This window comes from Legionella nigrisilvae (assembly GCF_977063395.2).
Genome location: NZ_CDRUGZ020000024.1, coordinates 57,672 through 115,342 on the forward strand (window position 1 = coordinate 57,672; position 57,671 = coordinate 115,342).

Genomic DNA, 57,671 nt, shown 5'->3' on the forward strand with positions numbered 1-57,671 from the left:
GGGAAATTTCTGTGATTCCGGAAAATAAGCCAGCGCTTAACTTTTGGCGCAAAACTATTGCAAAAATTACAATGGGTAATTTCCAGGAAGAAATTAAAACAGTCAATTATGATCCACATCAGCCTCAGCGAGTTATTTTTCGTTTTGATAGTAATGTACAGAATGTAGGGGAACCTTTAGAAAGCAAGAAAGAATATCAAATCCAATTTGTTGATGAGCTTGATGAGACAACAGAAAACCGAATGACAAAGGGATTTGTTGCCTATGAGGCTCAGCATGGTATCGACGTCAATTATCGATGTTTTTCAGTGACTATTTCTTCTGCCCAAGGAGAAGTTTTTGGGGTGATTAATGCCTATACAGCATTTTCTGAAATTTATGTGGATGATATTTGGGTAGATAGCGCTTATCGTGGTAAAGGGTATGGTAAGCAGTTATTGCTTGCTCTAGAACATCATTTCAAAGGTCAGGGCTTTAATAATATCAATTTAGTGACTAGTGCATTTCAAGCGCCAGAATTTTATAAGAAATGCGGTTTTACAGCAGAATTTACGAGAATCAATAAAAAAAATCCCAAGTTAAGCAAAACATTTTTTGTTAAATTTTTTAATGAAGAGTTAGAAACACAAGGCATTCTTAAGGCGGTTCATAGTGAATAGAAGTCAGCTAGAAACAATCTGTAAAAAATTAAAGATAAACCAACCTTGTGACTTGCCTCAAAGAGTCTATGGCGGTCTTTTACATAAAATGTGGTATCTGGAGTGCAATGGCTCGCAGTTTGCTGTAAAACAACTCAATAGCAGGATCCAATTGACTGAAGAAGTTAAATCCCAATATGAATTGACAGAAGAGATAGCCTTCCTATTTTCCAAGCATACGATACCTGCAATCCATGCTCTAAAAATAGAAAATAATTATTTAATCCTTTCGGAAGATGAAGCTTTTCTTGTTTATCCTTGGATAGCAGCAAAAGCATTAAATAAAGACGCTATATCTGAGGTGCATGCACTTAAAATAGCTGCCTTTTTGGCAAAAATTCATTGTATTAATCTTAATGTCCCTGAACTAAGCACTCAAGAATTTGATATTCATACCAATGAAAAAATTAGTGTGTTAATAGACCAGTCAGCAAGCCAAAATTTGGTGTTTAAAGAGCAATTAAAAAGTAATCAACGAATTATAATTGAGCTTAATGAGCTCTATCAAAAAGTAATACCTATTTTACAAAGTAGTAGTGTAGTAACCCATGGCGATCTGGATCAAAAAAATGTTTTATGGGATAAAAATGATACTCCATTTCTCATCGATTGGGAGTCTGCGCGAAAACTTAATCCTACCTATGAAATAGTCAATTGTGCTCTTGATTGGAGTGGAATTACTACCCCATTTTTTCATAAATCTTTATTTATAAAAATGCTAAAAATATATGCATCATCTGGATTAACTATAAATCAGGATCATTTAGAGGCCGCCTTTTATGGTGTTCTTGGTAATTGGATCAATTGGCTGGTGTATAATATAGAGCGTTCTTTTAGCTCTGATAGCGAGCAGCAGAATATTGGTGTTGAACAGGTTCTTCAGGTTTTGCCTACTATTATTCAAGTCAAGGCGAGTATTACAGAATTAACTCAATTAGTAACACGTGAATTAAGAATAAACTGTTAACTTTATTCAACTTTGATTACCATATCGCACGAAATTAACTTAAGTTTCAAGGAATGCTTCATGATGAATACTAAAGCGCTATTTCCTCGTTTTGTTCCCATTCAATCGGATTTTACCCGCAATAGTGATATTGAACAGGTTGCAAAAATTATTAATGAATCTGATATACCGCTTCATCTTTTAGTTCATAATGCAGGAATGAAAAGCCCTCCACGTCCGTTAACTGAATATGATTGTGACAGTATTGACGCAGTGTTCCAGGTTAATTTATTAGCTCCCATGAAACTAACAGCACTTCTCGCGGTAGGGATGCCTGAGAAGTCTCGGATTTTATTTGTTACATCAAGGGCAGCCACTTTGAAACTTAAAGAAAGTTCAACATACTGTGCCAGTAAAGCAGGTTTGGATGAAGTAACGGCTATTGTGAGAAAAGAGTTAGCCGAGAAAAATATCGGTGTGTTTTGTGTTATTCCAGGGGAAGTGGATACAAGAATTCAAAAAATTTTAAGAGAAACAACTTCATTTCATTTGCATAAAATGTTTGATGAGGCTTATCAGTCCGGTCACTTAATAAGTCCAGAAACTTGCGGGGAATTCCTTAAATGGATTCTTTGCGGCTTATCTTTTGATGAATTTAAGCAAAGCAATATGCCAGTTTCTATCTATGAAGAATGGCATCATCCATTCTGGCTTAGAGATAAGAGTCAGCTACCTCCCTTTCCTTTCTAATTCATTTATGAATTTTTACGATCAGTTCCAATAAAAGATCAACTTCGGAAAATAGATGCTTCGTTTGTTCTGTTCTTTTTCAAGGTATATTTCTTTTATGGGGGATATGCCTTTACTCTTTCTTCAATTGTTTTCTCAAATAGATCCGATCATGTCCTTCTAGGTATTTGTTAATTGTTCCTAAATGCTGATAGCCTTGTTTTAAATAAAACCCTTCTGCCTGAAAAGAAAAAGTATCTAATGTTGATGCTGGAATCCCTCGTTTAATTGCTTCGACTTCAACGTTGCGTAATATCTCAGCACCAATACCAAGACCACGGTATTCTTCATTAACCCAGAGGACATCAACGTATATTGAGCTTTTATGAGCATATACAATAGCACCGCCAATAATAGTACCTTCGTTATCTTTCACATAGATTGAGTAACGCTCTGGTTTGGTTCCCGTAAAAGGAGCATTAAAATTTACTATCCCATCACGAATAATTTTATCTTGCTGTTCTAGTAGCTTGGGGTCTATAACAAGCTCTAGTTGGTAATTTGCGGCTTGATTCATGAGTTATATCTTCTAAAATTAGTTTGAATACAATAAATCATCGATAACTTCCATAGTAATTTCGGGTAGTTTTTGCGTTTGATCAATACTCTCTTGAATGGTTATAAGCGCTTTTTTAATGTCATCAGGTAACATCTCAGATGGTGCATTGTCGCCTGGCCAAGAAGCATCTCGAGTCGCTTTATCTGGCCAACGAGAATAGGCAAGCCACATACCATCGTTAGTTTTATGCAGGCAAGAACCTAACGCTCCGCGATATTGCACAAAATAGGAAGCGACCTGATGCCAGGCCTTTTGATACTCCATCTCAAGCCCAGGCTTAATAAAGGCTCGGTAAATAACAGCAAAACATTTTTTTGAAAGTCGTTTAAATTGTTCTAGTGCTTCTTCAGGTGTTAAATCTTGGTTCCCTAAAACCTCTTCTGCTTTGAATATGTTTATCCTTTTGGGAATTGAAAACTGGGAAGTAAAGTACATCTGATCAAGGCCTATTCCAAAAGCACAATGCTTATAACCGAGAACACGAAAGTAATTAATTGGTTGCTGGTTCTTATTAGCTAAGACGTAGTTTCTGAATTTGGGATTATAAAACCCATAAGTCATGTAATAATGAATACCTTGGCTTTCAAGATAGTGAACGATGTGAACCAAATTTTGGTGCAGTTTTTCAGGTGAATAAAGTTCAGTATACATCCCAGCTTTTTCAAACGTTGAGTGCTCATTCTCTGGATAAGGAGGATTCAGCGCCACAAAATCACCAGGTGTCGCGATCGAAATCACGTCCATAAAATCACCACTTCTGAATGAAACTTGATTTACATTAAGAAGGTTAGATACTCGGTCAATCTCACACAAGAACATTTCCAACGACAAATTTGCATGTTCAAGAAATCGATTGGCGTTTTTTCCTTCAAATAATTCACCTTCGCGATAGATAATATTCAGTTCTTTATCATAAAAAAGAATTCCTCCCCATGAATGATTGATGATAAAGGGGAGCAATAATGGTTTTTCCTCATCAGTTGTCTGGTTGTAATTCTCAATCACTTTAAGGAAAAAATCTTTCTTCGATAGGGAAACATCATATTTTTCTATTAACGCAGCATAAGAGGTTTTAACAAGCGTAGGATTGTCTCTAATTAATTGAAGTATATTAATCAGAACTTTATTGCTGTCATTGACAATATATTCTTCTGCAAGGCCAACCTCCATTGCAGCCAAGCTCCAAGAAGCAGAACCTGAAAAAGGCTCAATAGCTTTCTTGTATTTTTGGCCTTTATTATTCGCCAATAATACAGAGAAATGTTCATTCAACCAGCTGGTATCAGGGGACATATGTCCTGTTAAATCTGGAAGAGTGAGGTACCTATTTCCGAGGTAGTGGAGTGGTCCCCCATGATTTTGATTTAATTGAATAGTATTTGGGCTCATAATAACCACTATGCAGTAAATATAACTATGAAGCGGCACATCTTAACATGAAACAAACAATTTTTTTATTCTCTTGAATAAAATGACTATTGACCCTCACGTTGCGTGATAGCTTAGAATCATCAATTAAGGAGATGATGCTTATGAAATATTATCAAATTAAAGAAATCAGCCAAATGACCTCTCTTTCAATTCGGTCATTGCAATACTATGATGAAGTAGGTTTGTTAAAACCAACAAAGCGCTCTGATTCTGGCTATCGTTTGTATTCTGAAACTGATTTACTTATTTTACAACAAATTATCACCTTAAAATTCCTTGGATTCTCTTTATCTACTATTAAAGAAATCCTTGCGAATCCAAACTTTAATCTGGCCGCATCAATGAGCCTTCAAGCCCGCGAATTGAGTGAAAAGGCTAATAAAATAAATGAAGCAGCCTCTTTGTTAACGTATATTGCCAGTCAACTGGAAATAAACCAGCCAATCAATTGGCAAAGTAGTGCAAAAATTATTGAAATATTGGAGTTAAATACTATGAGCGATGCTGTATTAAAAAAATATCAATCCGTTAATGAATCAGAGTTAGGTAAAAAATCAGACTATGATTCCACCTATAATCCCAATCGACTCTATCCTATTCCCAGAGCAGGTAAGCGACAAGAAATTGGCATTGATCCTGCCCCCATCCTCCTTTTGTGGGTTTTGACTGCTGGAATCATTATGAAGTCTCTTGGCTCAACGAAAAAGGTAAACCGATGGTTGGGATTGGTGAAATTTTTTATGATTGTAACTCGCCCAAACTCATCGAATCCAAGTCATTAAAACTTTATTTTAATTCATTCAATAATACCAAAATAAAAAGTATTAGTGAGTTAGAAAATACAATAAAAAATGATTTAGAAGCACGTATAGAAGCTCCAGTTTCAGTTAAAATTTATCTTTTGGAACAAGCAAAACACTACGCTGTATCACAAATACCGAAAGGTGAGTGCATTGACCATCTCGATGTTGAATGCTCTGTCTATTTGGTTGAGCCATCATTTCTTAGTGTTCAAAACGAGTTAGTGGAAGAAAGATTGTATTCTAACCTATTAAAATCAAATTGCTTGGTGACTAATCAACCCGATTGGGGAAGCATACAAATTGCGTATAAAGGAAAAAAGATTAATCAAGAAGGCTTATTAAAATACCTTGTTTCCTTTAGAAATCATAACGAGTTTCATGAACAATGTATTGAACGGATTTTTGTGGATATTATGAACTGTTGCAAACCGGAAATATTATCAATCTATGGACGTTATACTCGGCGAGGAGGATTGGATATTAACCCCTATCGCTCCACAGAAAATAGTCCTTTTGGTAGAGAAAATATCCGGTTGGTCCGTCAATAATAGCGCTTTATTGTTCTATCCAAGCTCTTAATTTTCCAGCAAATCGGCCTTGTCGACACAGTGTTATTGATGCGATGGGGTCGATGCTTTTAATTAGGCGATACTCGCCCAACACCGCATGTATAGCCCAACATTGTTCAATAATTGCAATGATCTCAAGCAAATGCGCAGAGGACTCTATCGAGAGCCAGTTTTTAAAACAATCCTCCTGTAATTTCTTATATTGACTGCTTGGTAGTTTTAAATGTTCTGTTGCACGATACAAACAATTAACGAATGAGAAAAAAGGATGAGTAATAACAACTTCCCCTAAATCAATCAGCGTGGTTTGATGAGTATTGAGATTCACTAAGATATTTTTATCATGAAAATCGGCATGGCCAAAAGTATCAGGCACTTTGAAACTGGCTAATTGGTCACAAAGAATTTGTAATTTACTCTCTAAATTTTTTAATTGTTTTAATTCTTTTTGAGTTAATCCATCGCCAATTAATAACTCTTCTTCATTCATTAATTGGTTATAAAGTCTTGGCAATTGTTGCAGGCGCCAATCAGGGACGCCTAAATCAAGAAGGAGGTTTATTTTATCTGCTGAGTCTATCTGCAGCTTTGTGTAATGATGAATGGCATCAATTAAAAGGTTAGGTCTAAATTCCTGTTTAAAGACATCATGTAAAGGAATGCCAGCATCTTGCATTAAAAAACAGTTTAGTTCCTGATTATGAGCCAAGATTTGCGGAACAGGAGCATTGAATTGTTGCTGCAATAGCTGAATGACGTTGGTTTCTAATGACAATGCAGAAGGAACCTTCTTCAAATAAACCAATCCAAAGTTCGTTTGAAAGCGACACACTTCTGACCAAGCTGTATCGAGAATTATTTCGGGCTTGGTGGGTTCAATTTGAAATCCTAAATTGTTTAAGGCACTAAGTGCCCATTCTATGTGAGGATTCTTCATGATAGTTTCCTATGATCCTCGATCACTTCATGAATTGTGCGCAATGCTCTTTTTGCTTCAAAATTCATCTCTGTTTGTTGATTCACAAGGTACATCATTGATTTCCATAAAGCCCAGGCACGTCCTCGTTCCCAAGTCTTTGAGTCAAGTTCTAGTGTTTCTAAAAAAATGCTCCGACTTTTTCCTTCAAATAGTGTCCAGGCAATAGCAAGATCGCAAGCAGGATCGCCGATTGCGAGTTGGCCAAAATCGATAACCGCACTTAATTTTCCTTGAGAAAGCAATAAATTGCCAACACTCACATCACCATGGACCCATACTGGTGGATTTTGCCATGAGGTGGAGAGTGCTTTTTCCCAAACTTGTGTTGCAGAATGAAAATCTATATTGTCCTTCAAATTTTCGATGGCTTTGTGTGTCTCTGAATCATAAACTGCTAAATCACCACCACGATAAAAACTCTGGGGCCCAGCAAGAGGACCGCCTATTGAATTGATGCTCTGGAGCGCTTTAAGAAATAGAGCTAAATCATGTGCAAATTCAGGTAAATCATTAATGGGAGTAACCGCTGCTGTTTCTCCAGGAAGCCAATGATTAATGGACCACTTCCAAGGATACAGGGTACTGGGTTTTCCCATCGCAAGCGGTGCGGGTATCGGAAGAGGAAGATGTGGGGCCAATTGGGGTAACCATGCTTGCTCTTTTTCCACTTGTCCTGCGTATTCGGCGCTGCTTGGCATACGAATGAGCATTTCTGTACCTAGGTGAAAGGTTCTATTGTCCCAACCGCTATTGTTTACAGCTTGAATAGGCAGATGACTCCACTGTGGAAATTGCTGAGCAATGAGCTCGCGCACTAAGCTTTCAGTAATATTCATGGGTTGTGTATTTGTCATTGGTACACCATAAAATCGATATTCTACTTCATCAAGCAACTTGCCTGATTCACTTGTTTTGATGTATTCATCTTGAATGATGCCACCCATTTTTTCGGCAAGTTTGCGACTTGGGATATTATGTCTTACAACTGGATATTTTAGATAATCATAAACAAGATTAGTTTCAGCCCATGTTTTTAATAAATTAATTGTTTCAAAACCATAGTGAAATCCATGAGCACTTTTCTTTAACCAAATACCTAATTCGGGTGTTTTCGTATTCGCTTGGTGCAGGCAGGCATATCCTAAAAAAGCTTGGTTTTCTTCGTTTAAAATGACTAATGCGATTTCAGTGCCTTCCTGCATTTTGATTTGTTGTTCAGAAATATGCTGGTTAATTTCTTCTTGAGTTTTCGGAGCACTTGGCCACATATGTTCTGTAATTTCAGCGGTAAATTCTTTGCACAACTCTTCGGCATAGTTTAGTGAAATAGGGATTAACTGAAGTCGTTCGGATTTCAGGGCGAGATGCAGATAGTTGGGCATAGAATATTTACTCATAGAAATTGTTAGCAATGTTTTGCTTGTTATCTTATCAATCAGTGTACTCTCAAGTGAATGCTTGGAAGAAAAAAATACTGCTATTTTTCCCAAAATTAATTTTTCTGTTAGATTAGAATAATAATCCTATACTCAATACTCACGTAGTTCTACGTATTGATGCATCTTATGGTCTATTTGTATAATTATTACATCATTTAGTTTTAGGAGATAGTAAGAATGAATCAACCTCAACGAATTTTTATTGTTGGTCATCATGGTGCGGGTAAAGGATTATTAGCAAAGTCTGTGTCTCAATCATTAGGGTGGCGATTTGTCGATGCGGATTTGGGGTTAGAGTTCCATGTTGGACGACATGTGTGGGAAATACTTGGAGGCCCTGGGAGTGATGCTTTTTATGAATGTCAGTTTGATATATTAACTTCCCTTTGCACCCAAGAGCATATCATTGTGACAACGGATTCCAGCGTTGTTTTGTCATTAAAAAATCGTCAGTTATTGCACGATGAAATGACTGTATTTTTGGATGTGAGTACTCCGGTCCAAATCGATCGTACTGCACGCAATACTACAAGTTTATTGCCTATACCAAGTTTGAGCGATTTTTTTGAGCAACTACATGATGAGCGAGATAATTTATATAAAGAGGTTGCTACACTCACTATGCATGGTGATGATGGGAAATTAGAGGAGCATACACGTTGTATTGTGACGGCTGTGGTGGGGAATGAAGAAATGTTACCCCAAAAAAACCTAACATCAATTTTGGAGAAAAAAGATTTTACTTTATACCATAAGGAATTTCACACGAAAGTTGAGCTAACTGAACAACAAGCCATATACCTGAAGTTGTTGGCACAAGGAAAAACAGCTAAAGAAATTGCGCGTGAAACTCATGTTTCTTACAGAACAGTTGAAGGAATGATTGCTAAATTGATGGAGTCCTTAGGATGTTCTTCCAGTAAAGAACTAATTGCTTTATTTCATGAACAACCATGATTCTAAATGCATTCGATTGGCTTAGCTAATAAATAACTTTTTCGCGTTATTGGCATCAATCGTTCAATGGCGTAGCGCAGCATGGTTCTTGGCATTCGATAAGCATGGCTATCTAAAAATTCGATGAGGATAGCTTGGTTACGTTTTCCTACTTCTCGTAACATCCAGCCTACGGCCTTATGAATTAAATCATGATCGTCGCATAGCAGTTTTTCTGCAAGTTTAAGAGTGCAATCAAAATGATTATTTCGAATAAAATACCAAGTGGCGACAATGGCGATACGTTTTTCCCAAAGGTTAGTGCTTTCTGCAAGGGTGAAGAGGAGTGTTTTGTCCTTATCTAATAAATGCGCCCCAACAATCCAATGGGCTGAAGCGTCAACCAAATTCCAGTTATTAATCTGATTGATATGAGTTAAATAAAATTGAAAAATCGTTTGCTTGAGGTCTATATCTCCTTTTTGATAATGAGTTACTAACATTAATAGCGCTAATAAGCGTTCTTCATTAATAGATGAATACAACAACTCTTGTAACAAAGAAAAGGGTAATACGGTTTGATAACGTTTGGCGACTTTTCTTAATTCAGGGACGCTTACACCTATAAATTGGTCATGCTCTGCATAATCTCCCGGCCCCGTTTTATAATAGATTGTTTTTGGCTGCGAATAAGGCTTTTTAAGTAACTCGAGCTCGCTTCTAAGTGTTTTGAGTGACTCCATCATTTCGGTTTTATTTAGAGTTGTTGTCATAGTTAATATCTTATGTTAGTTATTTTATGCCTATGTATACTGCACTTTCATGAGGCGTTTTATAGAGCTCAAAATCAGTGAGGTAGATTCTTTCGTATTTTGGCTTTTCATTAAAATAGCTCCAAATAGTTTGCCAGGCATTAATGATTGCTGAGGGATTAGGCCCAATTGCTTTAAAAACCAGATAGTTGCCCGCGTTTATAGTGACTCTATCCAAGTGCGTAGCTTTGGATTCATTCACAATTCCTATCCCAGCAGTAACTGTATAGTACCCTGATGAGTCGGACTCATAATGGTGATACACGCCATAAACGGGGCTATCTTGTTGTGTTTTGATTTTTGAATCAAGAAATTGCTCCCAAAGATGAGGTATTCGTGCAGTTTTGGGATTAAAATCCTCTTCATTTTTTGTTCTTACACTCATTCCAGTTACTTTAAATTCTTGAATCTGGGTCAATTGGGGTATAATAACAGTCATATAAGGCTCCAAAGTAGAAGTTTTTAATTAATATAAGCCTGCATGGCATTGGCAATGATGCGTTTATCCGCTTCACTGATTTTTAATAGGCCAAAACGAAATGGGTATCCCCAATTCTTGGTATTTTTTGTCAATTCGAGCGATTCAATAAGCGTGTGTATCGAAACATCAATCTTTTTATTGGCCCAAAGTACATTTCGTCGAAATGGATGAAAACCATTACCCATATCCACTTGATAGGGCTCACCTGGTAGAACGATTCTAATTGCCGTAAATGCTTGCAGTTTTTCAATGCCTTTAAAGTGCAGCGTCGGCGAGTAATAAATGATGCAATCGTCCGCTTTTATTCTCTTTAGAGGTGCAAGTTTACCGTAGCAAACTTGCATAAACCCTCCTTCCACTCCAATTTGCACGTGGGACGCGCAGGCGACAGCCAGCCAGTTTTGGTTCATGATCCGTTCTTTGAAAAAAAGCGAATTCGATGACCATCTGGGTCGCAGGTTACAAACGTATAACCAAAATCCATCGGTGTTGGTTCTTGTATCATTTTAAAATTCTTAGTTTGATAATTTCTAAAAAGTTCATCAACGGCTTGCTCATCGGGAACCAAAATAGCGAGTTCGCTACCGCCACCTAATGCAGTTGGTGCAGGTAACGCAGAATTTTGAGACCATAATCCCAATCGCAAACCGGATTTTAATAAAAACATGGCGTAATCAGGCTCAGTGTGGATAGGCTGAGCATTGAGCAATTCTGAGTAAAAATGAGTACTGTTTTCTATATTGCTCACATAAAATAGAACTAAATTGGGGTCGAATGTCATGATTTTTCCTGTTTTTTATTTCGCTAAATTCATTGGAGAATATAAAACATACGGATGACAGTTTTTGTCAGCATCATTCAATAGGATTGGGGAATGTTATGTAGGGTGCGCCACTTCTTTAAAAGGGATTGTCGGCGTTCGGAATATTTTTGTTCTTTAATGGATAATTGAATAATTCTATCGGTTCTGAAGTGACGGAAGTCCTGCCTTAGTTCACACCAACCCACCATGAGATGCACTTCATCAAAAAAGCCGAGCGCGATAGGCCAGAGTATTCGTGTCGAATGATTGTTTTGGAGATCTTGATATTCTAATTCGATTTTTCGTTCTAAACGTATCGCTTTGCGAATGAGAATAAGATCACTATCTTTACTTTCGGCACATTTTCCTGGGGGAACTAAGAGTCCTGAAGTTTCTAGTTGGTGTTTTAATTCAGTAGGAAGGACTGCTGAAATTTTTGCAAGCACATTTTGAGCTGCGATTTTAAGTTGAGTATCCGCTCGTTGTGCAACCCAACTTGACCCTAGCACCATTGCCTCAATTTCATCATCTGAAAACATCAAAGGAGGCAACATAAAACCAGATTTAAGCACATAACCAACACCGGGCTCACCTTCAATGGGCGCGCCTAAGGATTGTAAGGTTATTATATCTCGGTACAGAGTGCGTAGGCTTACGCCTAATTCTTCTGAAAGTTTTTTGCCACTCACGGGTAATCGGTGACGTCGTAATAATTGAATTAAATCAAACAAACGTTCAGTTCGGGACAAGATACTGCTGCCAAATTATGCCAGTAGTATATCATGAATACTTATAGAACTAATAAGCTGCTTATTATGATTATTTCTAATAGTAACTTAATTTTTGGGACTAATGGATGCCTTCAAGAAGTGCTTTAAAACCACCTGCTATCGGACTAGGTTGATTGGGATAATAGGCCTTGTAGGCCTGGCGATCCACACTGAGCATAAACTGGTTAGATGCGAGTATATTCCAAAATAGCCGGATCTGTTTGGCAACAATGAATGCATTTAACAGTTGTTTTTCTGTCGCTAATCCTAGCCAATTTTCGAAGCAAGCATCTTGAAATTTCAGGTAGGTTGAATCACCTTCTGTTACTCCATGGTGAGTAATCGATTGTTCTAAACAGGTCTGTAACGAAAAAAATGGATGAAGGATAGCGGTCTCGCCCCAATCAACAAAAGTCATTCTTTTAGTAATTGGATCAAGAAGAACATTTTTATCATGAAAATCGTGATAACCAATGGTTTCAGGAATCTTAAAGCTTGCTAATAATTTGCACTGTGCTGAAAATTTCGGGCTTAGGGCGTGTAGTGTTTGTAATTCTTTATCGGTGAGTCCCTCTGCTTTTAAAAAAGTAGTTTGCTTTAAGATGTGATCATAAAGAAAGGGTAATTGATTTAATCGCCAATCGGGTACACCAAGTTTGAGAAACGTAGCGATACACTCTTCAGATCTGCGTTGAATTGTGGCATATTGTTTTATTGCTTGGCATAATAGCTCTGGCTTGAAGTTGGTTTTAAGCGTTTGACGCAAAGAAATACCCGCATCCCTCATTAGAAAACAATGTAAATCCTCATTAATTTCAATTATATCGGGCACATTGGCATGGAATTGGGATGACAATACTCGAATGATTTTGGGCTCATTAGATAGAAAAAAAGATGGTGGTGTTTGTTTTAAATAAAAATTCTCTGTTGATGTTGCAAATCGGATCACATGAGACCACGGTGTTGACAATACAATTTCTGGCGAGCGCTCTATTGAGTAGCCATTAGAAACCAGGTAATCGGTTCCCCATTTGAAAAGTGGTAGTAGATTATTCATTTTTGGAAGTTAAAATGCATAAAAAATGACGAGAAAAATATAAGTCTTACTTAACATAAAAAACTTCCCTTTAAATAGTTACCCAGAGAATATTATACATAAAAAAGCGAGTCTCAATAGAATAGTAAAAGCAGGATAAAATAATGGAACAGCAAGATGATTTACCTATATCCGGGGTATAAACAAAAGGATAATGGATTAATTCTTAGTTTGCTTATTCAACCCGGCGCCAAATGCAATCAAGTAGTAGGTGCTGTTGGAGGGGAACTCAAGATAAAAATCGCGGCACCTTCTATTGAAGATAAAGCCAACATGGAATTAGTGCGATACCTGTCTGTCTTATTCAAAGTCCCTAAAAGTCAAATTTAAATAAAGAGAGGCCTTCAGTCTCGACACAAGATCATTGAAGTCATTGGTTGTGGTGTTGATGCTCTCCAGTGGTGTAAAATTTAAAGAATGATTTTAAATAATGAGCCTAAATGCTGGATACAACAATAATTGAGAGCAATTGGCGCTCTCGTGGCTTTAGTTTTGAGCTTTGGGAAGATCCCCCAGGTCAAATTTGGAAGGATTTTAACCATGGGCAATAAAACGTTAAAACCTGCTATTGGAGAAGAAGTATTGATTCCAGCAGGAGTAGATCATACGGTTCAAACCAGTTCCACCACAGGGAGCCGTTGGTATTATGGTTACAAAGTAAGAAGGTAAGGAAATGACACAAAAGAAAATATCATTAGAAAATGATGCTGTTCTGCAATTCATTGTTGATGAATTAATATCTTTACATCATTGCCATACAATTATTTTATATGGCTCGCGCGCACGAGGAGACTTCACAGTAACCAGTGATTATGATGTTGCAGGGATTAGGGAAAAAGGAGATAAGCAACGAATTGCACGCTTTGATGAAGCACATCAAGTTTATCATGATATTTTTGTTTATCCAGAGAATGCTTTTGATTCAATTTCTGATGAACATTTATGTATGTCAGATGGCATCGTTGTTGTTGAAAAAGCTTATTTTGGCACAGAGTTATTAAAAAAACTCTCTGCTTTTTTAATATTGCCTGAGTCCCTCCCTCCTGATGAAATTACAGCACGTAGAGTGTGGTATCAAAAAATGCTGGCAAGGGCGTATACTAGAGATTTAGAAGGGAAATATCGCCATATTTGGTCAATCTTCACAATTCTAGAGGATTATTTTGTATTCAAAGAATTGCGTTATCAAGGTCCAAAAAAAGCATTCAAGTATTTAGAAACACACGATCCAGAGACTTTATCATTATTTGATGAGGCCATAACGAATATCGATAATTTGAATGCCTTAAATAGGCTAATTACAAGAGTTATAAAGAGTGACAAAACGTAGGATAATTATGCCAGAATTAGATATTGAAATTATCAAAGATAATCCAGAGTATTTCTTGTGAAAAGGCATCTATTATTCTTATTTAGAGTGCATAGTAATGAAATTTAATATTTATATTAAAATTTTGACTGCGTTCTTCGTGATTTTTTTAATTCTTGTTTTGGCATTTTTTAAATATTTAAAGTCAGTTGAGACAAAGATAATTGTTAATGCAGGACAAACGATGTCACAAGGACTTTTAATTAGTTTAGAAAAAGAGTTAATTAATAATCCGAAATCAAACTGGGATGCAATAATAAAGAAAAAAACAGATAATCTTATTCATCTTATAGTAATCGACAGTCTAAAACTCACCCTGAAGCAGAATAATCAATTAAATAATGGTGAAATCATTTTTTTATCAGGTACAACCTATCAATTTCTAAACGAGGTAATTGTAGAACATACTGCGTATAAAAAAATTGGTAATACCCCGTATGCATTAGCTTACAATTTTTCAGATCCTGGCGAAATTATTTTTAATTATATGAATCCTGTTTTAATACAAATCGTTCAACATTTATTATCAAAATCAAAAAATACATGGAGTAATGAACTATTACAGTTAGAAAAAATATATGGTTTTCCTCTTCATGTTTATAAAACTAAAAGTAAACACTTACCAGGTAATATAATTAATTCTTTATCAACAAAGCGTTTAGTATTTGAAACCAATAAAAACTCGTCACAAATTGTTATTCTCTATTATAGTTTTAGTGGTGGAATACTCAAAATTGGCCCACTAAGCTATCTGCCCGTTATGGCAAGAATCAGTGATGTTATGTATTATTTTATAGGGACTTTCTTTTTTTTATCCCTTTGTCTTATTGCCTTTTTTTCATTGCTTTTTGTTAGAAATATGAAAAAGGTGTATCAGATAACTAAAAATTTCAGTCAAGGGAACTTTGATTTTCATCGGAAAATAGGTACCACCTCTATTTTGTATGGGCTGTATGTAAATATCATCCACATGGGTGAGCAATTAAAAGAACTGATTGAATCACATAAACAATTGTGCCGGTTTGTCGCGCATGAAATTAGGACCCCTTTGTCAACCATACAAATGGCGACGGATAGTATCAAAAGGAAAAATGCTGAAGATGTATTACTCAATAAACAGCTAAACAGCATACAAGAAGATATTGCAGATATGAATCGCCTCGTCAGCACTTTTTTGATTTACTCAAAAATGCATTCAAACGAATTGAAATTAAAACAGTCTGAGACCGATATAATAGTATGGTTAAGAAAGCTATTAGAGTCTTATTCTTCATCGACATTTGAAATTACATTTCATACTAATGAGTTAAATTCTTTGAAAGCATACATAGATGAAAATAATTTAAAACATGCTGTTACCAATTTGATTACAAATGCTATGAAATTTGCAGAGCACACTATTTCTTTAACCATTTCGCTGGATAATAGTCATATTTTAATTCACGTAGACGATGATGGCTCAGGCTTGCCGGATGATGGTGCGGATGACATTTTTTCTGAATATACAATTGCCGAAAACTCCGGAATTGGAGATAAACATATTGGGTTAGGATTAGCTATTGTTAAAAAAGTTGTTAATCTCCACGGAGGAAAGGTCATGGCTACACAATCACCGATATTAAAAGGTGCTCGATTCACCATAGTACTTCCAAGATATTCTTAGCGATTAAGATTTTAGTTTTGGAAGTTGGCCCCAACTTTAGCATCTTTTGAAGTATCGATCTCTTGTTTCATCTCAACCAGTGCGTCCATAACCGCTGTTAACTGGAGTTTTGCATTTTCAAAACGTTTAGGGATGAATTCATCTTCCTCGCCATCAACCACTTCTCCAGTTCCAATACCTTTTTCAAGAGCACTGATAACCATACTAAGCTCTGATTCAAACGCCGATAATAGTTCATTATTCCCCTTTGCAGATTGCAAGATTCCATGCAATTTTTCCACTACATCTCCAGGAATATAAAGAGTGCCTTCACTACATTTGCTATATTCACGTTTCGCAATAGGTAATGAAAGTAGTTCATCAGCCTTGTGTTGACTCATCTGAAATATTTGTCTAACAGATTGTTTTAGTTCTAAGGGAGTTGGTGGCGAATTGCTAGATTTCAAAGATGCGAGAAGCTTATCACTAGCAGTCACTCGTCCATCTTTGCTATGTTCTTGCGCTGTCTCGATAGGAGTCTGTCCTTTTTCATTTCGCACTTCAAGACTAGCACCACACTCTATTAACTTTTTAATGAGATGTAAGGGCTCTTTTCTATAATTATAAAAATTCTGTACCGCATAGTGCAAAGCCGTCATGCTTTTTTTATCAGTACTATTAATATCAGCGCCATGTTTTAATAATAAAGCAATGACGCCATCATTACTTGGGCCACCAATAAGGACTTTTCCACAACTTACCATTGCCAGGTTTAACAAAGCTTTATTAGCTAGAATTGACTCGAGCAAGTCTTCATGACCTTTAAATACAGAAGGTTCTTTTAAACCTAAGAGAAGTTCTAGTACATCTCTATGTGTCAGTTGTTCTATAGGATCCGCCCGACCTAAGATATCACGGACACGGTTTAAATAATTTTCTTGTTCTTTACCTAATATTTGGTTTTCCTGTTCAACAAACTTTGCAACATCTTCTCCTTCAAATCGCAATTCTGGAAAACTATCAATTTTCTTTAAATCTTGAATGCTTAGAATATCTCGATTTAAAGCGATTTTTGCTATCAGTTCATCGGCTTCGTCTTTACCTAGAATTGCACGGGCATATTCTAGGGTGTTAACTTTTAATTCTTTAGCTGTTTGTGTTGAGGCAAATAAAGATTTTCGAACGGCAACTTGATATTCACCATGATGAAAAATAACACTGTTTCCAGCCTTCCAAATATTTCCTGCCATCGATGTGATAGGGGATGCCGGCGAAAGGGATCGGAAGCCGGTCTGTACATCTTGCGCATCCCATGGTCCAGTTCCACCAAACGTGATTTCTGGATGTTTCACTGACACTCTTTCTAAAAATGTTTTTTCCTGTGAGTTTGCTGCAGCATTAAGTTGATTGTCTGTATTACAACCTTCTAAAGTCACAAAAACTTCACCATGATGTGCGGGCAATGCTCGTTTAAAACCATGTAATAAATTATCAAAATTATCATCATATAACTGCTCACTTGGGCCATGGCAATTACCCATACCATATTCGCCACCACCAGCATGGCCCATAATAAATAATTTTGGGTTTTTCTCAAATATATTGTCTAGTTCTTCCGGTAAGTCTCGTTTGAGTTCATCCAAACTACTATAGATTTTTGGGGATTTATCACACTGATCGAAAAAATAATACTTCAAATCAGGGCCTTCTAAATAGACGCCAATTGGAACAAATTGCTTGAACCGTTGTTTTAAGTGAGGATTTATCACCACACCCCTCTGATTTTCAGGCAGTGGATGATCTGGATCTGGTTTATATATTAAGATTTCTATTGCAGCGTCTTTCATGGCTCATCTCGACTATTACTTAAAATAATAGGTTGATTTTATCAAAAACACTCGGCTCATATGTATATATATTGTACAAGCGTTCTAAAATGATACTTTTGTCGAGGGTAAATGATTATAGATTTGCGATATATTGGGTGAAGCTTTCATAACTGGACGAAAAATCCCAAGGTCGAGGCAAAAGAATTTTTCACTATTTTTGATAAGTCTTACATAAGATTGGTGGCTGAGATCTATATTTATTCCCAAGCCGCTGATACAAATATATATCCTTTTTTATGAATTGTTTTTATACGATAGGGCTTTTTATTATTATCATTCAATGCCTTTCTTAAACGTGATATTTTTAAATCGATACCTCTATCAACCCCATCATATTCATGCCCAGAAAGAGCATACATAATGCTATCTCGACTCAGCAACCTATCATGGTTCTTAACCAACAAAGCAAGCATTTCAAAATCACTGGTACTTATTGAAATTTCTTCATCAAAGAGCTGAACACTCTTAGTACTAAAATTGATAGAAAAATTGCCAAAGTGAAATTGATTTTGATTATTAACTAAATTGGGTCGACGTAACAATGCCTCTATTCTTGCTTTCAAAACCTCGTCTGCAACAGGTTTAGTTAAGTAGTCATCTGCTCCTAAATTTAAAGAGGATACTTCACTTTCAATATCATTAATTGCTGTTAGCATGAGTATTTTCCCCAAATACTCATCTCTAATGGTATGGCATATTTGATCTCCATTCATGCCAGGAAGCATTATATCTAATATTACTAGGCAAGGTTGCTCACGAATGATGCGATAGACCGATCTATCACCACGTTTTTCAATAGAAACATCATAACCTGCTTCTTGTAAGCTTTCTTTGAGGTAATTTGCTAACTTAACGTTATCTTCTACAAGCAATATTGATTTATCTTTCATTCGTTCTGTCTAAGCCTCTTTAAATAAGAAAACTCTCTAAACAAATTTAGTCTGAATTGATTTTTAAGTTCAGTGTTACATAGATATCAGTAGGTAAGCAAACACACGGCGCATCCGTACATTTTATATACAATTGATCTGTTTTAACTCGATATAATGATAGCTAATGGGCGAATCTGTGGAGATAAATTATGAGCGCTTATGTTAAAAATTTTGATGAACATAAAGAAATCAAATCTTCACGTGACATTTGCAAATCATTAAAACCTGTTCCCACAGCGTATATGGACAATAAACATTGTGAGCATTGCTATCCCGAAAAACGTTCTCATTTTCGAAGAAAATTTTTTAATTTATTCCATTATTTTATATTCAATCCATTTATCTATCTTTTATCTAAACTCTTTCTCCTATCAGAGCAGGATTTTTTACGATTCAATAACCTATTAAATCAGTTGGTCATTAATATTTTCCAAAAAATAAAACTATATACCAAGACTCAGACCATTGATAGGAAACAATTCAATAACAGTGTCCTTGCATTTTGGGATGAAGCACAAAAAAGAGGGCTAGAGCTGTATAATTTTAAGGAATCTAACTTGCATACTCTGTATTTTAAGTTGGTCTACAATAGGAAAAAATATTATTTCATACAGACTCCAATCTCTCTTATTTCTCAAAAAAATACACGCTTTGATGAGGATACTAAATATGATAATAAATGGAGCCTCAAGAAAAAATTATTAGATAGCCAAATTCCCTGCCCCTTAGGGAGGGTTTTTATTTCCAGCAAAAACGCCTACAACTATGGTATCTCATTGGGATTTCCTCTTGTGGTTAAGCCACTATCTGAATCTCTAAGTATTCATACTTCATGTACTATTCAAACTCCAAATGAATTAAAAGAAGCGATAAAAATAGTAAAGCAGGTTGATTTTCGCGTGCTGGTTGAAAAACACATTCCTGGTGATGTTTATCGGTCATTAATTATTAATGATTCATTAATCGCTTGTGTGAGACGACAACCTGAGAGCATTGTTGGCGATGGTGTAACTACACTTCAAGAGTTAATTGATAAAAAAAATAAAGTTACGTGGAAAGAAGGACATGGTGAATATCCCTACAAAATTACTCGAAATAGCAACTTAATGAAAATTTTGGCAGCCCAAGGAGTTGCTCTTAATACGGTAATAAACAAAGGACAACAAATCTTTATTGCCAAAAAAGTTACTATGAGTAGTGGTGCAAAAATCAGTACTGTTATCGACCTGATACATCCTGAGAATAAACTGTTATTGGAAAAAGTACATAAAATACTCAATATACCGCTTACAGGTCTTGATTTTATTTGTCAGGACATTTCTCTTCCATGGCATAAGCAACAATTTGGAATTATTGAAAATAATAGCTTCCCTTACATTGAATTACATCTCAATCCATCTGATGGGAAAGGAATTAATGTAGCAGGTAAAATTTGGGATTATGTACTCGATGTTTTAAGTCGAAGAAACGAGCAACCCAATTAATGTACATTATATATACAATTGGGTTTTTTTAACTCGGTATAATAACAGATAAGTAAATCTTTATTCGGATGAAACCATTATGAACTTGCACTGGAGTATTCTCATGAAAAAAGACAAAGAACAACATCAGCCTGTCCTTGAATCCATAACGGCAGATGAACCCAAAACCTCCTCTATAGCATTAGCTTTACAACAATTTAGAAAGGAAGCAGAAAAAAAAGAGGCTGCTGAGGAAGGTGCAAAAGTACGCTGCGGGACTTGTTTTAAAGAAATCGCACCTAAGCGCCTTTGTTCCGGACATGGCGCAGGTGGTAGCGGAGGTGATAGTGCCACCTCTGATAAGAAGACATCTGAGGAAAAAGCGAGTCCTGGTGAAGTTAAATTCCTAACTAAACCTGGCAAAGCAGTTGGGTCTGAAGATGAATTGGTAGGCGTGTTTGGTTCAGAAGAACTTGATTTAGAGTCTGGTTTTGACCCAGAAATAATTGCGGAATTGATCGCCAAAGGATTATTGCTGGTTGATAGTGATCGCGTATCAATGACTCTTTCAATTAAATTACAATGTGAACCTAGTAAATTAACTGAAGAACAAAGAGAAGAATTAAAAAAATTCATGGAAGCGATTATAAAAGAATTCAATGAATTTAAAGAAGAAAATCATCTTTCTGATGATTGCATACAAATCCTTCAAGATGAGGAGGGAAGCATATGTTCTCTTCGCATTACCATGCCCACATTAGCTTTATACGATGCATTTATTCAACAGCTAGCAAATAATTTAGTGCCCGTACCCAGTCCGAAAGCACAAGAAAGAGATGAGGTAACGAAAGAGCAAGGCCTTACTGCAAGTCCACTTTCAAGAGAACCAAGACCGTCTAATAAAAATCAACTCTCCAAACAAGAAGCTAATGAGGAGATACATAATACATCTGAGGATGGGGAACAAGAAATTTTTAACCCATCTCCTTTTAATATGAAGCCATGGTAATAGAAGTAGGTGTTTATTGATTTTTGAAAAGAACTTTAATTTCAAGGCCCCATTTTATTTCCAATAAGACAATTACGTAATTGGGAAATACCATTTCATGCTTTCTCAAGACTGAGCCCTTAAGTTTCGATATCTACAAGATCATTGAGGTCATTGGTTGCGTGTTAAACTGATACAGTGGATAGTTGATTTATAACGGATATTTCTTTTTATGGTTTTCTTATTTATCTGATTGAATGGTGTAGCTTTTTAGGCTATGATTGAAGCTTAGTTGGCTTCAACATAAAAATCATGTTTGATACTTCAATATTGTTTTCTGAATATCGGCGGCGTGTGCTGGCACTTTTATTGCTGCATCCTGATGAGCGTTATCATGTCCGAGAGATTGCGCGGTTAACGAATACCACAGCGGGTACACTTCATCGAGAACTATCCAAACTTGCTAAATCCAAAGTACTTCTGCGCGAGCAGAGCGGTAATCAAGTTTATTACCAAGCAAATCGAAATTTTCCTATTTATACGGAGCTTTCAAGCATTTTAAAGAAAACGTCTGGTTTGGTGGATGTGTTGTTTGATTTTTTAACTCCATTAGCTGAAAAAATTGAAGTAGCTTTTGTTTTTGGCTCGGTGGCCAAAGGAACCGAAAACCTTGGAAGTGATATTGATGTGCTTATTATTGGTGAGGTTGATTTTACAGAAGCAGTTGCAGCTCTTTATGCTGCCCAAGCGAGTTTAGGGAGAGAAATTAACCCCAAAATATATTCCAGGGAACAATGGAAGTCATCTTTACAAAAACAAGATCTTTTCATTCAGGAGGTTTTAAATAATCCCAAGCTATTTATTATGGGAGCTGAACATGACCTTGGATAATTTAATTGGCATCAGCCTGGAAAAAATACCACCTCACCCAGATACCATAAATCGGCTTTTGCATGCTGCTGAACGTAATATTGTGGATTCAAAAATTGACTTGGTTAGCGCGGAGAATCGCTTTGATGCTGCCTATAAAGCAATTATGCAAATAGCAAATGCAGCACTTCAATCTCATGGATATCGAACCTTGACTTCTAAACCAGGACATCATCAAACGATGATTCAGTTATTGCCTCAGACTTTAGGTATTGATAAAAAAACAGTGATTATATTGGATGCTATGCGTAAACAACGCAATATTGCAGATTATTCTGGCGATATTATTCCTGAGAGTGCAGTAATAACTTGTATTGCTCAAGCAGAAGCATTGTTAAAGGATTTTAAAAAATGGCTGAGTGTTAATGATGGAAAACAACAGTGATGTAAAGCAACAACTCAATGAATGTCTTGAGGTACTAACAAAGATTTTAGGCGCAGAGCTTTTGGGAGTTATCTTTATGGTTCTTATCTTATAGGTGGTTTGCAAAAATACAGTGACATTGATTTATTTGTTGTAACAAATCGTACCACAACGTCAAAAGAAAAGATGGAGTTGACTAACCATCTACTCCAAATATCAGGCATTTACATGAAAAGTACGAAGCCACCTATAGAAATGACCCTTGTGGAAAGGGTCGCAATTAATCCTTGGATTTATCCACCCCTTTTTGATTTCCAATATGGCGAATGGCTTCGCTCATCATTTGAAATGGGAAATTTTGAACCATGGTCTGATCGTGCAATGCCGGATCTTGCGCTGATTATCACGCAGGTCTTATTGAAGAGTCATACATTGATGGGGGAAAGCCCTAAGCAACTATTAGACCCGGTCCCATATAGCGACTTTATAAACGCGATGCTTCATGATCTTGATAGACTTTCAGCGGAACTTGAACAGGACACTCGAAATGTATTACTAACCTATGCACGGATTTGGAGTACATTAGAAACTAATGAGATTCGATCGAAACCTATAGCAGCAGATTGGGTGATTGATCGTCTACCTAAAATGTATCAGCCCGTGATGAACAGAGCGAAACACATATGCATTGGTTTGGAAGATGAATATTGGGATGATATTAATGTGCTTGTAAAACCCTGTGCTGATTTTATATTAAGTAGAATTATCGATCAAAAGTTATCAATAAATCTAAAAGATCCTTGCGCCTTAATAAGGCTAACCTAGATAGCGGGGCAGGAGATTATATTTGCCATTAGTATTATTTCAGTAAGGTTCATTCAGTCATTTCCAGGTATTCTGCTACATTGCTACACGATCATCAAATCATTCAAACCATCCAGATGAAATTATCTATGAAATCATAGAGTAATGCATTTTTTCTGTTACAAATTCGATCAATTATTTGTAGCAAAAAATTGCTACTATATTGCTACGCCATGCTACATTTCAAATGCTGAAAAAACACATCCCGAAATATACAAAAGAGGATGTCATGAGGAGTGGTCTGAGTTATCTGGTGTTGCTTATTTTTGTACGCCGCCATTTTTTGTAAAGAGTTCCTAATTTAAAATATTCTTATATAAAAAAGGAAAATGATAAAAAATGAAATAGCACGTGCATTTTATTTTTGGTTGCAATATGTAGCAAATAGTAGTGTCTATGTAGCATGGTTATTGCTACATATTTGTGGGGTATCTTGATGCAGGGATAGTGATATAATCCTTTTACACAGGCAACTTACAAGGCAATATAGATCTTTCATCAATAAGATGTAGCAAATGTAGCGATATATGGAAACCTCTCAGAGGTGATGCGCGATCAGCTAAATATTGAGTATCCATCAAAAGGGACATTGATAAACTAAGAAAAATTATTGATATCAGGATTATGAGTGAGAAAAAACATAAATTATTTAGGTTACAATAAAAATATATTCATCTTAATAATTGTATTGAGAAAAGAAAATACTATTCATTAATAGAACATGAAAGTTATCTGATAACAGAATGTAACTTAAAATTTATATGGTCAATAGCATGTCAACTAAGATTGAAACAGCTCGAATGATTTTGCGTTTAATTAACGAAGATGATTTAAAAGAGGTTGCTGAACTTAATTCTGATCCAGAAGTAAGGAAATTTTTTCCTGATGGAGTCCAAGACACAGATCAAACTGCGAAAAGAATAAAAGAATTCGTTAGTTTTTATAAAGAAAAAGGACTTCCTTGTTTTGTTATTTTTGATAATTCTTTAAAAGAGTTCATAGGACGTTGTGGATTTGGTCCAATTGAAACCGGAGAAATAGAAGTAGGTTATCTGTTGCATAAAAAATTTTGGGGGAAAGGATATGCTTCAGAGGCCTTGGAAGCACTATTGAAATGGGCTAGTACAAATATCGACTCAGAATATATTATTGCTTTTGCACCAGAAGGTCATATTGCGTCACAACGTGTTATGGAAAAGTGTGGTATGGAATATTACAAAGATGGGTATGGCCATGGTGTTATGTGCAAATTCTATCGTATGAAAAATAAATAGCATTATGCAGTACAAGAAATTGAGATTTACCAATAAGAGTTGATAGTTTATAGAACCTTATGGAATGTAAAAATATTGGATTCCTTCCTGCTAAAAGGTGGGGAAATGAAGAATAAAAATCGCAATGTAATTAAGGTATAATTTAATGGAATTAACACAGCAAAAACGGCTTCTATCGCATGTAATTTCTCCAGAAAAAATGGAACATATAATTCAAAAAATTACTGAGAGAATCAAATGCGAAGGAGATAAACCCTCGTTTTTGTTACTGAATTAATGTTTCATAAAAGAAGTAACAAAATGTCATTACAATAATAAATATGTATTTTTAAAAAATGACAAAAATTGATGTAATTACTAGTAGTTATGGGGAGTTATTCAAAAATGGCGTTTAGAATTAGGAATTTTATTGTTGGAGATGAAGTAGAAATTTATAAACTATTTCATGATGCAGTTCATTCTATTAACTCTAAAGATTATGATGAAGTGCAGCTAAATACATGGGCTCCGAAGGAAGCTGATTTGGAAAAATGGAGAGAGTCTTTAGAAAGAAATTATACTCTTGTGGCTGTAGAAGAACAAACAAACGTGATTGTTGGCTTTGCTGATTTAGAGAAAAATGGACATATTGACCGTGGATATGTTAATAAAGATTATCAAGCAAGAGGTGTTGGTCTTGCTCTTCTCAAAGCATTAGAACAAAAAGCTATTGAGTTAGGGATGAAAGAGCTATATGCGGATGTGAGCATCACGGCAAAGAAATTCTTGGAATTCAAAGGATATGTCACTGAAAAAGAACAAACTGTCTCTATAAACGGCGTAAAGTTTATTAATTATTTAATGAGGAAAAAACTATAAGCAAGTGATGGAAAAATGCAGATTCTTACCACCGCCGATGAGAGAAAAAAATATTTTTATTAATATTAATACTGACATGGTTAATTAAACTGAGATTTGATAACTTTTTACCAGGATCGGGGCCGTACCCCAACTTTAACCGATCATGTACGTAGTAGGTGTGGCGAAGTCAGAACACTTGGTGTTTCACCTCATTATAGAGGACAGGGTATTGGAAAGATCTTACTTCCCTATAGCTTAAATTATTTTTCAGATAAAAACTACCAAAACTGTTATCGGACTGTTGCGACACAAAATAATAGCGCGCTTCGTATCTATCAAAACCTTGGTTTTTCAATTGCAAAGCATTTTCAAGTTTACTGTTGGAAATTTCTTAACAATAGTTAAACCTCAGGTTTGGGGCTAGTCTAGCGAATTGTAAAAAGACCTAAAGAGAAATAGAAGTTTTTTAGTAAGTAATCGTTCATCATTGTTTATATCATCTCAACCCGAAACGCTTGATAAGAGGGTGATTCATAGGGATGAGCTTTCTTTAAGGCTGCAACAGCAGCTTTGATTTGCTCTTCAGTACAGATAATTTCTACTTTATATTCAGGCACTCTCTCAAGTTGATTGATTGTTCCAATAAAAGCATGGCTGCCAGGTAATGGCATAAACTGCCCCTCGCCTAATGTTTGCCACGCACAATGCTGATAATGATCCACACTTCCTGCCCCTGTATCAAAAATAGCATTTTTAACAATTTCTAAATGTGTTTCTGGAACACAAAAACAAAGCATGTACATGATATCACCTATGGGGAAATTAATTCTGTTTTCCAAGAGTTGCTTATCTTCGTATAACGAATTACCTCAGAAAAAGAAATGGAGCCGACTGTGTAAAAAATCCATGTTTTTGGGATGAAGCGGAAGCCAAAATAATCCTCACTCATAGGGATAGAAAGGCTTGCAAATTGATCACTCAATTCTTTTTTCCTTGTTTCCAATTGGCCTAAATCTTTAATGACAAGACCTGAAGTAGGGGCATAAGCAGAAAATCTTAATTGGCGTTCACGAGGAAGAGTTCTCCAAAAAGCTTCATTTTCTTCTTGGGAAATGGGTATTGCTGTTCCTTCTAAAATAACTTGTCGGCTCTGCATTGCAAATAAAAAATTTAAACAGGATTTAGGGTTATTTAATAATTCAGCAACCTTGCGTGTTTTTTGTTGAGTAAAAAATAATAGACTCTCGGTTTCAATTTCGCGAATGGCCACCACTCGACTATGAGGATCACCTAAGCTGCTACAAGTGCTTAAAACAGCACAGAAAGGATCCTCAATCCCTCGTTCTTTTTCCTTGTTCAACCATTCTTTTAGCATGTCAAAGGGCACAAATTTCTCCTGTTAATTGGTGTACTATGGTTAATGTATCAAGTTGAACTTATACTTTGAATGCACGAGGGTTCACTTCCACCATCGTTTTTGAACCTGATTTTACAATGCGTATTTGATTGTGTTCCACTAATAATTCAACTGCATGGTCGCGTTTTATTTTATCTCGCAACGGACTTAATTGTTGAATGGTTCGTAACGTTGTTGAACTAATATTCTTTTCAATAAACCAGCCCATAAGTTTTAGGGCATCGGAAAACTGCAAAGAAACGGTTTCGGTAGGCATAATTCGCCGTGCTTCTTGCAAATGCCAATTAATTATTTCAATAGCATTTTCGGTATGCTCTACACTAATATCCCCATCGCGTCCTTCAAAGAGATGAAAAAGTGCTGCAAGCCGCGCTGTATTTTCAGCCGCTTTTGATGCGAAATCAACGATATCGACCCACTGGCCTTGAGGTTTTAACCCTGCTTCTACCGCATTAAAAAATAAAATCCATTGTTGTTTTGCGGCCATACTCATTTTCAACAATGGAAGTTGAATACAACCTTGATGGCTTAATTGTTCTGACTGATTTAAGCAGGCAGTGACGCGTTGGTCATAATAGGTTAGAGAATGCAAAGAAGCAGGCGGTTCTTGGTAAAATCGATTTCCCATACTATTGGCAGGATAAGCCATGAGACAACGAGCTAAAAAACCGCTTTGTCGACTGATACCCGAAGCTTGCTTGGTAAGTTGTTGTAAGATAAGCGGTTGCATCATCAAGTTAAGTGTTAAGCGCCGATTTTCAATGGTAAATCCTTGCGTTGTTTTACGATGCGCGGTGAATGTCTTACCGTCCCACAAACGATTAAGCAAAGCTACAAAACGAGTCGGATTACCTTGCATGCTATGGCTACCTAAGATGATGCCTGCCTCATCAGACCAAAGGGAAGCGGAAGGCCAACCTTGAGCCAAATGAATGGCCAGTGCCTCTTGGGTCGCATCTTCAAAATAAAGAGTGGGTTGCAAAGGAATTTCCGGCTCTTGATGAATTAATTCATCAAGCATTTCTTTGGCATAATCAGAATCTTCCCCCGTATAAGTTGCACGTTTGATTTGAGAGAATAAACTATCTTTTTCCATTTGCCATACTTGATGTTGCGTTAGTGCTGATAACACTTCAGGCTCGCGCCTTTTACGAATCAATGTCTCCCAGTGACGCGCTGCTTTCGAAAAAACATTATCTGCAGCAGTTTTTCGGGTGCCAGAGCCGCTGGCAATTAAAAAATAAAGTGATACTGGACTAATTAAATAGTTGTCTCGCGCCACATTAGCAAGTGATTGGCATGATAGTGACATATTAGCCAAGGCGCTGCATGCAATCAAAGGCAGGGGTTGCTGTCCATATTGTTGATAGTCGATTACGGCTTTTCTTACAATTGGGGGAAGTGCCTCAACTGGATAAGGACAGTCAGGGGCTAAGATTGGAGAAAGTGGAATAGGTTGTCCCCATCCGACATTTTGGTGGACATTATTTTTGATCTCTAATTCATTCTGTTCAATAGTCATTGTGTTAGAAGATGAAGTTTTGGTTTCTGATTTTACCAGTAGCGTCTGTATGATGTAAAATTAGTGGCCTGGAATACAATATAGATGTCCTTTTATTATTGAGCATGAGATTTGAAGACGCTTTGATAAGTTTCTTTCCATTTTATCCTGGACAAAGTCGATTTTTTTGAGCAACCCAAACCGTTGCTTCTCCACACTCTGGGCCCCTAACGTTATGTACAAGGATTTTAAAATGGCACTCTAGAAGGATTTGAGTATATTCTTCGGAAGAAAGGGAGGCATGATATAAATCATATCCTCCATTATCACCCCAAACTTCTCCATACTCCGGTCCGGAAGTAAATATTAATAAACCATTTTGCTCCACTAAAGAGGCAAGGGATTTTAATGTTTTTCGTTGATCGTCATGAGGTAAGTGAAAGAAACTATGCCAGGCAATGACTGCATCGAATTTCTCTTGCAAATCTAAAGCCCTCATATCAGCAAGTAGCCATTTTGCATTTGGGAATCTTTTTTTGCATTGCTCAATCATTTTTTTACTTGCATCAATGCCTGTTACTTTATACCCTTGTTTCATTAAAAATTGGGCTATGGGTTCGCCCGTGCCACAGCCAACATCTAAAATAGTTCCTTTGGATGGAATCTGATTTTGTAGTAGTTCCAAATAAAATTGCTCCATTTTGAGCTCTTTATTGCGGTGACTATCAAACCACTCAGAAATTTCATCATAAATAAGGTAGACGTTGTTTTTATTTCTTTTCTTGATTGAGGGATTAGTTCGATATTTCAATTGAACAAAGCCACCGCCAATACATTTAGTTTCAATATGCTCCAGTTCGATGTCTTGTGCCAAAGGTCCAAATAACGAACGCCCAGAGCCGAGCAACACTGGTGCAATGGTTATTGTTAATTCATGTATTAAATGCGCGGCTATAAAATTCTGGACAGTTATACCGCCATCAATATAAAGATGTTTAAACCCTTCATCAGTTAAGCGCTTCACGAGCTCAATAGGTGTTTCGGAGGAGGTTGAAACATGTTTTAAATGAACAGGAATTTTTATGGGTTTGCTGCTCATCACTACAACTGGAAGCTCACCATAAGGCCAAGGATTAAATGATAATACTTTCTCAAAAGAATGCCTACCCATAATGAGTCCATCGACCGTAGATATGAACTCTTTATAACCACCATCCTCACCAGATGGCACAAGCTCATTTGCTTTGGTTAGCCAATCAATAGAACCATCATCTCTTGCAATAAAACCATTAAGACTTGTAGCAATAAAAACAGAACACTTAGCAAGCATAATCGTTTATCCTTTGTATACAGACTTATTGATTGAGTTCAGAGTCGATTCTTTTTGAAGTCAGATGAAGACTCTAGAAGTCCTAAACTTAAAGCTCCTGGAAAAACAGTATCATGATCCATATTATTTAGAACATTAAAAGCAGTGCTTAAATTCCTGTGAGGCTTGCTCATGATGGTTTCATTCAATAACTTTAAATCATCTATCATTTGGTAATCGCCTTTATTTTCTTGGTCGCCGATAATAAAGCAAACACGAGTATTTTCTTCAAGATTAAAATTTTGCTTTTTTTGAGCTGCTTTTAGCACCAAATGATTATCATACCAGAGAGAGGGGCTAACGATAATGTAACGATTAAATATTCCAGGATGGTGGACTAATAAATATACCCCAAATAATCCACCGTAAGAATGACCGACAAAAGTAGCGGTTTTATTAACTCTATATGTCTGGTGAAGATATGGAATAAGTTCTGAATGAATAAATCGATAAAATGATTCGGCACCACCCGAGTATTTTTGATATTCAGCTCCATATCCTCCTGATCCAACATAACTTGGTGTGTAATCTCTGGTTCTATTTTTCTTATACTCATTAGGATTTGCATAAGCTATCCCAACAATAATGGAGTCGTTGATTCTATTTCGGTCAGATAAATGCTCACTAATTTGTTTGGCTAATGCAAAGCTGTAATCAGCATCTAATAAGTAAATAGTTGGATAGTCTTTTTTGTTAGAATCATATTCTTTGGGGAGACTAATATATAAGTTATATTTGATTCCATTGATCTTTGAAGGAAACTCTTTGGTTAACGTATGATGTAAGCTAAATGTATTCGTGTATTTTTCCTCTAGCGGATTACTTTGTATCTTCGTCGATATGCTGGCTGCTGCCATAAGGCTTAAGGAAGATATTAAAATGAACAAGGTGAACATTTTTTTCATAAACTAGCCTCGCAAAGACTTTAAAATAAGAGCATTCATTTGTTTCTGAATTACCTCAGGCCCACGGTCACATAAATCAATATGTTTGGCTTCAGGTAGTGGAATAATTGTTATGGCTAATTGTTTTAACGACTCTTGAGAAGGCAGTACGCCTTCATCTGCCTTAGTATCATTTCCACGCAGCGATAAAATAGGTGTTAGCCCGGTACGTGGAAAAGGCATGCGCAAGCTATCCAATGATATAATTTTTTTCACAAATTGAGGATGGTTTCTTGCAAACAACATGGCAATATCACCACCATTCGAATGACCAATTAATGTCACTTTAGACAAGTTTAAACTGGGGTTGATCCGGCTAAGCTCTTTGATTACGTAAAGTATATTGGTACTTCCTCGTTCCCATAAGGGTTTGCGTCGCTCAAATAAATTGCCAGTTTGAGCTAATGGGGGATCTGATTTTAGATCATGCTGGATGCTTACAACAAAATAACCGTTTGCAGCAAGTGCATTGGCTAAGAATGAATATTCAGTATCGCGTACAGTGTATCCATGATTAATGATGGCAACGGGTAGTTTAATAATACCAGCATTTGCTTTCCCCTGTGATTCATTACTCACATAAATTTTAACTGGAATAAGTCGTTTGCGATCTTTATCATAAAATTTAATGGTCTTAGTTGAGATAAATGGATTGTTATCAGGCTCTGGATCCTGAGACCAATCAACCACTTTCCCGCGGGTAAAATCCCATCTATAAAGCCAAGAAACCCCAAAATGGGCATAGTAAGAATCAGCGGATAGATAGGCTTTATCCTGTAGTGCATCATCTAGGCTGATAAAATGATAACCGTATTCTTGGGCTATAGTTAAGAGTGATTCAATGGCTAATGAATTAACAAGATTGGCATGAAGTAGCCAAATCTGATTAATATTTCTACCAAACATTTGTTTAGATGCGCTTTCATAAAAGGCAAATTTAGCACGTGTATGTTTCAAGTAACTTTGAATGATTTTGTCTTTATTTTGAGGAAACTCATGTAATTGTTGGTTAAATTTCCAATCGTCAGTGTCTATAGTAACTGGAGCAACTAGGTATCCTTCATGTTTTAAAAACGACTCAAATTGAGAGCGAATCTTGAATGTTTCACCTGTATCAAGGTAGGGGTGCCTAAAGTAACGGTACTCTCTACCTGCACTTTGCATTAATTGTTTGGATATTTTAGAGCCATTAGTCACTTCGGCTTTAAATTGCTTGGTTGTGATGCTACTTAAGGACAGATGCGAATAAGTATGATTTCCCAAATCAAATCCGTTATCCACCCATAATTTTAGGAGATTTATTTTTTCTTGAGTTTCATTAGTGCGGTAGAGTTTCCCTTCATTCACAAATCCAATTGCAGGTACTCTATATTTGATAAGCGCATTTACTATTTGCTGATTTATTTGAGCTTGTTCCTCTATAGATTCTTCGATTGAAGCAGGTAAATCATCAAAAGTAATTGCTATTTCACTGGCGTAACCAAAAGCTTGATAGCAAAATAGGAATAGAGCTTGTGCTATTAATAAAGAAATGTTGGATTTCATGTATTATTTTTCCAATTCATTAATTAAGTAAAATAATTGATTCAGGGTCTCATTTTTCGCTCTGAAACTGGCGAAGGTTACATGTTTTTTACTATCTGCAATGTGTTTCGTAAAGGTAATCACACGACCATCTTTCTCAATCCAGCCGATGAACCATCCGTGTTGTAGTGATAGTTTTTGGCTTTTGTCTTTTGTTAACTGTCGACCATTCCCTGTTTTTCCATACAGTTTCCAACCACCCGCTAATTCTTGAATATATAGAATGTCTTTAGTCATAGTGAAAGCTTTGGGATTCACGGATAGTTTTTTATTGACTATTTTTTGCAGAAACTGAATTTGCTCACTTGGTGAGATGGCAAGCGAGCTTGATAGCCAGGAATGGGTTAATCCATTATTCTGACCTTTGTCGCCGGAAATATCCTGATTGCCATAGTGAAATGCATCAACATAATTCTTAAATCGAGTCATACCTAATTGTTGTGTTAGAACTTGTGAATACCAAACACAGGAATCTCTTATCCAGGTACGTGGATTATGAGGATATTTCCAAACATTAAGATAAAGTTCATATTCTTTTTTGTACGGCCATTCCGGATTGAGTGTGTCTTTTAATATTCCTGAATCAAAACCCATAAGACTCAAAGCAATTTTAAAGGTTGATTCTGGCGCAAAACGCTTATTGCAATCTTTACCCTCGTGCTTTAGCACAGTTTGATTTTCCTGTACCAAAAAGCAAGTACTTTGGGCCCAAATAGTTCCGCAATAAAATAGTGTCAACCATAGAAGTACGCTTAGTTTCTTCATAACAACTCCAACATCATGTGAATTTATATCGATATGGGTACGAGCTACACTGCTGTACCCACAGGTGATTTATAGCGTGGTATTACTTAGGCTATTTAGAGCAACCTTACGAAATACTGGAGCAGCCAATTCTCCACCGGAGGTTAAAGTCTTACCATTTTTTCTTGAATGACCGTCTTCTATTACAACCACCATGGCATAACGTGGCGCATCAACCGGTACAAAACCTGCAAACAAGGCAATATGCTCGCCTTCTGCAACATTAATATTTTCTGTAACAGTTCCTGTTTTACCCGCGACATGAACACCAGGAATCGCAGCAAGTTTTCCTGTGCCATTTATAACAACGTTCTCGAGGATATGATTTATTGAATTGGTTGTTGCTGCTGAAATGATAGGAGCCTCTTCTCCTTTGAATGGACGTCCAAAGTTTGCAAGAATGGCGTAGGATTTTGTTAATGAATCAATTGTGACCGGTATATTCTCCCCAAGAGAAACCATTGCAAGTTGCAAGTCATCACTTTGATTTGCTTGCCACCAAGTATTAATATCAAAACCAAATTCAGTGAGTTTTTTACGAATTACAGGTAGTCCAGTTTCTTGGGCGACTTTAATCATGCATACATTACTTGATCTTGCAACCGCTTGGGTCAATGAAGTAGGGCCTTGACTTACATAGTAATCTGTAAATGTTTTACCTTCTACGGAGTAAGGTGAGCGACAATCATATTTTTTGGTTTCAGAACTATTCCCAGCATCAATTGCTGCCGCCGCAATAAACGGTTTTATCGTAGAGCCAGGTGAAAAAACACGTGATTTCCAGCTATTCTGATTTTCATCATTACCGGACTCAGCAAAGGCAATGAGATTACCAGTTTGTGCATTGACGATTGCAATAACCCCCGATTTTGCATGATAGTTTTTTACCGCCATTTTAATTTCTTGCGCGGCAATTTGTTGCATTTTAGGATCTAAATGAGAGGTATCGATTTCTTGTGCCTTAGAACCGGTCAATGAACCGACTGCTGAATAGGCGACACAGATTGGTGCCAAAATAGAAACCCCCATAAATCCAACTGCTAACCATAATGATTTAGATGGTTTAAGTGGATAAGCTGATAACATTGAAATTCTCCTGATGATAAAAGTACAGTCTTCATTGTCTTTGCCCAAGGCCATACCTACCGTGCATGCAATTTCTAGGTCTGATGACAGAGAACATTGAGACACTGTCTGCACTACATGAAACAGACAGCTGCCATAGTCATGTGCCGAAATTTTTGGCTGGCCAACCAATACTTCATCACATGAACATTCTTGTAATTCGCTTAAAATACGACCCCATCGAATAACACCTGGATTACCCCAGAAAAGAATGCGCAGGGCTTCAATAAAATAGGCCCATAGACAATCACCATTACGATGATGTTGGCCCTCATGAGCAATGGCAATCTTCACATTTTTGGAGGAAGAAAATAGGGATACGGGTAATACGATATAAGCTTTGTTAAATAAAACGACGGAGAAAGGAATATGACAACGTCGAGAAACTTTAATGACCAATTTACCGGAAGTTCGATATGGAATTGCTTCAGCTAATAGTGCTCTTAAACTGCCCAAACTCAACAATACTTTATAACTGCGAAATAAGACGAGCAAACAAAATACGATATAAAAAATATGAAAATAACTCGTATTGCTTATTGAAAAAGAGGTTGCTGATTCAGGAGTCTCTTGGGAGTGTTTAGACTTTAAAATAGGTTGATTCACATACTCTTGCAAAGCATCAATGGATGCATAGTGATGCCGCTCCAATTTTTGATTGGTTTTAATACAATGAACCATTAATGGAGAAATCACACAGCTAATTAATAAAAAGCGAGCCAATTTGAGTTTAAATGATGGCTGATTTGAGAGCCAACGACCGCCAATAAACCATGAACTGACTAAAAGCAAGCAATGAATGCTCAATAAAATTTCCAGGAATAACATAATCATGCCTCTATTTTTTGTTCAGAGGTTACTAATTGTTTTAGTGCTTCCTCAATTGCTTGAATGTCATCATGTTGTAGCTTTTTGGCCATCAAGAGTCTTTGCACCAGTGCTACAGGTTCACCATCAAAAACATTAGTGACCATATGCTCAATGCACGTGCTTTCGTACTCAGCCTTGGTAACAATTGGGAGAAAAACATGGGCATAAGTATTTTTTTGGCATCCCAAAAATCCTTTTTGTTCAAGTACTTTTACTACAGTTGCCACAGTGGTATAAGCTAAAGGTCTTTCTTTGGGCAAATGTGAAACAATATCTTTAATGGTTACTTTATTAAGGCTCCAAATAATATTCATTAATTCAAGCTCTACCTCTGTAAGGAGGCGATCATGAGCAAAAGTGTTTTCCCCTCTTTTTATTGACATTTTTTCTCCAGAAACTAAGTAAAACATAATCTACTATATTTTTAGTAGATACTACTATAAAAATAGTAGCCTTGAAATAGTTTTGAAAGAAAATAAATTTGTTGAAGTTTTATTTAGTTAAGACATCTTATAGGGGCTCTGGGTGCAAACCCCAGAGCTCCTACTTAATGATCGACAAATTAAACGTATGCTGAACTATTGAATTGTGGTGGTTTGTACAAAACGCTGCGGTGCTTAGAACAGCCCTAAGTCAAAATGCTTTTGCTCTACCTCTTGTTGCCCTTTAGTAGCAACGCCTGTCGTTTTAATTTGTGTCTGCTCTTGTAAACGTGGGTTCATTTCTTGGGTGGGATTTTCTTTTAAACGCATATCAAGAGGCAATTCTTCTCGTATTGATAACCATTGCCCAATAGCACTTAGATCACCAACGATAGGCTCTGCAATTTCTCGAAAAACAGCGGGTCCATTCTCGCTATTAGTGAGACAAACAACTGCTTCATCAGTAGTAAGGTTGATCGCTGCTAAATTGCGTCCAGTTCCATTATCACCCCAATGAAAAGCGATACGGGTTCCATCGGTATTTTTCTGAATCCCAATTCCTAGACCCCAAGAGATTTGATCTAAAGTATCAGTAGAGACTCCTTGCTTCATTGCTTTAGTATCTTTATCTTTCAACGATGAAACAACCGGTTTAAACATTTCCCATCTAATATAGGGATCGTTAATACAGGCTTTTAGAAATTTTGCATAGTCAGAAGTCGTTGTATACAAGGATCCTGCCGGGTGAACCATATAAAATTTTTGCTTACGATTTACTGAGCCATCTTGATCATGGCCAATTGCTATTGTTGCAGCATGTTCTGGAGGATGACCAATAATTGTAGTCACAAGGGGTAACTCCCTTGCTTCAACAGGTATTGGCTTTGACCAAAAAAATGGTGGTATTTGAGCAAAGCGAGCTTTGATTTCTTGTAGGCTTTTTTCTTCAAGTTGGTTGGAATTTTTTTCAGTCATTTGTACGCTGCCGTCTACTGCCCTTTCAGCAACAAATAATTTATCCTTTTGTAGGATAATACTTAATTGACCATGTACATCTAAAGTATCTTTTAATAATTTTTTAATGCGTTCAGGAGTTGGTTCTTCCTCTTCATCTGGCAGTTTAATAAGACTGCAACCCGTTGGTGGCATGAAACTACTATCAGTCATACCTATCTTAGCAAACTCTTCTTGAGCTAAAGCTTCCAGTGATTTTGCAGTAATGTGTTCCACAATTTCACCTAGAAATTGATAAGCTACTCCTGAATAATCAAATTGTTTTCCTACTTCAGAGACATACTTTAGAGATTCTGGTGATGAAAATTCGTTAGGTAAGCCTGCTTGATGGGATAGGATCATACGGGCAGTTAATTTTTTATAATTTTTATCAGTTCGCATCTGTGGAGGACCAAAATCGCCGTATTCATGGAGTGGTTTGTCTAAATCAATGAGATCTTTTTGCGCTAGTTTCAATACAATATAAGCAAATACAGGTTTACTCAATGAAGCGGCTTCAAAAACAGTCGAACTAGTAACTTCTTCAGGTTTGCTGACATTAGTCACACCTACCTCTTCTGTAGTAACAACTCCGCGGTCAGAAATAATTGCTGTGGCAATACTTGGGATACTAGTTCTTTTTTGCAATTCACTTAAAGAACTTGTCCGTTCTTTAGATGGATTGGGTCTTGGAAGTGGATTGATGCCCCAATTATTAGTTTTACCCCCTAGCTCATCAATAGTTCTAGCAAAACCCCATTTTGGAAAAAAATAGTTCGAAGCCAGTTCTATTTGAATTGTCGAAGGGACAATTTGTTCCGCAAGAATATGTCCATTATGTGAATTAGCGAAAAATACCATGGCACTCTTATCCTTTAAATTGATTGCAACCCACGCTCTGCAATCATTCATGTCACCCGAATGATAGGCGGTAACAACCTCTTCTTTTTCATTGGTTTGTAACCCCCAACCTAAACCCCATGCAACATGGCTTAAAATGGAATCGCGTATCTTGTCTCTAGCAATTCCAATTGCTCCCGCCAAACCTCTATCGTGCGTCATGAAGGCATGCGGAATAAAAGGATTTTCAATCGAGCTGTCATGGCTTAGATGTTTGACAAACTGTGCATAATCTGATGCCGTAGTTCTTAGTGTATTGGCGGCACATGGTTTGGGTTCTTTACATCCATATTGTGAGACTACAGCTCCAATCAGCTCCGGATTGTTTGAAAGTTTACCTTTATCAGGTAACTGTTCAAGAATGCTTGAAACTACTCTTTCCGGAAAGGAGCGATTGACTATTTTTCCATTATCTAACCAATATGCTGTTAGTTGCTCATCTTCTTTTAGTATGACAATCTGACCAGGTTTCATTTCATCAAACAAGGGTTCTTTTTCAGCATGCAAAAGCGAGTGATAGGCCTTTAATGGCTCATAAGTGCTATGAGTCATGTCACAACGATCAAATACATGGTTTTTGGCCAATGTTTCTAGATTTGCTTCAGTCAATTTTTCAATCACTTGTTGTAAGTACACGATACCAACATTTGAGTATCCATGCATTTTTTCTTTAGAATCTTTTTCTTTAGGGTTAGGAATGAACTGAAACTTCATTTCACCATGAGCAAGGCCTGTTGTATGTGATAACACCATCCTTGCAGTGAGTGCTTTAGCACAGACAACAGCAGATTTGTCAGACATATCAAATTTCATTCCATCTATCTCAAATTCTTCTAATGGTAGAATATGAAAAAGAGGAGTATCTAAATCAAATTGACTCAGGTTGAATTTATCCAAATTAAATTTACCTGTCCCGCGCTTTGCTTGATTCGCCGCATTGGACTGCATCAATTTTTGTACTAAATAGGCAAATACGGGTTTGCTTAGCGAGGCTGCTCCAAAAACGGTTTCTGGTTGCACTTTTGTAGGTGGTGCAAGGCCTGTTAGAGTAGTTATTAATTCAGATTCTTGAGAATTGGCCAATTTATAAGTATCAGTACAACTTTCTCGTAACTTTTGATATGAGGATTGATTACTTTCATTTAACTGTATTTGATGAACGCTTTGTGTTGTTTGATTCACATAATAAAGTGTGTCGTCAAATAGAACTACAGCATCTTTAGTTCCTAATCCCAACTTATGAAAGGGATATTTGAGTGGATCAACAGGTATTGCAAAAAGGCCGCAACCATCTGTAAGCCCTTTTTCTTGAGTAGATATGATTCCATCACTGCTTATAAAGGCAATAGAAATTCCTGGAATTTGTGCTTTAGACATGACATCCAGCAAAAGTAATTCCGCCATTTTTGCATAAGACATACAATTGATCATAATAAAAACAAGTAAGTTAATTATACCCTATGCCGTAAAATTTATTCTCAATCAGTATTTTTTTACAAATTTTTAACATTGTCGGATGTTTAGATTAGCCGTTTTCTAGACGGAAAGAAGAACCTAAAATGGATTCCGTTGAGATTGGATCGGTAAAAACAAGACCGATCCAAAATTTATAGCTATTTTTTTACATGTTGTAAGCATCTACGATACTTTTGAGCCAAGTCTTTGCTTCTGGACTGACCTTTTCATCCTTCAAAGCAATATCACAAACAGCATATTTTCGTGAAGTTTCTTCGCCATACATATCATCTAATGCCTTATTCCAAAGCGTTAATATGTTGGAGTCTGGCGTTTTGCCTACTTGTTCAAGAATACCATAAAGCCTATGCTTCCAATAAGCGTCTAAAGCCTTCTCTAACCATGTCATAATCTCTGGTGTTAAACCAATTTCATCAAGACCTTTTCCTTCTCCAAATCCTTTTTCCCATTTTTTGGTTCTCAGATGGGCATATTTTTTACCGTATACGCTATTAACCCATTCCATGTAGTTTTTCCCTGTTTGGATACCTATAGTGGAATCAGGATCGTGTTTCATACTTTGTTTCAATTCATCTAAAAGTTGATGCCATTGTTTTTCAAACTCAGCCTTGTTATTTGTTTTCATTTCCTTTTCAAATGCTACGTATTGTTTGAGCTCATCAGGAGTAAATATTTCCTTAACCCAATCATGTTCAAGATGCTCTGCCATTTTATATACCTCAATCAGTTGTATAATGGTTTCCCATGGAATGGATTGATTGACATCAACAGAGTCTATAATGCTTCTTAAGGTTTTAGCTCCGGAAGTACATGCCAATGCTTTTTGTTCTAACACTTGAGCTTGGGCTTCAAAATGGTTTAGCGCGTGACGTTCTTCAGAGAGCAAGGTTTTGATTTGTGATAGCTCAAAACCAAAAAACTTTAAAGCAATAATCTGTTGTAATTTCAATAAATCCTTCTCGGAGTAAATACGATACCCATTGGACTGTCGTAATGAAGGTTTAAGTAAACCAATGCGATCATAATGATGCAATGTTTGCACCGAAACACCAGTTAATTTGCTTAAGTCTTTTACGAACCATTGAGTCATAGTATTACCTCCTTAAGAACAAAGGTAAGATATATAGTAACAATAGGGTCAAGCGGTTTTTTCATAAAATTGATATTTATTTTTTTATGCCTAACGTTTCAAGAACAAATTCACAGCGCTCTGTAATCGTTTTTTTAGGCATGAGCATGATTTCAAAACCAAACTCTTTATATACATCTATGTGAATTTGCTCAAAAATAAGGGCGTCTTCATAACTGATTTTGCGAGCTGAAGTTGGTTCAATAAACCCCAAGTTCTCAAAAAAGAATACTTTGCGTTGATAAATACTAGCTTTTAGGCAGTGGTCAACTTCAGCTAATAAGATAGGTGAGGGTGTAAAATCATTTTTATGCCAATGAGCGGAATAACGCCCCAATGCATAAGCACAAAATGGCGATCGGTCATAAAATTGCAACGCACCTTGAGCATTCAATTGCCTTAATTTTTGTGTTAAAACAATCTTATCTACAAAATCAGTCTCTTCCCATGGACGCATAATTCCCTTTGCCTGTTCCTCTGCAATGACATCTGTTGCAGACTCAGGAATCACTACATACCCTAATCTTTTCAATGCCAAAATAACAGAAGTTTTTCCACTGCCTGGGGTGCCAGTAAAGATAAAACGATTTGCTTGTTCTAATTTATTCATGTAATTCAAATCTTTTTTGGAGCTCACCATTTATCTCAATGTTTTCAAGGAACATTTTGAGAGGTCGAACCCATAGTTCAAAATCGCCGTAAAGCGCTCTGTAAACCACCATATCTTCTAAGCTTTCCGAATGCCTGGCAATATCAATCACTTCATACAGATTGCCTTTATAATGACGGTATATTCCTTTTTTAATAAAACTCATAGCACCTTCTTCATATAATAACGCTGATGACCTTTTGGACAGTCATCCAGAACCCCAAACTCTTCATAACCATGTTTGAGATAAAAATCTTTTGCTTGAAAATCAAAGGTATCGAGGTGAATTAAACTGACTCCTAATTCTTTTGCTTTCTCCTCAACTTTATTGAGTAAAAGGGTACCCAAACCTTGGTTCCGATATTTTTCCTCAACAAAAAAGACACTGATGTACAGGATATTCCATGTATAAACCTCCGAACAAATACCCGCTATTACCTCATCACCGTTTTTAATCGTAACGTTTATATCAATTAATTCCGGTTGTTGTGTTGCAGAGACACACAATTTATTAAACTCAAACAACTTTTGATCGATAATTTTAAATGAATCTTTGGCATTGAACTCCAATTTATATTTTGTGTTTGGTACATATACATCGCAGCTATCAGTTGTTTTTTTAGTTACAGTATCTCTTTCTACATGCAAATGTTTGGTTACTTTTTTGGTAAACCACAAAATTAAATCATCATCCAAGGGATATGTTTCCCCAGGAATGGTTGGTTTATAATGATAAGTTACCCCTAAACCATCAGGAATATAACCTCGGTTAGCATAAAGTCGTTGAGCTTGTCCATATCCGCCATCAGGACCACCATATAATCCAACACCAATTCCTACAACATCACACTGACTGGCTGCATTTTCTTCAGCAATAGTGAGCAAAGCACTGCCTATTCCACGCTTGCGGAAAGCAGGCAATACATTTAAGTCCATAATTTCTGGGATTCCTTTATGAGAAAAAGGTTTATAGTGTGAGGTCCATTTTAGAGTAACATAGCCCGCGATTTGGTCTTGAACATAGGCCACCCAAACGACTCGCTCAGACTGTTCTTGTTCTTGATAGTACCCTTCAAACAAAACGTAAGGTTTTTGCCAATTTGCTTTTTGAAACGCATCGACCAAAACGGGGATATCGCATAATTCTAGTGGCTTAATGGCAATTGACGATTGGTTTTCTGCTAAAGCTTCAAGCTGTTTCATCATGTACACCATATTCCACTCATATCCTGCTGGTTTTAAATCCAAAAGAGGGTTAAAACCAACGGACTGATAGAATCGGTAGGTTTTAAGGTAATTCTCTTCCAATTCAGAGGGGCTTAGGGTTTCAACGGTTATAGTTTTAGCACCTTGTGTTGCAGCAAAATGGCAAGCCGTTTTGATTAATTGCTTTCCTACACCTTGACGATGATAATCACGTTTTACAGCCATCCAGTAAATATTAGCATTATCAGGATAGGGAAAATCAATTGAAACAAGGCCAAACGTATTATCCCCATCTTTTGCCGCAAAATTAGTGCGTGTGGTCACACCTATTGCGTAGTGCTCGTTCGCTTCTGGCAAACCAAAGTATTCTGGCAAATCCTTTGTAATGGTTCGACATAAGGATTGAGCTAAATCTCCCGTTATTTTTTCGATTTGAATCATAGTATTTTCCCTACTGCAGTATCTCTCGCATCACCTTCATAGCCATCTGGATCATCAAATGGCATGTCGATGTAATCATTATTTCTATAAAATCTTAGCGCATCCGGTGAAGACTCCACGTGCAAGCTTTGATAGCCTTGTGTTTTTAGCCACTTTTCACATAACGCCAAGAATTGGCCACCATATTGGTGGTTTCTTTTTTCCTCATCAATCACAATGATGCGCAAAGCTGCTCTTTTGTGAGGCCATAATTGCAGATGGGCATAACCAATGATGTCGCTTCCTTGAGATAAAACAAAATGAACATGAGCTTCATGCTCAAAAGTCCAAGTATATGGATCAGAAAGCCCTGCCTTATCAAAAAAATAGAATTGTCTAAAATGGCGTACTTTATCCCATTCACGAGGTGTTAATGCCTTAACCACTCTTAATCCATTAAATCCTGCTTTTCTATCAATAGCTGCGATAAAATCCTCTTTACCCACGCAATAGGCAGTAATGTCATAGGGATGTTGATGTGCTAACTCTTGTTTTAAACGAGCATAGGCTACTCTATCTTCTGGATTTGCTCTCATCCAGTCCCTAAATTTTAAATGGCGCTCGATTTCTGGGTTTCCAAACTCAAAAATATGAGCATGATGAGTTCTTTGGTTATCTCCCTTTTGAAAATAGCGGCGAAATGGAATTCCGTATTCTCCTTTTGCTTCATAGCCCAGGGCTTTCATGGCAGCATTGGCACTATCTACTTTGCTTAGTTCCAAAACAACTGGAATCATATCGATGATTGGTTTTGCAGCCAAACCAGGTACTGAAGTGGAACCGATATGATGAATTTCAATGCAATTACTACCTAATGCTTTTTTAATTCGCTCTGCTTCCTGTTCAAATTGCATAGGCCAATTAGCATCATAAGAAACTACTTCGATAAGCCGTTGTTGTTGGTTGACTTCCATCATCTATTCTCTCTCTTGAATATGCTGAACCATTTCATCCACAAATGCGGTGACTTCTTGATAGGTTTCTTCGGTCAAGATATCGCTTGCATGATCTAGTTCCGCTTTAGTTAATGCTCGTTGAATTAAAGCTCGCCATTTTGGGAATTGATTTTTAGCCCACACTCCAGCTTTTAACTTAGAGCCTTGTTCCTGATGGTGGAGCACGTACAAAGCCCTGCACAGTGTTAATACAGCATAATATTGGTACCCTAAAGAATTTCTGGTATGAATAACCCAATCTTGCCATTCAATGCTCTGCTTTTTGACATGCTCTATAAACTCACTGCTTGATACAGGAGCAACAATCGACTTTGCTGATGGACCATATAGAATGAGGCTATTTGTTTGCAATAAATAATAATTAATAAGCCAGTCAGTTCCCGCCTGTTTGAGGTGAAACGGTTCTCCTGGGCTAATGACAGCAATTTGACCTTGCTCTGTCTTAAAATGTTGTAACATTCTATACGATGCATAAGCTACTTCAATTCGGTCATACCAATCTGGAAAATGCTGAACCAGATTGGTATGCAAATAATCTAAAGCCGCGAATTCTTCTGATGTCATTTCTTGGTTTAATGCCACAAGAACATCAATGTCGCTGGTTGTTTCATCAAAATCACCCCAGACGAATGAACCATACACGTAAACGCCCAGCAAATGTTCCTTTAAAATTGATTGCAAGCCGGACAGTAAGTCATTAAGCAAATGATTCACTTCCGAAAATTCTGTATGTAATTTACTCATCTAATACCCCGTTATTAACTGACTCTTCAGATTCTTCTTTTCGCTCATCAGGCAAGAATCCACCTACTTGCGCGTCCCACAGGGTTTTATACAAACCACCAAGATTCAACAGTTCAGTATGTGTGCCATCTTCAACAATATGGCCTTTATCAAATACTAAAATTCGGTCCATATGCAGCAGAGTCGATAAGCGATGCGCAACGACCAGGGTTGTTTTTCCCTGCATCAACTCCCAAAGACTGTCTTGAATGTTGGATTCTGTAATGGAGTCCAGCTGGGACGTGGCTTCGTCCAACATTAAAATGGGTGCATTTTTTAAAATCGCACGAGCAATGGCAATACGCTGGCGTTGCCCGCCTGAAAGCTTCACACCACGCTCACCGACCAATGTCTCATAGCCTTCTGGCAAAAGACTGATAAACTCATGCGCATGAGCCTTCTTGGAGGCTAAAATGACTTCCTCATCCGAGGCTTTTGTCCTACCATAACGAATATTATCCATTAAGCTTCGATGAAAAAGTGTAGGGTCTTGAGGAATCATAGCAATGGCTTGTCTTAAACTCTCTTGAGTCACTTCAGATAGGTTTTGATCATCGATTAGAATTTGTCCATCCACTACCTCATAAAGTCGCAAAATCAAATTAACAAAAGTGGACTTGCCGCTGCCTGAATAGCCCACTAACCCCACTTTTTGACCTGCTTCAATGGTTACCGACTTATTCTGGAACAAGGAGTAACCACCTTGGTAATGAAATTTTACCTTTGAAAATTCAATTTGCCCTTGCGTAACAATTAATTGGGATGCATTTTTTTTATCCTGTATCTCATGGGGGATGACCAATGCATTTAAACTTTGTCTTGCCTTGCCTAAGGCTTGGTTAAATTGGTCCACTTGGTACATGGTGTACCACATCATATGCCCCAATTCCATGGAAAGCCCAAGAATCAAAGCAAAATCACCAATGCTCACCAGTCCCTTGCCATACAAGTGAATTAAGGTAATCGATGCCAAACCCATCATTACCGCAATCATTCCACCTTGGGCGCAGCATAACAAAACAATAAACAGCTCTTTTCTTTGGAAAGCCCGTTGTACCGAGCGAAAAAAAGTATTCATACGCTCTACTTCAAAGCCTTTACGTGAAAAAATACGAATATTGGATTGATTCGCCAGGCTATCTACTAATTGCCCAGAAAGCTGCGATTCAGAATTTGCATGGTCATCCGATAACTGAACCAATCGCGCCGACATCCAAATACTAAATGAGGCAAAGGCAATGAACCATAAGAATAAAATATAAAAGAACAGGACATTAACAAAATAGGCTGTAATAAAGGAAACCAGCAACAATGAAGCACCACGTAGAAAATCGACAGATACGCGATGCAAAATAATCTCAAGATTATCAGCAAGAGTCGTAATTTGTGTGGCAATTCGCCCTGATAGGTTATCCTGAAAAAATTGCGTACTACTTCCCAACACATACTCAAACATTTGGCTAATAATTTGGTTTTTAATCACCGCTTCGTATTTATAGTTCAAGTACCCGATTGTTCGCCAGGTGATATTGTCAAAGATAATAAAGTTCAATACCAATAATCCAGCGATCCAATACAAAGCGGAGAGGTCTGTATTTGTCTTTGCCACTAAGGTATTAATGAAGGACTTAATCAATAAACTATTAAACGGTCCCCAAAATCCAGCCATTAAAGCAAGCAGGATAAATAAAAAAACCATGCGACGATACGGTTTTAAAAAATGCCACATAAAAGAGCTTATGTGGTTAGGCAAACGACTAGTCATGATGAACACCCTCTGCTTGTTCCCCATTGAAATGATGTATCTTCCCTTGATGAATGTGATACCTGGTTTCAATGTGAATGGATTCTAAAAAATCATGATCGTGAGAAATAACCAGTATCGCACCTGGAAATTCACGTAATACTCCGATGATATGATCGCGTGTTTCCAGATCTACATTGTTGGTTACCTCATCTAAAACAAGTAGTTTAGGCGGATTGGCAGCAATCAAGGCTAAAGAAAGCCTTGCCTTTTCACCACCAGAAAGATCTTTGACCTTTATTTCTACCTCTTCATTTTTGCGAAATAAAAAGTCATTTAAATGGGCACGAAGTTCAGCATGAGAAGCATGGGGCATCTGACTTTTCATCAAATCCAGAACTGTTTCGTCACAATCCAGATGTTGATAATGCTGATCGAGATACCCAACTGTATTGTACTGAGGAAGAGTCCACTCACCTGTTCTCTTAATGTGACTATCCTCCAAAATCGCTTTGGCAAAGGTGGACTTCCCTGATGCGTTGTCCCCATACAATGCCACTCGTTCGCAGCCATTTAAGTGAAAATGAATGTCTTCCAGAATCACAGCTCCTGATTCATAGGCAATAGAAGTGTCTTGAATCCTGATTAAGGGCTTATGGTGGTCAAGACCGTTTAATTTAAATTTGGGCTTAATCGTTTGCGGAAGGTTTAGAGAAGAAAGCTCTTCAAGCAAGTGTTCTTTTTTATGATTAATCTGACTTAATCGTTTATTTCCTGTTGTCATTGCATTGGCGAGCTTTGTATGAGACCGAATCGTTGGCCATTTGCGTTGGGCTATCTTTTTTTCACCTGAAACACGAGAACGTTTATTACGTTCTTGTTCTCTCATTAGAGCAAGATGTGATTCTTTCTTCTCACGTGCAATCCGTGATAATTCCTGTTCAATCGATGCTTTCTTGTTTTCAAGCATCTGCTGATACTCAAAATAAGCCCCTCTAAATAGAGTGAGCCTACCCAAATCAATATGCCATAGAGTATCTGCGACGGTATTGATGAGCTCCGTATCATGAGAAGCAATGACCAACGTCCCCGGATAATGCTCGAGCATCCGCATTAAAGAACGACGATTGCGTCTGTCCAGATGATTTGTGGGTTCATCTAACAACAAAACATTCGGATCTTCAGACAATATTTTGGTTAACGCCTGGTTTAATCGTTGACCACCACTTAAATCAGGACATTCTTCAATCAATTGGGGTAAGTAACCAAAACGAACATCCTGTGGCATTTGAATTTCGCCAGCAGAGGCTGAACAAAAACCAGCAAGCATTTTAAGTAAGGTAGATTTTCCCGAGCCATTTCTGCCAATCAGTGCAATACGCTCACCAAAATGGATTTCACCACTGAAGTTTTGAAAACAGATTTTATGCGAATAGATAAGACCTAGGTCTTTAAATTGAATCGGTTTATGGTGCATGATTTACTCTTAAGCATGTCTTTTAGGACAATAAAAAATAGAAAATCAACAATGATTTCCTCTATTCGCCCTATTAGATGGGCGTACTTAAGATGTAATTTTCATGGCGTTATAAACCTACGTTTTACGGTTTTTCATATTATTTCAAATTTTAATGCAAAATAGTTGCTGATGTCAATCTTTGTTTCGCTCTTTGGCCGCAAACCGAGTATTTAGAGTCTTTAAATCTTAAGCTAGAGAAAAAAGTTCATGAGCGAACACGAGCGCTTCATCGGGTTAATGAAACTTTTGAAGAAAGCGAAAAACGATTTCGTGCGGCTTTTGATTATGCAGACATCGGTATGGCTTTAGTTTCATTGGAAGGACGCTGGCTTAAGGTGAATAAATCGCTGTGCCAAATAACAGGTTACACAGAAGAAGAACTATTACAAATCGATTTTCAGCGGATAACCTATCCTGATGATTTGCAAACCGATTTAAATTATGTGCGCCAATTATTGAACGGCACAATAAGCTCCTACCAAATGGAAAAACGTTATATTTGTAAAAATGGCGCCATCGTTTGGATTTTATTGAGTGGTTCGTTAATTAGGGATGCACATAGTGCCCCGCTGTATTTTATTGCTCAAATTCAAAATATTGATGCTCAAAAAAAGGCTGAACATGAGTTGGTTAGGATGGCCTACCATGATGCATTGACAGGATTGGCAAACCGCAAGCAATTGGAGCAATCGTTTCTATTATTTATGGCGTATGCAAAGCGCCATCAATGCAGTATCGCCGTGCTGTTTATGGACTTGGATTACTTTAAGAAGATTAACGGTACGTTTGGCCATGATGCCGGTGATTTGTTATTAATAGAGGTTGCATCACGTCTAACAGCATCGGTGCGCTCTTCAGATATTGTGGGACGACAAGGTGGGGACGAATTCTTAATTATTCTTTCAGATATTGTTCATGAGGAAGAGGTACATACCGTGATTAATCATTTGTTTCATGCTATCCAACAGCCTATTCTTATAAAAGAACAGACCATTTCGATTTCGTTGAGTATCGGTGTGAGCCTTTATCCTCAAGATGGTTCTGATTTGGATACGTTGATTCAACATGCGGATGCCGCTTTATATCAAGTGAAATCCACAGGAAGAAATAATTTTAAGTTTTATACGCCTTTCCATTGAGTTGGGCTGTGATGGGTGAAATACTCTTATTTCACCTGAGTATTAGTGACAAGGAAACAAGGGATAGGTCATGGCAGCATTTACTAGTGTTACTCAAAACGAACTGCAGCAAATTATTTCACAACTAGAGCAAGCAATTTATAATCATCAACAATGGCACAATTCATTGATTAGAACCTTGATTTGCCGACTGCCTGGAGATAACAACGATTTGCAGCCTGACGCTCATACGCGTTGCCGATTTGGGCAATGGTATTACAGTGGCATCCCAAAAGAAATTCAAGAACATCCTGGAATCATTAATATAGGCGTGTCACACCAACGCATGCATCAATTAACCGCGCAGTTATTACAAAAGGCAAGTATGCCAGAAGGGATAGCCCCTATTGACTACAATCATTTTGCCAATGCCTTGGAGCAGATGCGACTTGAGCTCTCCGCTCTTAAAATGAGTTGGAATATCTGATTCACAGCCGAGATGCGTTGACTGGGGCACTGTCTCGCGTGACGATGCTGTCGACTTTGCGAGAGCAACAAGAAATTATTAAGCGCCAAGGGCAAAGTTGTTGCTTGGTTATGGTGGATTTAGATTACTTTAAAGAGATTAATGATCGGCACGGCCATCAGATGGGAGATCGTGTTTTGGCAACAGCTGTTCGTCTGTTTATTGAGAATCTAAGGGCCTATGATAAAGTTTTTCGTTATGGTGGTGAAGAATTTTTACTGTGTTTGCCATTTACCGATTTGGATATGGGGTTCGCAATGAGTGAACGTCTTCGGAAAGTGCTTGAGGCCATTACCATCGATGATGGCAAGGAGCACTTGATTCAAGTAACTGCCTCTTTTGGTCTGGCGCTGCTTGAGCCTAATAAACCGATAGAGGAGTCTATTGAACATGCAGACAAGGCATTGTATTTGGCTAAGTCCGAAGGACGAAACCGGGTGCGCGTTTGGAAATAGGTAATCCACTGGTTTTATTGAATTACTTAATGGAGAGCGTTAGGTTTAAAAGTTCCTTCCGGGTCACTTAAATCAACTCCATTTGGCATGGTTGCGCGTGGATTTTCAAGATGCAGGGCTTCTTTAATGACCATCGGATACCGTGGGGACATTAATGTATCAATTTATCTTTGGGGTTTTCAATTTAGCTTAATGTGCTTTCCAGATAATGGATAATTATTATCGCTTTTTCTTCACTGAATGGTTTTCTAAAACTACACAAGTGAGGGCTTCCCATTTCATTTTTTATCGGTGGATGTTCGCAGATTAGTGCAATCACTGGAGCTGTAGTAAATGGGTGGTGTTTTTTTATCAATGCAGTCCAATCATAGTCACCTTGTGAATAGTACAAGTAGCTATCAATTAAAAGCATATCATAGCTTTTAGATGTAATTTGCATCAGAGTGTCTTCAATTGAGGGAACGATATCCACGTGTTGTCCAAGCTGCATTAATTGATTTCGGATAATAATGCGAGCAGGAAAAGATGCTTCTGCAACAAGAAAACGAAAAGAATAATTCATTAGTCCTCTGTTCTTTGTTCAAATCCTATTAAAAAGTATAGTGTGTCCAAGGGGATGTTGCGATAATACAAGAAAAACAAGCCGCGTAGCGTCTTTACAAAGCGATTCAATACTTTTTTAGTGGGTCTTCACGCTCAATCTGCTGATTGGTCGATGCAAGACTTGCTAATAAACCTTCAATAAGAAAAGGGAGACATGCCGGCGGATAGTGCAATGAACCCGCCTTCTCCATAACCTGGTTTGCTCTCTTCTGCTGTTATGATGGTATCAATAGGAGCAAATAGTGTTTGATTAATTGCCTCTTCTGTAAAATGAATTTCATGAAGCAATTCAAGAATCTCGGATACTGAATAAAAGTGAGCATATTGAGAAAATGGGTTGTCTTGTTTTGTGGCTTCGTACTGCTGTCCAAGCATCGAATGTTTATCAATCATGCCTATGATAATCTTCCCATTAGGTTTTAAGACTCGTTTTGCTTCGAGAAGTGCTACTAACGGCAAGTCAACATAACATAACGCCGTATTGAATAAGACAAAATCAAATTGCTGTTCCTGGAAAGGCAATGATTCAGCAACCCCTTCGAATACATCAATACCTCTTAATTTAGCGAAATGACTTAATTGAACAGAAGGATCGATGCCTGTTTTTATACCCAATGCGGCAGCAAATCGTCCAGAACCAACGCCCACCTCAAGTCCTTCTCCTGATTGAGGGGTGACTTTCTTTAAGGCTTCAAGTTCCGATTGAAAAACACCTGGATGACTATCAAACCAACCATCATAATCTTCAGCCAATTGGTTAAACATTTTAACTGATTCAATTCCCATATTGACCCAATATTTTATGTTCACTCACGGTGTTGTTGCCCATCAAAAAACGTAAATCGTATGATTTACCTTATGAGCATAGCATTGACAAATAAATACGCAACACCAATATAAAATTTTTTTATTTGGACAGGAGGCAATCGATTGGTTGCTATGAAAAACACAGAACTCTATTTATAAAAAATCATGAAAATTCCGGAGGATATGAATGACCATGCATCACCAGAATCCTGATTAAAGAAAATGTTCTGCAGAATTGTATCGAACGACAACACCAAGTACACTTGGTTTTTAGTCACTTATACAATCAATTGATGAATAAATCGGATTCCTTTTATAACCTGGAAACTCTTGGTGGTATCCTATTATTTATTGCTGCAGTGCTTGCGATAATCGTTGCCAATTCCCCTTATCGTATTGGTTATGAGCATTTTTTGCATATTAATGGCAGTGTTTCTGTTGGGAATCTTTCCATAAAAAAACCGCTAATTCTATGGATCAATGATGGATTAATGGCTGTATATTTCTTATTGATTGGCCTTGAAATTAAACGGGAAATCAATCGGGGAATTTTGAGTAATAAAACCAATCTACTGGCTCCAGCCCTTACGGCATTAAGTGGCTTGCTCTTTCCCGCTTTAATCTTTGCTTTCTTTAATGCTCATAATCCAGTCTATCTAAAAGGATGGGCAATCCCTACCGCTACCGATATTGCATTTACTCTAGGAATCGTCTCTCTTTTAGGCTCACGTGTACCTTTTTCACTCAAAATTTTACTCACTGCCATCGCCATTTTTGATGATATGGCAGCCATTGTTATTATTGCGCTGTTTTATACTGCAAAGTTATCGCTTTTTTCTTTTTCACTGGCATTATTGTTTACCCTGATTTTGATTGGCTTAAATTATTTTAAATGTCGCCGCATTTCAGTATTCATGCTTTTTGGGGTAGCTCTGTGGATCGCCGTATTAAAATCTGGCGTTCATGCAACCCTTGCCGGGATTGTGATTGCCATGACCATCCCTGATGTAGGCAAGGAATCGATGCTGACGCGCCTAGAAGACGGTTTGCATCATTGGGTTGTCTTTTTCATTCTTCCCTTGTTTGCCTTTGCTAATGCAGGGATCACTTTTATAGGGCTTGATTTCTCAATATTTACCCACCCAGTGGTTTTAGGCGTTGGGCTAGGATTGTTTCTTGGAAAACAATTGGGTATTTTCTTATCTTTGGGCTATTTTGTTAAGTTCAAAAAACTTCTTAAGACAGATAAGGTGAATCTTGCTCAAGTTTATGGCATTGCACTTATTTGCGGCGTTGGCTTTACCATGAGTTTGTTTATTGGTTCTTTGGCTTACCAAAACAATGATTCAAGCTTAATGCCCATGGTTAAAATGGGCGTAGTGCTTGGTTCGTTTATATCAGGACTCACTGGATTTTTAATGTTAAAAATGGCCTCAATCAAACGATAACAAAGTATTTTTCTATAGGGACAAACCAATTTAATTAAGGAGAATAATCATGGAGAAAAAGATAGCAATTGTTACTGGTGGTACAGGAGGTATTGGTAGCGCTATTTGTCAACGATTAGCAACAGACTATTCTGTGATTGCCTGCTACTTCAAAAACGGCAATCATGAAGAAGCAATTCAATGGCAAAAAGAGCAACAACAAGCAGGATTTGAAATTGATATACTGTATGCGGATATTGCGCGGTTTAATGATTGTGAACAGCTGGTATCACTGGTTATGGAACGCTACGGTCGTATTGACGTATTGGTTAACAATGCAGGTGTGACTCAGGATTCCAGTTTAAAAAAGATGTCGCCAGAGCAATGGAAAAGTGTAGTGAATGCGAACCTCACCAGTGTATTTAACATGACGCGAAATACACTACCTGCCATGCTTGAGAAAGGGTATGGACGTATTATCTCTATTTCCTCAATTAATGGACGTAAGGGTCAGTTTGGGCAATGCAATTACGCAGCAACCAAGGCCGCATTGTTTGGCTTTACCAAAAGCCTGGCGCTTGAAGTAGCCAGCAAAGGCATTACGGTGAATACTATTTCGCCAGGCTATATTGAAACGCCCATGATTCGCAAAATGCGAGAAGACGTTTTAAATACTATAATTTCAGTCATACCGGTAGGGCGCTTGGGACTTCCGCAAGATGTTGCAGAGGCCGTTGCTTTTTTGGCATCCCCTGCATCGAGTTTTATCACTGGAGCTAATCTGGATGTCAATGGCGGCCAATACATGTAAAAAGCAAGGAGCAATTGCGGTTCAAATACGATTTTGAAACATTGCTCCAGCCCTTTCAAGGAGGAATAAGTAATGCACCGATTTCATAACATTTTATTCGTTAGCCATGGAATTAAGAACGAAACAGAAGCCTTACAGCTGGCGTTAAAATTAGCTTCTAAAAACGAGGCACAGCTTCATATTTTAATTACCTGCCCTCCTTTTCCTGATACGCTTAGTGAGTACAAAACTTCTTATGAAGCATCATTGATTGACAAAATGAACAAAGCCATTCAATTGGCCAAATCAGGGCTTGGGGTATCTAAAAAGAAAATTCCCATCGATATTGAAGTGGATTGTGGCACAACGGGTTTGGGGAGCAATGGAACAGCCAACCGACTTAAGGACTATATTGGTCTTTTAATATCTATAATTCGGTATGTTTCATTTTATAGGATTGTAAACTGTGAAGTTGTTCAAGTATTTTCATTGAATACAGATAGATAACCAATTTTTTTCATCATTAGTAATTAAGTTTTCAAATTACCTATAATAGAACAAATAGTTTTATTGTTTTATTCAATATCTATGATGAATTCTTTAAAAACCTTTATTTTTAGGTAACAATGACGCTTTAACATTACGGCTCTGAAGAAAACTATGAATAAGGGGTATAAATAAATGGGCTGCTCCACTTGTCCTTCTCACAAAGAACCAATGCCCAAACTGTGGCATAATCCTAAAGTCATTACGGCAGCAATAGCCGGTATATTATTAACTATTGGTTTTGTAGGCTCATATTTGACACTACCAAGGATAATTGCTAACGGGTTTTACATAGGCGCGGTGTTAATTGGTGGATATTATTTCGCACGGGAAGCTATAGAAGAATTTTTCAAAGAACATGAAATCGGTATTGAGTTTTTGATGTCTACCGCTGCTATTGTTGCTGGTGTGATGGGACAATGGGCAGAATCGGCAACACTGGTTTTTTTATATTCTATTTCTGAAGCAGCAGAGGGTTATGCTGGTGAAAGGGCGCGACATGCTATCAGAGTATTGATGGAACTTGCCCCAAAATCCGCATTAGTCCGACGTAATAATAGCGAGTTCCTAATACCTTTAGAAGACATTCAAATTGGAGATGAGTTTATTGTTCGTCCTGGTGAAAGCATCGCTACAGATGGAGAGGTCATATCTGGACATTCTAGTGTAAACCAAGCGCCTATCACGGGTGAATCAATTCCTGTTGAGAAATTTGTGGGAAATAAAGTATTTTCTGCAACTATTAACGGCGAGGGGACTCTTACTATTCGCGCTACCAAAAAATTTGCTGAGAACACGTTATCTCGTATTATTTTTCTTGTTGAAAAAGCACAGGATAAAAAAGGTCGCAGTCAACGATTTATAGAGCGTTTTGGCAATCTCTACAGTCCATTCGTTCTTTTAGCAGGGGTACTAATAGCTACCCTACCTCCTCTATTTGGGCTGCATTGGCAAGAATGGGTGCTACGTGCAACGGTGTTTATTGTTGCAGCTGCACCATGTGCTTTAGTAATTTCTATCCCAATTACCCTTGTAGCTGCTCTTGGTACAGCCAGTCGAAACGGAATATTACTTAAGGGTGGGATATATTTAGAAAAATTGGTTCAAATAAAGGTTATTGCGCTTGATAAAACAGGAACCTTAACACAAGGACAACCCAAGGTCACCGATATCATTTCGTTAAATAATTATACTCAGAACCAAATATTAAATGTAGCTGCCACCCTTGAATCGCGTTCCCAGCATCCACTGGCACATGCCATTTTACAACAAGCAAAGGCAGAAAGTGTTGCATATAAACCTGTTGAACATTTTAAGTCATTGACTGGTTCAGGGGTTCAGGGTTTTATAAATGGAGAACAATTTTATATTGGCAATCCAAAATTATTTATTGATATGGGTCTATTGGTAGAAACTGTAATTCAAGAAATAAATAAATTACAGACCGTTGGAAAGACTGTCGTATTAGTAGGAACAGATAAGGAAATTCTCGGTTTAATTGCAATTACTGATCCTCTAAGATCTACAGCAAGGCAGATGGTATCGTCCCTAAAATTGATGGGTATTGAGCGTGTTGTTATGCTCACTGGAGATAACTCGATAACTGCCGCGTCAATTGGAGTTCAAGCAGGTGTAGATGAAGTATTCTCTGATTTATCACCAGAAGATAAGACACGAAAAATTGAGGAACTGGAAAGACGTTACGGTAAGGTAATGATGGTTGGCGATGGAGTAAATGATGCTCCAGCACTTGCAGCAGCACATGTAGGAGTTGCAATGGGCGCCGCTGGAACCGATGTTGCATTAGAAACTGCGGATGTAGCATTAATGGGTGATAATTTATTAAAATTACCTTATCTCATCGAGTTTAGTCATCGAACCTGGAATATAATTTTACAAAATTTAGGACTATCTATAATTGTTATTAGCTCTCTTATTGTCGGGGCGGTAACTGGCTATTTTACGTTGCCAATAGCAGTTTTAGCCCATGAAATAAGTGAGCTTATTGTTATTGCAAGTGGTCTTCGCATGTTAAAATCTTAACTGTAGATGAGCGCATTACAATGCGCTTAATACTCTCTCCAGTTTTTGTCTTACTTCTCCAGCGACCAGATTGATCTCAGGATTGCCGACCAATTCTAATACTGATTTTGGATCCATAAATTCAATATGCACTTTGCCTATATCATCCTGGCGTACAACCACATTACATGGTAGAAGCAAACCTATAGATGGCTCCTTTTCTAAAGCATGATGGGCAAATTGCGGATTGCATGCACCAAGAATTTGATAGGGAGGCATATCTTTATTTAATTTTTTTTTCAAAGTTGCTGACACATCTATATTTGTAAGAACTCCAAATCCCTCTTTTTGCAGTTCTTCAGTAACTTTTTTAATTGCATCATCAAATGAATACAATACTTCTTTTCCAAATCCATATTTTATATTGATCATTCTTTATCCATAAAAATTAACTCAAACCATACCAGATGTTATCATTAATAAATAATTCTTAATATTAAGAATACCATAGGATTGGGGATCTGTAGTGAATTATTCTTGTTGTAAACGATAAATTGTTGCTTTATGGACATTAAACGTTTTTGCAATCTCACTTACCGATTTATCTTCTTGCAAAAGCCGCTTGGCCAATGACTTTTGTTCTTTATTCATTTTTTCAGGTCGTCCAAAACGAACTCCACGTTGCTTTGCAGCTGCGCGACCCGCACCAGTACGTTCACGAATTAAGTCACGCTCAAATTCTGCAATACCTGCGAATACGGTCATGATCATTTTACCGGCATGAGAAGTGGTATCTGCCCAAGGCTCGGAAAGCGAACAAAAGGAAGCCTCTGTTGTTCTTATGCAGTCTATTAATTCTAATAAATGCTGGGTTGAACGCGCCAATCTATCCAATTTCCAAACAACGACTACATCTTCAGGTCGAAGCTGATCAAGTAATCGTTGTAATTCTGGACGATCTCTTTTTGCACCAGAAATTTTTTCCTGATAGATACGTTTACAACCAGCTTCTTTTAGTGCAACTAATTGCAACTCTAAATTTTGATCCGTGGTTGAAACGCGAGCATACCCAATTTTCATAACTAATCCCTAATATTTTATTTGCAAATCATATCGCAAAACAATAGACTTTTGCATCTGATTTTTGCAACGAATTTAAACCTTTAAATAAAGGCATTCAAATTCCGTTGCAAAACTTCTAAGTTTAGCAACAACACCTATTGATTTTGGATAAACATGCCTGTTAGTTTTCTCTCCCCAGTACAATGTGACAATTACGCTAAATATCCTACTGACCTACCACCAGATATCGTAGATAGCCTTTTTTTCCTCGATGATCAGGATATGGAGTGGATTGCAAACAAGCGTGGTGACTTCAGCAGGTTAGGTTATGCATTACAGCTGACAACAGTTCGATTTATTGGAGCTTTTATTTCCGACTTGAATCAGATTCCTCGTGTGGTAATTGAGCGAGTTGCTATTCAAATCAAGGTTAATGATCCTGAAAGTTGCATATCAATGTACATGAAAAGTGAGCAGCGTTGGCGTCATGCTGTTGAAATTCGAGCGCGTTATGGCTATATAGAATTTGCTGAAAAAGGTAGTCGTTATCGTCTTGGTCGCATATTATGTGCACTATGCTGGACTGGTACTGACAGACCTGGAGTGCTTTTTGATCATGCAGTGGGTTGGCTATCGACCAACAAAATATTGTTACCAGGTATTACAGTTCTTGAGCGTTTTGTTGCAGAAATTCGCTCCAGGATGGAGTCTCGCTTATGGCGAATGTTGATTAAAAATTTAAGCGCATCACAACAGGAAAAACTGAATGACCTCTTGGT

The 57,671-nt window shown here is 37.3% G+C and carries 59 protein-coding genes and 2 pseudogenes (2 of these 61 cut by a window edge); 26 read left to right on the top strand and 35 right to left on the bottom strand.

What is annotated here, in order from left to right:
* The 3 genes in view from ACWTE2_RS16790 to ACWTE2_RS16800 are tightly spaced (at most 60 nt apart) and all read left to right on the top strand, a layout consistent with a single transcriptional unit that may run on beyond the window.
* Positions 1–659, top strand: the 3' portion of a protein-coding gene (locus tag ACWTE2_RS16790) for a GNAT family N-acetyltransferase (protein WP_014845041.1). The gene continues 379 nt to the left of window position 1, outside the view; 659 of the gene's 1,038 nt are visible here — the last part of the coding sequence; its start codon lies beyond the left edge, outside the window; the stop codon is at positions 657–659.
* The gene (locus tag ACWTE2_RS16795) at positions 652–1,665 is read left to right on the top strand and encodes an aminoglycoside phosphotransferase family protein (protein WP_014845042.1); all 1,014 of its coding nucleotides are present in this window, start codon (positions 652–654) and stop codon (positions 1,663–1,665) included. Before ACWTE2_RS16790 ends, ACWTE2_RS16795 begins: the two co-directional genes overlap by 8 nt.
* A gap of 60 nt (positions 1,666–1,725) precedes the next feature.
* Entirely contained in the window at positions 1,726–2,394 is a 669-nt protein-coding gene (locus tag ACWTE2_RS16800; protein WP_014845043.1) for an SDR family oxidoreductase, read from the top strand.
* Between the two features lie 112 nt (positions 2,395–2,506).
* Here the strand turns inward: ACWTE2_RS16800 and ACWTE2_RS16805 are convergent, their stop codons facing one another.
* A complete protein-coding gene (locus ACWTE2_RS16805) occupies positions 2,507–2,950 on the bottom strand; it encodes a GNAT family N-acetyltransferase (RefSeq protein ID WP_014845044.1) in 444 nt (147 codons plus the stop codon).
* A gap of 18 nt (positions 2,951–2,968) precedes the next feature.
* Positions 2,969–4,381 (bottom strand): DNA adenine methylase, encoded by a 1,413-nt coding sequence (locus ACWTE2_RS16810; RefSeq protein WP_019350465.1) that lies wholly within the window; start codon positions 4,379–4,381, stop codon positions 2,969–2,971.
* A 176-nt stretch (positions 4,382–4,557) separates the two neighbouring features.
* Between ACWTE2_RS16810 and ACWTE2_RS16815 the strand changes: the two are divergent.
* Both ACWTE2_RS16815 and queF read left to right on the top strand, forming a co-directional pair.
* Positions 4,558–4,677 (top strand): annotated as a pseudogene (locus ACWTE2_RS16815) (MerR family DNA-binding transcriptional regulator); the annotation flags it as partial.
* Between the two features lie 240 nt (positions 4,678–4,917).
* A pseudogene (gene queF / locus ACWTE2_RS16820) lies at positions 4,918–5,774 on the top strand (NADPH-dependent 7-cyano-7-deazaguanine reductase QueF).
* 7 nt (positions 5,775–5,781) lie between these two features.
* Here queF and ACWTE2_RS16825 read toward each other — a convergent pair.
* Positions 5,782–6,732 carry an aminoglycoside phosphotransferase family protein gene (locus ACWTE2_RS16825; protein ID WP_014845048.1) on the bottom strand — a complete coding sequence of 317 codons (951 nt, stop codon included), beginning with the start codon at positions 6,730–6,732 and terminating at the stop codon, positions 5,782–5,784.
* Complete coding sequence (locus tag ACWTE2_RS16830; protein ID WP_019350464.1) at positions 6,729–8,156, bottom strand: GNAT family N-acetyltransferase; 1,428 nt, start codon at positions 8,154–8,156, stop codon at positions 6,729–6,731. Before ACWTE2_RS16830 ends, ACWTE2_RS16825 begins: the two co-directional genes overlap by 4 nt.
* 234 nt (positions 8,157–8,390) lie before the next feature.
* Here ACWTE2_RS16830 and ACWTE2_RS16835 point away from each other — a divergent pair, with 234 nt between their 5' ends.
* Positions 8,391–9,170: a shikimate kinase gene (locus ACWTE2_RS16835; RefSeq protein ID WP_014845050.1), complete on the top strand. Its 780-nt coding sequence runs from the start codon at positions 8,391–8,393 to the stop codon at positions 9,168–9,170.
* A gap of 2 nt (positions 9,171–9,172) precedes the next feature.
* Here ACWTE2_RS16835 and ACWTE2_RS16840 read toward each other — a convergent pair whose 3' ends face one another.
* From ACWTE2_RS16840 to ACWTE2_RS16865, 6 genes are all read right to left on the bottom strand, one after another.
* Positions 9,173–9,922: a DNA alkylation repair protein gene (locus ACWTE2_RS16840; protein WP_014845051.1), complete on the bottom strand. Its 750-nt coding sequence runs from the start codon at positions 9,920–9,922 to the stop codon at positions 9,173–9,175.
* A 19-nt stretch (positions 9,923–9,941) separates the two neighbouring features.
* A complete protein-coding gene (locus ACWTE2_RS16845; RefSeq protein ID WP_014845052.1) occupies positions 9,942–10,400 on the bottom strand; it encodes a GyrI-like domain-containing protein in 459 nt (152 codons plus the stop codon).
* Between the two features lie 23 nt (positions 10,401–10,423).
* Positions 10,424–10,852 (bottom strand): EVE domain-containing protein, encoded by a 429-nt coding sequence (locus ACWTE2_RS16850; protein ID WP_014845053.1) that lies wholly within the window; start codon positions 10,850–10,852, stop codon positions 10,424–10,426.
* Positions 10,849–11,223, bottom strand: a complete 375-nt coding sequence (locus tag ACWTE2_RS16855; protein ID WP_014845054.1) for a VOC family protein — start codon at positions 11,221–11,223, stop codon at positions 10,849–10,851. Before ACWTE2_RS16855 ends, ACWTE2_RS16850 begins: the two co-directional genes overlap by 4 nt.
* Before the next feature lie 77 nt (positions 11,224–11,300).
* Entirely contained in the window at positions 11,301–11,993 is a 693-nt protein-coding gene (locus tag ACWTE2_RS16860; protein WP_014845055.1) for a helix-turn-helix transcriptional regulator, read from the bottom strand.
* 100 nt (positions 11,994–12,093) lie between these two features.
* Positions 12,094–13,071 (bottom strand): aminoglycoside phosphotransferase family protein, encoded by a 978-nt coding sequence (locus ACWTE2_RS16865; RefSeq protein WP_014845056.1) that lies wholly within the window; start codon positions 13,069–13,071, stop codon positions 12,094–12,096.
* Between the two features lie 156 nt (positions 13,072–13,227).
* Here ACWTE2_RS16865 and ACWTE2_RS16870 point away from each other — a divergent pair, with 156 nt between their 5' ends.
* From ACWTE2_RS16870 to ACWTE2_RS16885, 4 genes are all read left to right on the top strand, one after another.
* On the top strand, positions 13,228–13,440 hold the full coding sequence (locus ACWTE2_RS16870) for a DUF167 domain-containing protein (RefSeq protein WP_014845057.1): 213 nt from the start codon (positions 13,228–13,230) through the stop codon (positions 13,438–13,440).
* A gap of 210 nt (positions 13,441–13,650) precedes the next feature.
* Positions 13,651–13,779 carry a hypothetical protein gene (locus ACWTE2_RS16875; RefSeq protein ID WP_255464427.1) on the top strand — a complete coding sequence of 43 codons (129 nt, stop codon included), beginning with the start codon at positions 13,651–13,653 and terminating at the stop codon, positions 13,777–13,779.
* A 4-nt stretch (positions 13,780–13,783) separates the two neighbouring features.
* Positions 13,784–14,440, top strand: a complete 657-nt coding sequence (locus ACWTE2_RS16880; protein WP_014845058.1) for a nucleotidyltransferase domain-containing protein — start codon at positions 13,784–13,786, stop codon at positions 14,438–14,440.
* Between the two features lie 139 nt (positions 14,441–14,579).
* Positions 14,580–16,142, top strand: coding sequence for a sensor histidine kinase (locus ACWTE2_RS16885; RefSeq protein WP_243753453.1), 1,563 nt, complete (start codon positions 14,580–14,582; stop codon positions 16,140–16,142).
* A gap of 11 nt (positions 16,143–16,153) precedes the next feature.
* Here ACWTE2_RS16885 and ACWTE2_RS16890 read toward each other — a convergent pair whose 3' ends face one another.
* A complete protein-coding gene (locus ACWTE2_RS16890) occupies positions 16,154–17,968 on the bottom strand; it encodes an ankyrin repeat domain-containing protein (RefSeq protein ID WP_014845060.1) in 1,815 nt (604 codons plus the stop codon).
* 239 nt (positions 17,969–18,207) lie between these two features.
* Complete coding sequence (locus ACWTE2_RS16895) at positions 18,208–18,900, bottom strand: response regulator (RefSeq protein WP_014845061.1); 693 nt, start codon at positions 18,898–18,900, stop codon at positions 18,208–18,210.
* Positions 18,901–19,091: 191 nt separating this feature from the next.
* Here ACWTE2_RS16895 and ACWTE2_RS16900 point away from each other — a divergent pair, with 191 nt between their 5' ends.
* From ACWTE2_RS16900 to ACWTE2_RS16935, 8 genes are all read left to right on the top strand, one after another.
* A complete protein-coding gene (locus ACWTE2_RS16900) occupies positions 19,092–20,426 on the top strand; it encodes a hypothetical protein (RefSeq protein ID WP_014845062.1) in 1,335 nt (444 codons plus the stop codon).
* A 103-nt stretch (positions 20,427–20,529) separates the two neighbouring features.
* Positions 20,530–21,414, top strand: a complete 885-nt coding sequence (locus tag ACWTE2_RS16905) for a hypothetical protein (protein ID WP_014845063.1) — start codon at positions 20,530–20,532, stop codon at positions 21,412–21,414.
* A gap of 291 nt (positions 21,415–21,705) precedes the next feature.
* Positions 21,706–22,284: a nucleotidyltransferase domain-containing protein gene (locus tag ACWTE2_RS16910; protein ID WP_014845064.1), complete on the top strand. Its 579-nt coding sequence runs from the start codon at positions 21,706–21,708 to the stop codon at positions 22,282–22,284.
* Complete coding sequence (locus ACWTE2_RS16915; protein ID WP_019350461.1) at positions 22,271–22,708, top strand: DNA-binding protein; 438 nt, start codon at positions 22,271–22,273, stop codon at positions 22,706–22,708. Before ACWTE2_RS16910 ends, ACWTE2_RS16915 begins: the two co-directional genes overlap by 14 nt.
* 207 nt (positions 22,709–22,915) lie before the next feature.
* A complete protein-coding gene (locus ACWTE2_RS16920; RefSeq protein ID WP_019350459.1) occupies positions 22,916–23,512 on the top strand; it encodes an aminoglycoside adenylyltransferase domain-containing protein in 597 nt (198 codons plus the stop codon).
* Between the two features lie 812 nt (positions 23,513–24,324).
* A complete protein-coding gene (locus ACWTE2_RS16925; RefSeq protein WP_014845068.1) occupies positions 24,325–24,825 on the top strand; it encodes a GNAT family N-acetyltransferase in 501 nt (166 codons plus the stop codon).
* Positions 24,826–25,209: 384 nt separating this feature from the next.
* On the top strand, positions 25,210–25,683 hold the full coding sequence (locus tag ACWTE2_RS16930; RefSeq protein WP_014845069.1) for a GNAT family N-acetyltransferase: 474 nt from the start codon (positions 25,210–25,212) through the stop codon (positions 25,681–25,683).
* A 96-nt stretch (positions 25,684–25,779) separates the two neighbouring features.
* Positions 25,780–26,070, top strand: coding sequence for a GNAT family N-acetyltransferase (locus ACWTE2_RS16935; RefSeq protein WP_076547508.1), 291 nt, complete (start codon positions 25,780–25,782; stop codon positions 26,068–26,070).
* Between the two features lie 86 nt (positions 26,071–26,156).
* On the opposite strand, the gene ACWTE2_RS16940 is transcribed toward ACWTE2_RS16935, so the two are convergent.
* The 18 genes from ACWTE2_RS16940 to ACWTE2_RS17025 form a co-directional block, all read right to left on the bottom strand.
* Positions 26,157–26,468 carry a YqfO family protein gene (locus ACWTE2_RS16940; protein WP_019350456.1) on the bottom strand — a complete coding sequence of 104 codons (312 nt, stop codon included), beginning with the start codon at positions 26,466–26,468 and terminating at the stop codon, positions 26,157–26,159.
* Between the two features lie 8 nt (positions 26,469–26,476).
* Positions 26,477–27,052 (bottom strand): pyridoxamine 5'-phosphate oxidase family protein, encoded by a 576-nt coding sequence (locus ACWTE2_RS16945; protein WP_014845071.1) that lies wholly within the window; start codon positions 27,050–27,052, stop codon positions 26,477–26,479.
* Positions 27,053–27,101: 49 nt separating this feature from the next.
* The gene (locus ACWTE2_RS16950; protein WP_014845072.1) at positions 27,102–28,604 is read right to left on the bottom strand and encodes a YfjI family protein; all 1,503 of its coding nucleotides are present in this window, start codon (positions 28,602–28,604) and stop codon (positions 27,102–27,104) included.
* A 142-nt stretch (positions 28,605–28,746) separates the two neighbouring features.
* A complete protein-coding gene (locus ACWTE2_RS16955; RefSeq protein WP_014845073.1) occupies positions 28,747–29,913 on the bottom strand; it encodes a methyltransferase domain-containing protein in 1,167 nt (388 codons plus the stop codon).
* Between the two features lie 38 nt (positions 29,914–29,951).
* A complete protein-coding gene (locus ACWTE2_RS16960) occupies positions 29,952–30,857 on the bottom strand; it encodes an alpha/beta hydrolase (protein ID WP_014845074.1) in 906 nt (301 codons plus the stop codon).
* 3 nt (positions 30,858–30,860) lie between these two features.
* Entirely contained in the window at positions 30,861–32,441 is a 1,581-nt protein-coding gene (locus ACWTE2_RS16965) for an alpha/beta fold hydrolase (RefSeq protein WP_014845075.1), read from the bottom strand.
* A 3-nt stretch (positions 32,442–32,444) separates the two neighbouring features.
* Positions 32,445–33,245, bottom strand: coding sequence for an oxacillin-hydrolyzing class D beta-lactamase OXA-29 (locus ACWTE2_RS16970; protein ID WP_014845076.1), 801 nt, complete (start codon positions 33,243–33,245; stop codon positions 32,445–32,447).
* A gap of 69 nt (positions 33,246–33,314) precedes the next feature.
* On the bottom strand, positions 33,315–35,237 hold the full coding sequence (locus tag ACWTE2_RS16975; protein WP_019350454.1) for a M56 family metallopeptidase: 1,923 nt from the start codon (positions 35,235–35,237) through the stop codon (positions 33,315–33,317).
* Positions 35,238–35,239: 2 nt separating this feature from the next.
* Positions 35,240–35,662, bottom strand: coding sequence for a BlaI/MecI/CopY family transcriptional regulator (locus ACWTE2_RS16980; RefSeq protein WP_014845078.1), 423 nt, complete (start codon positions 35,660–35,662; stop codon positions 35,240–35,242).
* 234 nt (positions 35,663–35,896) lie between these two features.
* Complete coding sequence (locus ACWTE2_RS16985) at positions 35,897–39,013, bottom strand: serine hydrolase domain-containing protein (RefSeq protein WP_014845079.1); 3,117 nt, start codon at positions 39,011–39,013, stop codon at positions 35,897–35,899.
* A gap of 202 nt (positions 39,014–39,215) precedes the next feature.
* Positions 39,216–40,160, bottom strand: a complete 945-nt coding sequence (locus ACWTE2_RS16990) for a MerR family transcriptional regulator (RefSeq protein WP_014845080.1) — start codon at positions 40,158–40,160, stop codon at positions 39,216–39,218.
* Positions 40,161–40,236: 76 nt separating this feature from the next.
* Positions 40,237–40,809, bottom strand: a complete 573-nt coding sequence (locus ACWTE2_RS16995) for an AAA family ATPase (RefSeq protein ID WP_014845081.1) — start codon at positions 40,807–40,809, stop codon at positions 40,237–40,239.
* On the bottom strand, positions 40,802–41,014 hold the full coding sequence (locus tag ACWTE2_RS17000; protein ID WP_014845082.1) for a DUF1653 domain-containing protein: 213 nt from the start codon (positions 41,012–41,014) through the stop codon (positions 40,802–40,804). The genes ACWTE2_RS16995 and ACWTE2_RS17000 overlap by 8 nt, the downstream gene beginning before the upstream one ends.
* The gene (locus ACWTE2_RS17005; RefSeq protein ID WP_014845083.1) at positions 41,011–42,495 is read right to left on the bottom strand and encodes a GNAT family N-acetyltransferase; all 1,485 of its coding nucleotides are present in this window, start codon (positions 42,493–42,495) and stop codon (positions 41,011–41,013) included. The genes ACWTE2_RS17000 and ACWTE2_RS17005 overlap by 4 nt, the downstream gene beginning before the upstream one ends.
* Positions 42,492–43,448, bottom strand: coding sequence for a bifunctional GrpB family protein/GNAT family N-acetyltransferase (locus ACWTE2_RS17010; protein WP_029489092.1), 957 nt, complete (start codon positions 43,446–43,448; stop codon positions 42,492–42,494). The genes ACWTE2_RS17005 and ACWTE2_RS17010 overlap by 4 nt, the downstream gene beginning before the upstream one ends.
* Before the next feature lie 3 nt (positions 43,449–43,451).
* Positions 43,452–44,234: a nucleotidyltransferase domain-containing protein gene (locus ACWTE2_RS17015; protein ID WP_014845085.1), complete on the bottom strand. Its 783-nt coding sequence runs from the start codon at positions 44,232–44,234 to the stop codon at positions 43,452–43,454.
* Complete coding sequence (locus ACWTE2_RS17020) at positions 44,227–46,038, bottom strand: ABC transporter ATP-binding protein (RefSeq protein WP_014845086.1); 1,812 nt, start codon at positions 46,036–46,038, stop codon at positions 44,227–44,229. The genes ACWTE2_RS17015 and ACWTE2_RS17020 overlap by 8 nt, the downstream gene beginning before the upstream one ends.
* The gene (locus ACWTE2_RS17025) at positions 46,031–47,494 is read right to left on the bottom strand and encodes an ABC-F family ATP-binding cassette domain-containing protein (protein WP_014845087.1); all 1,464 of its coding nucleotides are present in this window, start codon (positions 47,492–47,494) and stop codon (positions 46,031–46,033) included. Before ACWTE2_RS17025 ends, ACWTE2_RS17020 begins: the two co-directional genes overlap by 8 nt.
* Before the next feature lie 341 nt (positions 47,495–47,835).
* Here ACWTE2_RS17025 and ACWTE2_RS17030 point away from each other — a divergent pair, with 341 nt between their 5' ends.
* The 3 genes from ACWTE2_RS17030 (at position 47,836) to ACWTE2_RS17040 (ending at position 49,635) form a co-directional block, all read left to right on the top strand.
* The gene (locus tag ACWTE2_RS17030) at positions 47,836–48,675 is read left to right on the top strand and encodes a GGDEF domain-containing protein (RefSeq protein WP_014845088.1); all 840 of its coding nucleotides are present in this window, start codon (positions 47,836–47,838) and stop codon (positions 48,673–48,675) included.
* Between the two features lie 70 nt (positions 48,676–48,745).
* On the top strand, positions 48,746–49,141 hold the full coding sequence (locus ACWTE2_RS17035) for a CZB domain-containing protein (RefSeq protein WP_014845089.1): 396 nt from the start codon (positions 48,746–48,748) through the stop codon (positions 49,139–49,141).
* Positions 49,142–49,158: 17 nt separating this feature from the next.
* Positions 49,159–49,635, top strand: coding sequence for a GGDEF domain-containing protein (locus tag ACWTE2_RS17040; protein ID WP_129556956.1), 477 nt, complete (start codon positions 49,159–49,161; stop codon positions 49,633–49,635).
* A gap of 26 nt (positions 49,636–49,661) precedes the next feature.
* Here ACWTE2_RS17040 and ACWTE2_RS17045 read toward each other — a convergent pair whose 3' ends face one another.
* The 3 genes from ACWTE2_RS17045 to ACWTE2_RS17055 all read right to left on the bottom strand — a co-directional run bounded on the left by ACWTE2_RS17045 (position 49,662) and on the right by ACWTE2_RS17055 (position 51,024).
* The gene (locus ACWTE2_RS17045) at positions 49,662–49,787 is read right to left on the bottom strand and encodes a hypothetical protein (RefSeq protein WP_019350452.1); all 126 of its coding nucleotides are present in this window, start codon (positions 49,785–49,787) and stop codon (positions 49,662–49,664) included.
* Positions 49,788–49,819: 32 nt separating this feature from the next.
* A complete protein-coding gene (locus ACWTE2_RS17050; RefSeq protein ID WP_014845091.1) occupies positions 49,820–50,197 on the bottom strand; it encodes a response regulator in 378 nt (125 codons plus the stop codon).
* Between the two features lie 176 nt (positions 50,198–50,373).
* The gene (locus tag ACWTE2_RS17055; RefSeq protein WP_014845092.1) at positions 50,374–51,024 is read right to left on the bottom strand and encodes a class I SAM-dependent methyltransferase; all 651 of its coding nucleotides are present in this window, start codon (positions 51,022–51,024) and stop codon (positions 50,374–50,376) included.
* A 314-nt stretch (positions 51,025–51,338) separates the two neighbouring features.
* Here ACWTE2_RS17055 and nhaA point away from each other — a divergent pair, with 314 nt between their 5' ends.
* From nhaA to ACWTE2_RS17075, 4 genes are all read left to right on the top strand, one after another.
* Complete coding sequence (gene nhaA / locus ACWTE2_RS17060; protein ID WP_014845093.1) at positions 51,339–52,493, top strand: Na+/H+ antiporter NhaA; 1,155 nt, start codon at positions 51,339–51,341, stop codon at positions 52,491–52,493.
* 49 nt (positions 52,494–52,542) lie between these two features.
* Positions 52,543–53,283 (top strand): acetoacetyl-CoA reductase, encoded by a 741-nt coding sequence (gene phbB / locus ACWTE2_RS17065; protein WP_014845094.1) that lies wholly within the window; start codon positions 52,543–52,545, stop codon positions 53,281–53,283.
* Positions 53,284–53,355: 72 nt separating this feature from the next.
* Positions 53,356–53,769: a hypothetical protein gene (locus ACWTE2_RS17070; protein WP_014845095.1), complete on the top strand. Its 414-nt coding sequence runs from the start codon at positions 53,356–53,358 to the stop codon at positions 53,767–53,769.
* 174 nt (positions 53,770–53,943) lie between these two features.
* A complete protein-coding gene (locus tag ACWTE2_RS17075; protein WP_012187540.1) occupies positions 53,944–55,851 on the top strand; it encodes a heavy metal translocating P-type ATPase in 1,908 nt (635 codons plus the stop codon).
* Positions 55,852–55,866: 15 nt separating this feature from the next.
* Here the strand turns inward: ACWTE2_RS17075 and ACWTE2_RS17080 are convergent, their stop codons facing one another.
* Both ACWTE2_RS17080 and ACWTE2_RS17085 read right to left on the bottom strand, forming a co-directional pair.
* Positions 55,867–56,262: a DUF302 domain-containing protein gene (locus ACWTE2_RS17080; RefSeq protein WP_012187539.1), complete on the bottom strand. Its 396-nt coding sequence runs from the start codon at positions 56,260–56,262 to the stop codon at positions 55,867–55,869.
* A 99-nt stretch (positions 56,263–56,361) separates the two neighbouring features.
* Complete coding sequence (locus ACWTE2_RS17085) at positions 56,362–56,910, bottom strand: recombinase family protein (RefSeq protein ID WP_012187538.1); 549 nt, start codon at positions 56,908–56,910, stop codon at positions 56,362–56,364.
* Between the two features lie 156 nt (positions 56,911–57,066).
* Between ACWTE2_RS17085 and ACWTE2_RS17090 the strand changes: the two genes are divergently transcribed.
* Positions 57,067–57,671, top strand: the beginning of a protein-coding gene (locus ACWTE2_RS17090) for a Tn3 family transposase (RefSeq protein ID WP_012187537.1). Its footprint extends 2,653 nt past the window's final position; the window shows 605 of its 3,258 coding nt (coding positions 1–605); the start codon lies at positions 57,067–57,069; the stop codon falls past the right edge of the window.

Coding starts and splice junctions, on each gene's coding strand:
- ACWTE2_RS16800 (WP_014845043.1), top strand. CDS start 1,726: ATGATGAATACTAAAGCGCTATTTCCTCGTTTTGTTCCCATTCAATCG.
- ACWTE2_RS16805 (WP_014845044.1), bottom strand. CDS start 2,950: ATGAATCAAGCCGCAAATTACCAACTAGAGCTTGTTATAGACCCCAAG.
- ACWTE2_RS16810 (WP_019350465.1), bottom strand. CDS start 4,381: ATGAGCCCAAATACTATTCAATTAAATCAAAATCATGGGGGACCACTC.
- ACWTE2_RS16825 (WP_014845048.1), bottom strand. CDS start 6,732: ATGAAGAATCCTCACATAGAATGGGCACTTAGTGCCTTAAACAATTTA.
- ACWTE2_RS16830 (WP_019350464.1), bottom strand. CDS start 8,156: ATGCCCAACTATCTGCATCTCGCCCTGAAATCCGAACGACTTCAGTTA.
- ACWTE2_RS16835 (WP_014845050.1), top strand. CDS start 8,391: ATGAATCAACCTCAACGAATTTTTATTGTTGGTCATCATGGTGCGGGT.
- ACWTE2_RS16840 (WP_014845051.1), bottom strand. CDS start 9,922: ATGACAACAACTCTAAATAAAACCGAAATGATGGAGTCACTCAAAACA.
- ACWTE2_RS16845 (WP_014845052.1), bottom strand. CDS start 10,400: ATGACTGTTATTATACCCCAATTGACCCAGATTCAAGAATTTAAAGTA.
- ACWTE2_RS16850 (WP_014845053.1), bottom strand. CDS start 10,852: ATGAACCAAAACTGGCTGGCTGTCGCCTGCGCGTCCCACGTGCAAATT.
- ACWTE2_RS16855 (WP_014845054.1), bottom strand. CDS start 11,223: ATGACATTCGACCCCAATTTAGTTCTATTTTATGTGAGCAATATAGAA.
- ACWTE2_RS16865 (WP_014845056.1), bottom strand. CDS start 13,071: ATGAATAATCTACTACCACTTTTCAAATGGGGAACCGATTACCTGGTT.
- ACWTE2_RS16870 (WP_014845057.1), top strand. CDS start 13,228: ATGATTTACCTATATCCGGGGTATAAACAAAAGGATAATGGATTAATT.
- ACWTE2_RS16875 (WP_255464427.1), top strand. CDS start 13,651: ATGGGCAATAAAACGTTAAAACCTGCTATTGGAGAAGAAGTATTGATT.
- ACWTE2_RS16880 (WP_014845058.1), top strand. CDS start 13,784: ATGACACAAAAGAAAATATCATTAGAAAATGATGCTGTTCTGCAATTC.
- ACWTE2_RS16890 (WP_014845060.1), bottom strand. CDS start 17,968: ATGAAAGACGCTGCAATAGAAATCTTAATATATAAACCAGATCCAGAT.
- ACWTE2_RS16895 (WP_014845061.1), bottom strand. CDS start 18,900: ATGAAAGATAAATCAATATTGCTTGTAGAAGATAACGTTAAGTTAGCA.
- ACWTE2_RS16900 (WP_014845062.1), top strand. CDS start 19,092: ATGAGCGCTTATGTTAAAAATTTTGATGAACATAAAGAAATCAAATCT.
- ACWTE2_RS16905 (WP_014845063.1), top strand. CDS start 20,530: ATGAAAAAAGACAAAGAACAACATCAGCCTGTCCTTGAATCCATAACG.
- ACWTE2_RS16910 (WP_014845064.1), top strand. CDS start 21,706: ATGTTTGATACTTCAATATTGTTTTCTGAATATCGGCGGCGTGTGCTG.
- ACWTE2_RS16915 (WP_019350461.1), top strand. CDS start 22,271: ATGACCTTGGATAATTTAATTGGCATCAGCCTGGAAAAAATACCACCT.
- ACWTE2_RS16920 (WP_019350459.1), top strand. CDS start 22,916: ATGAAAAGTACGAAGCCACCTATAGAAATGACCCTTGTGGAAAGGGTC.
- ACWTE2_RS16925 (WP_014845068.1), top strand. CDS start 24,325: ATGTCAACTAAGATTGAAACAGCTCGAATGATTTTGCGTTTAATTAAC.
- ACWTE2_RS16930 (WP_014845069.1), top strand. CDS start 25,210: ATGGCGTTTAGAATTAGGAATTTTATTGTTGGAGATGAAGTAGAAATT.
- ACWTE2_RS16940 (WP_019350456.1), bottom strand. CDS start 26,468: ATGTACATGCTTTGTTTTTGTGTTCCAGAAACACATTTAGAAATTGTT.
- ACWTE2_RS16950 (WP_014845072.1), bottom strand. CDS start 28,604: ATGACTATTGAACAGAATGAATTAGAGATCAAAAATAATGTCCACCAA.
- ACWTE2_RS16955 (WP_014845073.1), bottom strand. CDS start 29,913: ATGCTTGCTAAGTGTTCTGTTTTTATTGCTACAAGTCTTAATGGTTTT.
- ACWTE2_RS16960 (WP_014845074.1), bottom strand. CDS start 30,857: ATGAAAAAAATGTTCACCTTGTTCATTTTAATATCTTCCTTAAGCCTT.
- ACWTE2_RS16965 (WP_014845075.1), bottom strand. CDS start 32,441: ATGAAATCCAACATTTCTTTATTAATAGCACAAGCTCTATTCCTATTT.
- ACWTE2_RS16970 (WP_014845076.1), bottom strand. CDS start 33,245: ATGAAGAAACTAAGCGTACTTCTATGGTTGACACTATTTTATTGCGGA.
- ACWTE2_RS16975 (WP_019350454.1), bottom strand. CDS start 35,237: ATGTTATTCCTGGAAATTTTATTGAGCATTCATTGCTTGCTTTTAGTC.
- ACWTE2_RS16980 (WP_014845078.1), bottom strand. CDS start 35,662: ATGTCAATAAAAAGAGGGGAAAACACTTTTGCTCATGATCGCCTCCTT.
- ACWTE2_RS16985 (WP_014845079.1), bottom strand. CDS start 39,013: ATGTCTTATGCAAAAATGGCGGAATTACTTTTGCTGGATGTCATGTCT.
- ACWTE2_RS16990 (WP_014845080.1), bottom strand. CDS start 40,160: ATGACTCAATGGTTCGTAAAAGACTTAAGCAAATTAACTGGTGTTTCG.
- ACWTE2_RS16995 (WP_014845081.1), bottom strand. CDS start 40,809: ATGAATAAATTAGAACAAGCAAATCGTTTTATCTTTACTGGCACCCCA.
- ACWTE2_RS17000 (WP_014845082.1), bottom strand. CDS start 41,014: ATGAGTTTTATTAAAAAAGGAATATACCGTCATTATAAAGGCAATCTG.
- ACWTE2_RS17005 (WP_014845083.1), bottom strand. CDS start 42,495: ATGATTCAAATCGAAAAAATAACGGGAGATTTAGCTCAATCCTTATGT.
- ACWTE2_RS17010 (WP_029489092.1), bottom strand. CDS start 43,448: ATGGAAGTCAACCAACAACAACGGCTTATCGAAGTAGTTTCTTATGAT.
- ACWTE2_RS17015 (WP_014845085.1), bottom strand. CDS start 44,234: ATGAGTAAATTACATACAGAATTTTCGGAAGTGAATCATTTGCTTAAT.
- ACWTE2_RS17020 (WP_014845086.1), bottom strand. CDS start 46,038: ATGACTAGTCGTTTGCCTAACCACATAAGCTCTTTTATGTGGCATTTT.
- ACWTE2_RS17025 (WP_014845087.1), bottom strand. CDS start 47,494: ATGCACCATAAACCGATTCAATTTAAAGACCTAGGTCTTATCTATTCG.
- ACWTE2_RS17030 (WP_014845088.1), top strand. CDS start 47,836: ATGGCTTTAGTTTCATTGGAAGGACGCTGGCTTAAGGTGAATAAATCG.
- ACWTE2_RS17035 (WP_014845089.1), top strand. CDS start 48,746: ATGGCAGCATTTACTAGTGTTACTCAAAACGAACTGCAGCAAATTATT.
- ACWTE2_RS17045 (WP_019350452.1), bottom strand. CDS start 49,787: ATGTCCCCACGGTATCCGATGGTCATTAAAGAAGCCCTGCATCTTGAA.
- ACWTE2_RS17050 (WP_014845091.1), bottom strand. CDS start 50,197: ATGAATTATTCTTTTCGTTTTCTTGTTGCAGAAGCATCTTTTCCTGCT.
- ACWTE2_RS17055 (WP_014845092.1), bottom strand. CDS start 51,024: ATGGGAATTGAATCAGTTAAAATGTTTAACCAATTGGCTGAAGATTAT.
- nhaA (WP_014845093.1), top strand. CDS start 51,339: ATGAATAAATCGGATTCCTTTTATAACCTGGAAACTCTTGGTGGTATC.
- phbB (WP_014845094.1), top strand. CDS start 52,543: ATGGAGAAAAAGATAGCAATTGTTACTGGTGGTACAGGAGGTATTGGT.
- ACWTE2_RS17070 (WP_014845095.1), top strand. CDS start 53,356: ATGCACCGATTTCATAACATTTTATTCGTTAGCCATGGAATTAAGAAC.
- ACWTE2_RS17075 (WP_012187540.1), top strand. CDS start 53,944: ATGGGCTGCTCCACTTGTCCTTCTCACAAAGAACCAATGCCCAAACTG.
- ACWTE2_RS17080 (WP_012187539.1), bottom strand. CDS start 56,262: ATGATCAATATAAAATATGGATTTGGAAAAGAAGTATTGTATTCATTT.
- ACWTE2_RS17085 (WP_012187538.1), bottom strand. CDS start 56,910: ATGAAAATTGGGTATGCTCGCGTTTCAACCACGGATCAAAATTTAGAG.